Here is a 56,189-nt window from a genome sequence, read left to right on the forward strand (position 1 = left end):
AGCGAGCCGGCACCTCATCCCCCGAGAGCAGCGCGTCCGACCCGGTCCGCGCAGCACCGCCAGCGACCCGCTCGGAGATCACGCTGGTCACCGCCAGGTTCATCGTCACGTTGCCGAGCGTGCGGACCAGGTCGGGGAAAGTCTCCACCGCCACCAGCAGCGCAAGCGGCTCGACCGGCACGCCCATGGCGATGCCGATCGGCGCGATCGACGAGACGAAGCTGATCTGGCCCGGGAGGCTCGCCGCACCCATGGTGGTGATCGCGCCCGCGGCGATACCGGCCGCGATCTGCCCGGCGCCCAGGTGGACGCCGAAGACATGCGCGACATAGACCGCGACCGCGACGTTCATCGCCGGCCCGGTCGCGCGGAACAGCGCCACCGCCATCGGCAGCACCACGCCGGAGGTGGCGACAGGCACCCCCGCCTCCTCGGATCCGCGCAGCATCGCCGGCAGCGAGGCGAGCGAGGACTGGGTGCTGATCGCCACCGCCTGTGCTGGCGCCGTCGCGCGCAGGAAGCGGCCGAGGGACACACGCCCGCCAAACATCGCCAGCGGATAGGCGAGCAGCCACACCACCATGCCGACCGCCATCACGATCAGCACATAGTGCACCAGCGCACCGAACGCCGCAGTCCCCGCCCGCGCGCCGACGACATAGCCGAGCGCGAACACGCCGACAGGCCCGAGCCACAGCACCCAGCGGATGACGATCAGCATCGTGTCGGCGAGCCCCTGGAACAGCCGCACCAGCAACTGGCGCGGATCGCCCGAGAGCCGGGTGAGCGCAAAGGCGAACACCAGGGTGAACAGGATCAGGGGCAGGAACTGGTCGTTCGCCGCGGCCGCGATCGGGTTGGTCGGCACGATCGCGACCAGGAACTGAGTGAAGGGCGGAACCTCCGCCGTGGGGCCCGCCTGGCCGAAGGTCCCGCGCAGGGCGCCGGCTGCCGTGTCCGACAGCGGAAACCAGTCGAGCAGCCCCAGGGTGACGCCTGCGCCCAATGCCGAAGAGGTCCAGAGGATCACGACGAACAACAGGATCGATCGGGTCGCAATCCGGCCGGCGCGCGCGGCTTCCGCGGTCTGGGCGACGCCGGTCACCAGCAGCGCAACCACCAGCGGGACGATCGTCATGCGCAGCGCGTTGAGCCAGGCGGTGCCGATCGGCTCCGCCCAGGCGATGCCCGCGACCGCGGTGCCGGGCGCCTGGGCGGCGAGGATCACCCCCAGCGCCAGTCCCGCCACCAGTCCGGTCAGAATACGTGCCGCTTGCGACATGCTCGCCCTTCGTCAAAACGCGCGCTATCCACGCCGATCACGAGCGGCACAACCTGAGGGCAGCTGAGCCGATGGCAAGAAAATATTTCGGCACCGACGGCATTCGCGGCGCCACCAACCAGTCGCCGATGACCGCCGAGATGGCGATGAAGGTCGGCATGGCCGCCGGCGCGCACTTCCGCCGGGGCGACCACCGCCACCGCGTGGTGATCGGCAAGGACACGCGCCTTTCCGGCTATATGCTCGAAAACGCCATGGTCGCGGGCTTCACCTCGGTCGGCATGGACGTGGTGCTGGTAGGGCCGATGCCGACGCCGGCCGTCGCGATGCTCACCACCTCGATGCGCGCCGACCTGGGCGTGATGATCTCGGCGAGCCACAACCCCTACGCGGACAATGGCATCAAGCTGTTCGGCCCGGACGGCTTCAAGCTTTCCGATGCCGACGAGGCGGCGATCGAGGCGCTGATCGACGGGCAGGTCCCGCTCGCACCTTCGGCCGAGATCGGCCGCGCCCGCCGCGTCGAGGACGCACGAGGCCGCTACATCCACTTCGCCAAGTCCACCTTCCCCGAGGAACTTCGCCTGGACGGGCTGAAGGTCGTGGTCGATTGCGCCAACGGTGCCGCCTATCAGGTCGCCCCTTCCGCGCTGTGGGAGCTGGGGGCCGAGGTGGTCGCGATCGGCGTCACTCCCAATGGCAAGAACATCAACGACGGGGTCGGCTCGACCGCGCCGGCACTGCTCGCTGAGACGGTGGTCGCGTCCGGCGCCGCGATCGGCATCGCGCTCGACGGTGACGCCGACCGGCTGATCGTGGTCGACGAAACCGGCCGCGTGATCGACGGCGACCAGCTGATGGCCACCATCGCCGCGGGCTGGGCGCGCCAGGGCCGGCTGAAGGGCGGCGGCCTGGTCACCACCGTCATGTCCAACCTCGGCCTCGAACGCCACCTCGCCGCCCAGGGGCTCGGCATGGTGCGCACCAAGGTCGGCGACCGCCACGTGCTCGAGAAGATGCGTGCGTCCGGCTACAATGTCGGCGGCGAACAGTCCGGCCACATCATCCTGTCCGACTATGCGACCACCGGCGACGGGCTGGTGGCAGCCCTCCAGGTGCTCGCCGAAGTCACCCGCGCCGGCGCTCCGGCAAGCGAGGTTCTGCACCGCTTCGATCCGCTGCCCCAGCTGCTGCGCAACGTGCGTTTCGCCGGCGGCAAGCCGCTGGAGGACACGCGTGTCACCGACATCATCACCGCGGCCGAGGCCGAACTGGCCGGCCGCGGCCGGCTGGTCATCCGCCCGTCGGGCACCGAGCCGGTGATCCGGGTGATGGCCGAGGGCGATGATCGCGCGCAGGTGGAAGCGGTGGTGACGCGCATCTGCGACGCCGTGCAGAAAGCGGCGGCCTGATGCTGGAGATGCGGCCCGACTGCGAACGCTGCGGCACCGACCTGCCCGCCGACCAGGGCGGCGCGTTCATCTGCTCGTTCGAATGCACCTTCTGCGCGGAATGCGCGGACGACCTGGACGAGCATTGCCCCAATTGCGGCGGCGAACTGCTCGACCGGCCCGCCCGCGTCGGAAAGGCGCTGAAGGACCATCCCGCCTCCACCGAGCGGCGGTACGCGGCGTGACGATCCCCCGCATCCTGATCGTCGCTGGTTCTGATTCGGGTGGCGGCGCCGGCATCCAGGCGGACCTCAAGACCGTCACCATGCTCGGCGGCCACGGCATGACCGCGATCACCGCGATCACCGCCCAGAACACGCTGGGCGTCGACGGCGTCCACCCGATCCCGACCGACATGGTGCTGGCGCAGATCGATTCGGTCGTCTCCGACATCGGCGTAGACGCGGTGAAGATCGGCATGATCGGCTCGGCCCGCACTGCACTCGCGCTTGCGGAACGGCTCGAGCAACTGCCGGGCGTGCCGGTGGTGCTCGACCCCGTCATGGTGGCGAGCAGCGGCGCCCGACTGGCGGACACCGCCACCATCGCCGCGTTCGAGCGGCTGATGGACCGGGCGACCGTGGTCACGCCCAACATCCCGGAACTCGAGGCACTCGCCGGTGCGGCCCTCCCGACGGTCGAGGCCCGGGCGGAGGCCGCGCGCCGGCTCGCGGCCGCCCACGGCTGCGCCGTGCTGGCCAAGGGCGGCCATGACGACGGGCCTACGGTGATCGACCGGCTCTATCCGGCAGAAAGCGGCGCCCCGCCCGTGCTCGAATGGAGCGACCCCCGCATCGACGGCACCGCGGCGCACGGTACCGGCTGCACCCTTTCCACCGCCATCGCCTGCGGCCTCGCCGGCGAGTGGAACCTCGCCGAAGCGATCGCGCGCGCACGCCGCTTCGTGCGGATTGCGATGCTGGGCGCGGAACCGCTGGGGGACGGCCACGGCCCGATGGCGCAGCAGGGCGTGCGGCTCGACCTCAACGCCAGCCGCTGGTCGCCGATGCTCAACCAGGTGACGGTGCCCGCCACCGATCTTCCGGCAAGCGAGCGCTTCTACCGCATGCTCGGCCTGCGCCAGATCGTCCGCTCCAGCCGCCGCTACGCGCGCTTCGAGAGCGAGGGCGGCGCGACCTTCTCGATCGAAATGGCCGAGGGCACCGACCGCCCTACCGTCTATTTCGAGGTCGGCGACCTCGACATCGCGGTCCGCTACCTGCGCCAGCAGGGCGTCGCCTTCACCCAGGAACCCGTCGAGCAACCCTGGGGCTGGCGCGAGGCGCGACTCATCGACCCCGCGGGCAATGCTGTTTGTCTCTACCAAGCTGGCGAGATGCGTCGCTTTCCGCCATGGCGCATCGCAAATGCCTGATTACTCTCATGAACGCCTGCATCCCGGCCCCGTCGCGGGCGTGGACGAGGCCGGCCGCGGCCCGCTCGCCGGCCCGGTCGTCGCCGCCGCGGTCGTGCTCGACCCCGACTGCATCCCCGATGGGATCGACGATTCCAAGGCGCTGACGGCGCTGCGCCGGGAGCGGCTGTCTGCGGAGATCCTCGCCTGCGCCAAAGTCGGCATCGGCATCGCCAGCGTCGAGGAGATCGACCAGATCAACATCTTCTGGGCGACCATGCTGGCCATGCACCGCGCCGTGGATGCACTGGGGGTGGCGCCCGGCATGGTGCTGGTCGACGGCAACCGCTGCCCCGACTGGCCCCACCCCTCGCGCGCGCTGGTCGGCGGCGATGCGCTGTGCCTGTCGATCGCGGCCGCCTCGATCGTCGCCAAGCACCACCGCGACACGATCATGATCGAGGCCGACGCCCGCCATCCCGGCTATGGCTGGGCCTCCAACAAGGGCTATTCGGCCAAGGCGCATCTAGAGGCGCTCAAGTCGCTCGGCCCCACGCCGCTGCACCGCCGCTCGTTCGCGCCGGTCGCCCAAGCCTGGCTGCCGCTGGAAACCGCTGGCTGAGTCCTTTGCGCCACACCCACCAGTGGTGGGGCGTGGCAGCGGGTACAGACTCAATATCTTCGGTCGGGGCGCGTTGCCGCGCATCTCCGCGGAATCGCGGGGGAATCTGGTAAATAAATGTTTGCTTGACCCGACTCCGCCGATCCGCAGGAGTGTGGGCAACAACAAGGGGGCGTGAATCGATGGGGGTGCTGGAGAAGGTGCGGACGCGGTCGCCGAAGACGGCGATGGCGGAACCGCGCGCGGCGCTGCCGCTCGACACCATCCTGCAAGGCGACTGCATCGCGCACATGCGCGCACTGCCGACCGCGTCGGTCGACATGATCTTCGCCGATCCGCCCTACAACCTCCAGCTCGGCGGCGACCTCAACCGCCCCGACGGCAGCCATGTCGACGCCGTCACCGACGAGTGGGACAAGTTCGATTCGTTCGCGAGCTACGATCGCTTCACCCGCGACTGGCTGGCCGAGGCGCGCCGCATCCTGAAGCCCGATGGCACCATCTGGGTGATCGGCAGCTACCACAACATCTTCCGCGTCGGCGCGACCATCCAGGACCTGGGCTTCTGGATCCTCAACGACATCGTGTGGCGCAAGGCCAACCCGATGCCGAACTTTCGCGGCACCCGCTTCACCAACGCACACGAGACGCTGATCTGGGCGTCGATGGGCGAGAAGTCGAAGTACACCTTCAACTATCGCAGCATGAAGACCCTGAACGACGAGCTGCAGATGCGCTCCGACTGGGAATTCCCGATCTGCGGCGGCCCGGAGCGGCTGAAGAAGGACGGGCACAAGGTCCATCCGACCCAAAAGCCCGAGGCGCTGCTGTACCGCGTGCTGCTGGCCGCCACCCATCCCGGCGACGTCGTGCTCGACCCCTTCTTCGGCACCGGCACCACCGGCGCCGTCGCGAAGCGCCTGGGCCGCCGCTGGATCGGCATCGAGCGCGAAGGCGTCTACATCGACGCCGCCACGCAGCGCATTGCCGAGGCGCTGCCGCTCGACGAATCGTCGCTGCGCACGATGCAGGCGCCCAAGGGCACGCCGCGCGTCGCGTTCGGCACGCTGGTCGAAAACGGCATGGTCGCACCCGGCATGGTGCTGACCGACGCCAAGCGCCGCTTCCAGGCGGTGGTGCGCGCCGACGGCTCGCTGGCATGCGGCGTGGAGACGGGCTCGATCCACAAGCTCGGCGCCACGCTCCAGGGCGCGCCCTCCTGCAACGGCTGGACCTTCTGGCACCACGAGAGCGAAGGACGCCTCCAGGCGATCGATACGCTGCGGCAGACGTACCTGCTGGCAACGCAGCCGTAGAGCCGGCGACGCCCCATAGAACCGTGCTCCTGCGAAGGCAGGAGCCCAGGGCCACGAACGCCGGCGGTTGCTGCTCTAGGCTCCTGCCTCCGCAGGAGCACGGCCTTCCGCCGGTTGCGACAGACGCGAGCCTGCGCGAAAGCAGGCCATGACCGTCCCTCCGATCGCCCCCGATGCCCGCCTCCACCTTCGCCCGGTCCAGCTGATCGACACGCCCGTGGCGCTCGACGGCCAGGCCGAACGGCTAGCGGGCGGCATGCAGTGGTTCGCTGCCTATGAACTGCTCGCCCCCGGCCTCCGCGCGACCGTTCCGCTCGCCGACTTTCCCCGGCTGCTCGAAGGCGTATCGAGCACCCAGGCCGATCGGCTCCAGACCCTGCACGCCCGCATCACCGCGCCCCGTACCCCGATCGCCTGTGGCGAGCGCGTGCTGCGCCTGGACCAGCCGCTGGTGGCCGGCATCCTCAACTGCACGCCCGACAGCTTCTCCGACGGCGGCCGCAACGGCAGCGATCCGGAAGCGATCGCCGCGGCCGGGCACCGCATGGCGGAGGCCGGCGCCGAGCTGATCGACGTCGGCGGCGAATCGACCCGCCCCGGCGCCGCCACCGTCTGGGAAGGCGACGAGATCGCCCGCGTAGTGCCGGTAATCGAGCGCCTGGCCGCAAGCGGAACCCCCGTCTCGATCGACACGCGCAAGGCTTCGGTGATGGAGGCGGCGCTGTCGGCAGGCGCGCACATCGTTAACGACGTCGCCGCCCTGCTGTTCGACCCGCGCGCGCTGGAGGTGGTGGCGCGCGCAAGCTGCCCGGTGGTGCTGATGCACTCGCCCGATCCGGCGACCGGCGGCCATGCCCGCCCGGCATATCGCAACGTGCTCATGGACGTATTCGACTGGCTGGAGCAGCGGATCGAGGCGGTGGTGGCCGCGGGCGTCGATCGTGCCCACATCCTGGTCGATCCCGGCATCGGCTTCGGCAAGTCGCTTGCCGAAAACCTGGCACTCCTGAACGGGCTTGCGATCTTCCACGGCCTCGGCTGCCCGATCCTGCTCGGTGCCAGTCGCAAGCGGCTGATCGGTGCGCTTGCGAACGAGGCGCCGGCAGACCAGCGGCTGGGGGGCTCGCTCACGCTGGCGCTGAAGGGCGCGGACATGGGCGCGCAGCTGATCCGCGTCCATGACGTGCCGGAAACCGTGCAGGCGCTGCGGGTGTGGCGCGGCCTGCGCGACACGGCGCTCGCGGGTTGAGGATGGAGCCATCGCCCCCGCCCACCGTTACTCCCCCATGCGGACCTTCCTTCCCCTGCTGGCGCTGACCTGCCTGTGTGCGTGCGGCGGCGACCCGACGCCCGAGGAGGCGGCGCCCAACGTCGCCGTCGCTGAGGAAACCCCTGCACCGACACCAGCCCCCACGGCACCTGCGACGCCCGTGCCGAGCAGCGACGCGCCGACGCCCACGCCAGCCGCAACCGCGACCTCGTCCACCGCGGGCCGCGTGTCGCGCTACACCAGCCTCTCCGATTGCCGGGTGGTGCGCTCGGCCCCGGACGAGGCGGGTTTCTCCGAATCGAGCTGCCCTGGCCTTGGCGACTATCGGCTGAAGCTCGTCGAAGCCGACGGGCGCCAGAACCTCCTGCTCGTCTCGGGCGGGCGCGAGCATAACCTGCGCCTCTCCTCCGTCACCAGCGGCGGCTTCAGCGAGCTGGGCAAGCGGATCGAATGGCGTGGGCGCGAGCAGGACGGCAGCTTCCGCCCCGATGCGCTGATCCTGCGCTACGACGTGGTCGAGAACTTCGACCAGCCGACCAGGCCGACCTCCTACCTGCTGCCGGTGTCGCTGGAGCGTACGCCCTGCCTGTCCGCCAAGATTCGTCCCGGCGCCGACCAGAACGACCGCGCCCGCGCCGCCGCGGACGGCCCCGGAAAATGCCTCTGAACGGACGTCAGGCGGCGCTCTGGTCGATCCCCAGTTCGCCCAGCTTGCGATAGAGCGTCGAGCGACCGATGCCGAGGCGGCGGGCGACTTCGCTCATGCGCCCCCGATAGTGGCCAATCGCCAGCCGGATCACATCGGCCTCGATCTCGTCGAGCGCGCGCAGGTTGCCGTCGGGCCGGAACAGCGTCACCCCTGCCTCGGTCGGGCGCACCGGCGCGGGGCGACGGATCGTCTCCTCGTCGGACAGCTGCGCGATCTGCGGGAAATCGGCACGCGTCAGCGCATCGCCCTCGCACAGCACCGCCGCCCGGAAGAGCGCGTTCTGGAGCTGCCGCACATTGCCCGGCCAGTCGTAGCCGGCGAGCAGCGCCAGCGCGTCGTCGGTGATGCCAAGCTGCCGCAGCCCCGGCTGCCGTCCGATCCGTGCCAGCAGGTGGCGGGCGAGCGGGGCCACGTCGCCCGGACGCTCGCGCAGGGGCGGGATCGTCAGCTGGACGACGTTCAGGCGGTAATAGAGATCCTCCCGGAAGCGTTCGGCCTCCACCTCGTCCGCCAGCGTACGGTTGGTCGCCGCGATCACGCGCACGTCGACGCTGCGCGCATAGGATGCGCCGATCGGCCGCACCTCCCCTGACACGATCGCGTCGAGCAGCTTCGCCTGTACCGCGAGCGGCATTTCGCCGACCTCGTCCAGGAACAGCGTGCTGCCGTCCGCCTCCTCGAATCGCCCGATGCGGCGTTCGAAGGCGCCGGGAAAGGCGCCCTTCTCGTGTCCGAACAGCGCGCTTTCGATCTGGTTGGCCGGGATGGCGCCGCAGTTGAAGTGCACCATCTGGCGGCGCGCGCGCGGCGACGCGGCGTGGATCGCCTCTGCCAGCACTTCCTTGCCGACGCCGCTCTCGCCCTCGACCAGCACCGGCACGCGTGCGCGCGCAGCCTTTGCCGCGATCGCGAGTGCGGCACGGAACTGGGGAGCCGACCCCACGACCTCGTCGAAGGCCAGCGGCATGGAGAGCTTCTCGGCAAGCGGCCGCAGTTCGCCGGTGTCCCCGGCTCCCGCCGCCGCGTCGAGGGCCGACAGCAGCCGTTCGGGGACGAGCGGCTTGACCAGGAAATCGCTGGCGCCCGCGCGCATCGCCGCCACCGCCTGTGCAACCGAGCCATCGGCGGTCAGCATCAGCAGGGGCAGCGCCGGCCGGTTGCGGCGCAGCGCGGCGATCAGGCCGGCGAGTTCCGTTTCCGTGTCCGGGAACCGATGGTCGAGCAGGATTGCGTCGAGCGCCAGCCCTTCCGGCGTCGCCAGCGTCTCCAGGGCCGAATCGACATCGTCCGCAAAGATCGTCCGCCAGCTGCGCCGCGCGGCGATCACCGAGATCAGGCGGCGCTGCGCAGGGTCGTCGTCAATCACCATCAGCAGGCGCTGGCCATTGCGCGTCATTCCCGACTCCCCAAGTCTCGTCGCGCCGTGGCTATAGCACGACGGTAAAGGCCCGCTTAAGCCCGTGGGTCACCGGGGGTTGGCGGTTCCCGAAGGCGAAGCTAAGCTTTGGGCAAAGCAGACGACAGGGGATCCGAGGATGGCCGGCAATGGCGACCTGAGCGCGCACAAGGACACGTACAACGGATTCCTCACGCTGGTGAAATGGGGGACGATCATCGTGCTCCTGCTCGCCGCGCTGGTCGTCTGGCTGATCGCCGCCTGATGAAGATCGCCGTCCTGTCCGAAGCCGCTCCGGACGAGCGGCGGGTCTCCGCCACGGCCGAGACGGTCAAGAAGTTCGTCCAGCTGGGCGCCCGCGTCGCGGTGGAGGCGGGCGCCGGGCGTTCGGCCTCGGTCGCCGACGCCGACTATGCCGCCGCGGGGGCGACCCTCGGCAGCCGCGCCGAGGTGCTGGCCGATGCCGATGTCGTGCTGGCGGTGCAGGGCCCGGCGCCCGAGTCGCTCACGGGCATCAAGCCGGGCGCATGGCTGGTCGCCGGCCTCAATCCCTTTGGCGAGCGCGCGCGGGTCGACGGCTATGCCACGCTCGGGATCGAGGCGCTGGCGATGGAGTGGATGCCCCGCATCACCCGCGCCCAGTCGATGGACATCCTTTCCTCGCAATCGAACCTCGCCGGCTACAAGGCGGTGATCGATGCGGCCGCGGCGTACGGCCGCGCCTTTCCGATGATGATGACGGCGGCGGGCACCGTCTCGGCCGCGCGCGTCTTCGTGATGGGCGTGGGGGTCGCGGGTCTCCAGGCGATCGCCACCGCCCGGCGCCTGGGTGCGCAGGTCTCCGCCACCGACGTGCGCTCGGCGACGAAGGAGCAGATCCAGTCGCTCGGCGCTAAGCCGATCTTCGTGGAGAATGTCGCCGGGATCGAGGGCGAGGGTTCGGGCGGCTACGCCACCGAAATGTCGCCCGAGTATCAGAAGGCGCAGGCCGAACTCGTCTCCAGCCACCTCGCCAAGCAGGACGTGGTCATCACCACCGCGCTGATCCCGGGCCGTCCGGCACCGCGGCTGATCAGCGATGCGCAGCTCCAGACGATGCGCCCCGGCAGCATCGTCGTGGACCTCGCCGTCGAGCAGGGCGGCAACGTCGAGGGCGCGGTCGCCGGCGAGGTGGTAGAGCGCCACGGGGTACGCATCCTCGGCCACCGCAACGTGCCGAGCCGCCTCGCCGCCGACACCTCGGCGCTGTTCGCGCGCAACCTCTACAACTTCCTCTCTGCCTATTGGGACAAGGAAGCGGGTCGCCCCGTGCTCCCGGACGAGGACGAGGTCACCCAGGGCATCCGCCTGACCCGCGGGGGCGCCGTGGTGCACCCCCGGCTGCTCCAGGCCTGACGCGCCCGGATGGTCAGGCGCCTCTATCTTGCCGGTCCGGACGTGTTCCTGGGGCACGCGCCGGCGATCGCCCGGGCCAAGCTCGCGCTGTGCGCCGAGCTCGGCTTCGAGGGCATCTTCCCCTTCGATGTCGAGGCGAGCCCTTCGGCCAGCGGCAGCTTCCAGGAAGGGGTAGCGATCTATCGCGCCAATCTCGCCCTGATGCGCTCGGCCGATGCGATCGTCGCAAACCTGACGCCATTCCGGGGGCCGGGAGCTGACGCCGGTACCGCCTTCGAGCTCGGTTTCTTTGCCGCACTCGAGCGGCCGATCTACGGCTATTCGTCAGCCGGCGACGATTTCGCGACGCGCATGCGCGCGCTGGTCGGCGGCGATGCGGGCGCGGTGGTCGAGGACTTCGGCCACCAGGACAATCTGATGCTCGGCGGCGCGGTCGCGTCGCACGGGGAATGGGTGACGGTCGCAGACGGGGACCCGGCGGCAATGGCGGCGTTCGAGGCCTGCCTGCGCGCGATCCCCGCGAGCCGCTGACGAAAGGGCAAGGCCATGGACTTCGTCTCGATCCTGTCGATCTTCGTGCTGGCGTGCTTCGTCGGCTATTATGTGGTGTGGTCGGTCACCCCGGCGCTGCACACGCCGCTGATGGCGGTCACCAACGCGATCTCTTCGGTCATCATCGTCGGCGCGCTGGTCGCAGCCGCCGCGGCTGGCGCACCCGGCGCCAAATGGCTGGGGCTGCTGGCCGTCGTGCTCGCGAGCATCAACATCTTCGGCGGCTTCGCGGTCACCGAACGCATGCTGGCCATGTACAAGAAGAAGGAGCGGCCGGACGCGGCCGCCAGGCAGTAAGTCGTCATCCCGGCGAGAGCCGGGATCCATCGTGCGACACGCGCAGGTGGAAAGATGGACCCCGGCCTTCGCCGGGGGGACGGAAAGGGGGTTCAGGATGGAACATACGGCTTCGGTAAACCCCTGGGTGGCGCTGGCCTATCTGGTCTCGGGCGTGTGCTTCATCCTCGCGCTGCGCGGCTTGTCGTCCCCCGCCACCTCCCGGCGCGGCAACCGGCTGGGGATGATCGGCATGGGCCTGGCCGTCGTCACCACGCTGGTGACGCACCTGCCCGTGCAGACGGTCGGCCTTGTCCTGGCGGACCCCAGCGGCGCCATCGCCGCGACCGGCCCGCTGTTTGCGCGCATCGACATGCTCACGCTGCTGGAGATCCTGGGCGCCATCGCGCTCGGTGCCGTCATCGGCCTCACCACGGCGCGCCGGATCGCGATGACGGCGATGCCGCAGCTGGTCGCGGCCTTTCACTCGCTGGTGGGCCTCGCTGCGGTGCTGGTCGCCTGCGCCGCCTTCCTGAACCCGGTCGCCTTCGGCATCGCCGAGCTGGTGGTGCCGATGATCGGCCAGCCCTTCGCGGCCATCTACCCGGTCAGCCGCATCGAGATGACGCTGGGCGCCGCGATCGGCGCCATCACCTTCTCGGGCTCGGTGATCGCGTTCCTCAAGCTCAACGGCAGCATGTCGGGCAAGCCGATCCTGCTGCCGGGCCGCCACGTCCTCAACCTGGCCGTGCTGGGCGCGATCCTCGCCCTGATCGCCGGCTTTTACGAGACCCAGGCGCCGTGGATGTTCTGGGCGATCACGCTGCTCGCCTTCCTGGTCGGCTTCCTGCTCATCATCCCGATCGGCGGCGCCGACATGCCGGTCGTGGTGTCGATGCTGAACAGCTATTCGGGCTGGGCGGCCGCGGCGATGGGCTTTACGCTCGGCAACAGCGCGATGATCATCACCGGCGCGCTGGTGGGCTCGTCGGGCGCGATCCTGAGCTACATCATGTGCCGCGCGATGAACCGCAGCTTCCTGAGCGTCATCGCCGGCGGCTTCGGGGCCGAGAGCGGCGGCGCCAGCGGCGGCGAGGCGATCGACCGCCCGTGGAAGCGCGGTTCGGCCGAGGACGCTGCCTTCCTGATGAGCCAGGCCGAGCAGGTCATCATCGTCCCCGGCTATGGCATGGCGGTCGCCCAGGCGCAGCATGCGGTGCGCGAGATGGCGGACAAGCTAAAGGCCCATGGCGTGCGCGTCAAATACGCCATCCATCCCGTCGCCGGTCGCATGCCGGGCCACATGAACGTGCTGCTGGCCGAGGCCAACGTCCCCTATGACGAGGTATTCGAGCTGGAGGACATCAACGCCGAGTTCGCGCAGAGCGACGTCGCCTTCGTCATCGGCGCCAACGACGTCACCAATCCCTCGGCCAAGACCGACAAGAGCTCGCCCATCTACGGCATGCCCGTCTTGGACGTGGAAAAGGCCAAGACGGTGCTGTTCGTGAAGCGCTCGATGGGCGGCGTCGGCTATGCCGGCGTGGACAACCCGGTGTTCTACATGGACAACACCATGATGCTCCTGGCCGACGCCAAGAAGATGACAGAAGAGATCGTCAAGGCACTCGATTGATACTGTCCCGCTTCTATGCCAGACAAGGCTCCATAGCGGATGCTTAACGTCCGGTACACGGTTGGGGGCCTGTCATGCTTGGATCGTCTTCCCACGCGTTCGGGTCTCCGGCGGATGCCCCGAGCAGCGCACAGGGCTTTCATCACCCCGCGGCCCTCTTCATCGTCGCCCAGGACGCCGCTCAGAGCCAGGCGGCAGCAGACGCGGCAGCGCTGGCCGGCGCGCACGTGATCGGGCGCGGCGGCTTCGGCGACCTGCCGCGGCCGTCGGACCTGCCTGGGCACGACATCCTGTTGATCGAGGCCGCACCGGCGTCACCCGCCGAGCTGGAAGCGCTGCTGCAGTGGGGCGAGGAGATCCGCGCCTGGGTCGGCTCTCGGCTGATCGTCTGCTTCACGCCGACACAACTGGACCAGGCCGTGGCCCAGACGTCCGTGGCGGGCGTGCAGATGCTGTGCGCCCCGGACGTGTCCGAACGAGTCTCCGCGCTCGCGATCGCGGGATGCCGGCCGACGATCCAATATGCCGGCGCGACCGAAACCGACGGCGAACGCATCCGGCGGCTAAGTGAAGAAGTCGCCCGCATTGCCGAGGCGTTGACGCGCCTCACCTTCGCGAGCGCGAAGGAACAGGCGCAGGAGCGCGACGGCTACAGTGCCGAACCGGAGCTGCTGGACGGCTCCGGCCCGGATACGGGTGGCACGGCCAAGCTATCGGAGGAGGAACCGCTGCCGCAGCCGGGCGCGATCCGCGCCGAGATCCGTGCACGCCGGCTCCGCGCGCAGTTCTTCGATCCGCAGCTTTTTGCGGACCCGGCCTGGGACATGCTGCTCGACCTGATGGCGGCGCGCCTGGAGCGGGTGTCGGTCTCGGTCTCCAGCCTGTGCATCGCTGCCGCGGTCCCGCCGACGACGGCGCTGCGCTGGATCACGACCATGATCGAGGCCGGGCTGTTCGAGCGGGAGGACGACCCGCTGGACCGCCGCCGCGCCTATATCGCGCTCACGAACAAGGCGTTCGAAGGGATGCGGAACTATGCAGCGGCCGCGCGTCGGCTGGGCCTCCGCGTCTTTTGAGATGCGTCGTGCCGGCCGGCGCTAGCCGAAGGCCGGGAGGCGCAGCCGCACGAGCAATCCGCCCAGATCCTCGCTCTCTTCCAGCGTGACCGTGCCTTCGTAGATTTCGGCCACGTCTCGCACGATCGCAAGGCCTAGGCCGGTGCCCGGCTTGCCGCTGTCCAGCCGGACGCCGCGGTCGAAGATGCGCTGGCGATCGGCCTCCGGAATGCCGACGCCGTCGTCCTCGACCAGGATCTCGGCAAAGCCCATGTCCGCGCGCACCGTCACGAACACGCTGCCGCCGCCGTATTTGGCGGCGTTCTCGACTAGGTTGCCCAGGATCTCGTCCAGGTCCTGACGTTCGATCCGCGCGATCAGATCGCGCGCGCCATCCACATCGACCCGCACGTTGGGATAAAGCCGGCTGACCGCGCGCTCGACCGCCTCCACCGACGGCCACACTTCGGCGCGGCTGTGGGCGCTGCCGCGCCGCCCCACCGCGCGCGCGCGCGCGAGGTGATGGTCGACCTGCCGGCGCATCGTGCGCGCCTCGCGGATCACCGTCGCCGCCAGATCGTCCTGCCCGGCCGCCGCGGCGTTCATGATGACGGTCAGCGGCGTCTTGAGCGCATGGGCGAGGTTTCCGGCGTGACGCCGCGCCTCCTCCGCCTGCCGGTCGTTGTGCTCGACCAGCGCGTTGAGCTCCTCGACCATCGGCGCCACTTCGGCGGGCATCGCGCCCTCCAGCCGCGCCGCCTCGCCACTGCGCAGCCGGGCGATCGCGTAGCGCAGCTTGCGCAAGGGCAGCAGGCCGTACCAGGTCTGCAGCGCCGCCATCACGATCAGCCCCAGCCCCAGCAGCAGGAAGCTGCGGATCAGCGTACGGCGCAGCGCGTCGATCTGCGCGTCCAGCACGTCGCGCGACTCCGCCACCTGGAAGCGCCAGCGCACCGGCGATCCCGGCAGCGTCAGGTCGCGCTCGACGATGCGCAGCTTCTCGTCCGGGAAGGCATTGCTGTCGTAGGTGTGGATTTCCTTGTCGTGATGCGGGTCGCCCTCGGGCAGCTTGCGATCCCACAGCGACCGCGATGGAAACGGCTCGAAGCCCTTGCCGCTCACCTGCCAGTAGAGGCCGGAACCGGGCTCCAGGAAGCGCTGGTCCCCCAGGTTGCGGTTGAACACGACTTCCCCGTCCGACCCGATCTCGGCCGTGACGATCATCGAGGTCAGCAGATAGTCGAGCTGGTCGTCAAAATTGCGCGTGATCGCCGAAGTCAGCACCCGGTCGAGCGCGAAACCACCGCCGGACAGCAGCACCAGAATCCATACCGCCGCGATCAGGATCATGCGGCGGCTGAGCGAGCCCGTCACCCGCACATAGCTGCGCGGGGGCGGGTCGCCCGGGCCCGGCTGCACCGGCATAGCCGCCTTGTCGTGGCGCGCAGCCCAGGTGTCGAGCAGGCCGCCCCAGGGCCTCATTGCAACGCTGCCTTCATCGGCCCCGCATCACGCGATCGGCGCAGGCGCGCCCGGCTCGTCGAGGCTGTAGCCAAGGCCGCGGATGGTGGTGATCACGTCCGATCCCAGCTTCTTGCGGATCCGCGTCACGAACACCTCGATCGTGTTCGAATCGCGGTCGAAATCCTGGTCGTAGATATGCTCGATCAGTTCGGTGCGGCTGACCACCTTGCCCTTGTGGTGGATCAGGTAGCTCAGCAGCTTATATTCCTGCGCGGTGAGCTTCACCGGCTCGCCCGCCTTGGTGACCTTGCCCGAGCGCGTGTCGAGGCGGATGTCGCCCGCGATCAGCTCGGCCGAGGCATTGCCCGACGCGCGACGGATCAGCGCGCGCAGCCGCGCGATCAGCTCCTCGGTCTGGAACGGCTTGGCCACATAGTCGTCGGCACCGGCATCCAGCCCCGCCACCTTGTCGGACCAGCTGTCGCGCGCGGTCAGCACGAGAACGGGTGCGGTGCGCCCCTCCTTGCGCCAGCGATCGAGCACGGTCAGCCCGTCGACCTCGGGCAGGCCTAGGTCGAGGATGATCGCGTCATAGGTTTCGGTGGAGCCCAGGAAATGCCCCTCCTCGCCATCGGTGGCGAGGTCCACGGCATAGCCGGCGCCCTCCAGCGTGGCCCGCAGCTGGCGGCCCAGATTCGGTTCGTCCTCGACGATCAGAACGCGCATTTCCATCCTTTCGCGAAGGCTCTATTTTCCGGTCCGGCCAACGATCTCACCGGTGCGGCCGTCGACATCGACCCAGATCACGGCTCCATCGCGCAGGAACTTGAGCGTGTAAATGGCAGTGCCGGCATCGAAGTCGAAGCCCAGATATTGTGCGCCGCGGATCTTGCCGGTGACCCGCCGCTCGATCTCGCGCAGGGGCAGGATGCGGCCCTGCTTGCGGCCTTCCATCGCCGCTTCCTGATCGCCACGATGGCGTTGCATGCCGGCCACGGGCGCAGCATCCGCTGCCACAGGCAGCAGTGCGCACACGCAGAGACCGGCTCGAACCAACATCTTCATGCTGGTTGGCATAGGGTGAGCGCGTTGAATAGCCTATGAATATGGCCGGGCGGGCAAGTGTTGCACGGCGGCAACTTGCCCCGTCCGCAGCGGCCGCCTACCTGCCGCCCATGGCAGCACCCATCTTGAGCTACGAAGGCCTCGGCCTGATCCAGGGGTCCGGCTGGCTGTTCCGCGGCCTGGACCTCCATATCGGCCAGCGCGACCGGCTGGCGCTGATCGGCCGCAACGGCGCCGGCAAGTCGACGCTGCTGCGGCTGATCGCCGGCACGCTCGATTCCGACGAAGGCCGCCGCACGGTGGTGCCCGGCACGCGCGTCGTGCTGCTGGAGCAGGATCCCGACGTCTCGGGCTTTGCGACGCTCCACGACTTCGCCTGCCATGGCGAGGATGCGGCAGCGACGCACGAGGTGGAGGCGATCGCCGACCAGCTCGGCATCGACCTGTCGCGCGAGGCGGCAACCGCCAGCGGCGGCGAACGGCGCCGTGCCGCCATCGCGCGCGCGCTGGCGATGAACCCCGACGTGCTGCTGCTCGACGAGCCGACCAACCACCTCGATCTGTCCGCGATCGAGTGGCTGGAGGAATGGCTCGGCCGCTTCTCGGGCGCGTTCGTCGCGATCAGCCACGACCGTACCTTCCTGACTCGCCTGACCCGCTCGACGCTGTGGCTGGACCGCGGGACGATCCGCCGCAACGAGATCGGCTTCGGCGGCTTCGACGCCTGGATGGAGACGGTGCAGGCCGAGGAACAGCGCGCCGCCGAGAAGCTCGACGCCAAGCTCAAGATCGAGGAGCATTGGCTCCACCGCGGCGTGACGGCACGGCGCAAGCGCAACCAGGGCCGGCTGGAGGCGCTGCACAAGATGCGCGCCGAACGCGCGGCGATGACGGGGCCGCAGGGCACTGCCAAGCTCGCGGTGGAGAGCGACGACACCAAGACCAAGGTCGTGATCGACGCCGAGCACGTTACCAAGGCGTTCGGCGACCGCACCGTCATCAAGGACTTCTCGCTGCGCGTGCGGCGTGGCGACCGCATCGGCATCGTCGGCGGCAATGGCGCCGGCAAGACCACGCTGCTGCGCATGCTGACGGGCGAGCTGGAGCCCGATTCGGGCAAGATCACCCGCGCCAAGACGCTCGACGGCATCGTCATCGACCAGCAGCGCAAGCTGATGGCGCCGGAAAAGCGCGTGCGCGACGTGCTCGCGGACGGTGGCGACTGGATCGAGGTGCTGGGCGTGAAGAAGCACGTCCACGGCTATCTCAAGGAGTTCCTGTTCGACCCCAGCATCGCCGAGGCAAAGATCGGCACGCTGTCGGGCGGCGAGCGCTCGCGGCTGCTCTTGGCCCGCGAGTTCGCGCGGCATTCGAACCTGCTGGTGCTCGACGAGCCGACCAACGACCTCGATCTGGAAACGCTCGACCTGTTGCAGGAGGTGATCGGCGACTATGCCGGCACCGTGCTGATCGTCAGCCACGACCGCGACTTCCTCGACCGCACCGTCACGGTGACGCTGGGGCTCGACGGATCGGGAACGGTCGACGTGGTGGTCGGCGGCTATGCCGACTGGGAAGCGCGCCGCAAGCCCAAGGCTGAGCGCAGGCCCAAGGCGGCTCCCGCCGCCGAGCAGGTGCGGACCAAGCCGACCAAGCTCAGCTACAAGGACCAGCGCGACTACAACCTGCTGCCCGGCCAGATCGAGAAACTGGAGCAGGCGATCGCGCGGGATGAGGCGGCGTTGGCCGACCCGGACCTCTATGCCCGCGATCCCAAGAAGTTCGACACGCTGATGGCCAGCGTCGCCAAGGCGCGCGCCGACAAGGAAGCGGCCGAGGAACGCTGGCTGGAACTCGCCGAGCAAGCCGAGGCGCTGGCGGGATAATCGTGCTCCTGCGCAGGCAGGAGCCCAGGGTGACAGACGACAGCGCTTGTGGCTCTAGGCTCCTGCCTGCGCAGGAGCACGGTGCCGCGGCGACGGCGCCCGACCCAAAAACGTACGTACCCCGGCGAAGGCCGGGGCCCAGTCGGGAAGGCCGCCGTTGTCGCCCAGGACGGCAGCCCCTTCAGCAAGCCGGCGCTACAACGCGCGCCCGTGCCGGCCCGCCAGGTCGGTGACATACTGCCACGCGATGCGGCCCGAGCGGCTGCCGCGACGCGTCGCCCAGCCCACCGCATCGGTGGGATCGAACGGCAGGTCGTGGGTCGCGCAATAGCCGGCGACGATCGCCAGATAGGCGTCCTGATCGACGACATGGAAGCCCAGGCTCAGCCCGAAACGGTCGGCGAGCGCCAGGCTGTCGTCGATCGAATCGCGCGGATTGATCGCGCTCGCCTGCTCGGCCAAGTCGCGCGGCATCAGGTGGCGGCGATTGGAGGTCACCACCAGCCGTGCGTTTGCGGGCCGCGCCTCCGCCCCGCCCTGGAGCAGCGAACGCAGCGCCCGCGCCTCGCCCGGATGCTCGAAGCCGAGGTCGTCCAGGAAGATCGCAAACGCCCGCCCCGCGCCGGCAATGGCCGCGAACAGCGCCGGCAGCGTTTCCAGCCGCGGCGTCACCACCTCGATCAGTGCCAGCGCCGCGCCTTCGGCCTGCACGGCGGCGACGGCGCTCTTCACCAGCGCCGACTTGCCGGTGCCGCGCGCACCCCACAGCAGCACGTCCTGCGCCGCGATGCCACCGGCCAGCCGCTGGAGGTTCGCGACGAAGCTCGCCTTCTGCGCCTCCATGCCCGACAGCAGCGCGATCGGCAGCGGATCGAACGCGCGCGCCGCCTTCAGCACCGTTCCGTCCCACAGATAGGCGGGATGAGCGAGCGGATCGGCAGCGGGCGGCGGCGGCGGTGCGAGCCGTTCGAGCGCAGCGGCGATCCGCGCCAGCGTGTCGTTCTGTGCGTCCATGCGCCCGCGCTACCCGCGCGCGATGGCGTCAGGCAAGCTCACGGCTGCAAGTCATAGGCCTTCATCAGGTCGTAGAGCGTCGGACGGCTGATCCCCAGCAGCCGCGCGGTGCCGGAGATGTTGCCCTGGGCCCGCGCCAGCGCATGGCGGATCGCGCGGCGGTCCGCCTCTTCGCGGATCGCCTTCAGGTTGATCGGCTCGGCCTCGCCATGGTCCAGATCGAGGTCGGCGGCGGTGACCTGCTTGGCGTCCGCCATGATGACGGCGCGCTTCACCCGGTTCTCCAGCTCGCGCACGTTGCCGGGCCAACTCCAGGCGTCGATCGCCGCCAAGGCGTCGGGTGCGAAGCCCGTCACCGCTGCGTTCATCTGGCGCGCATAGCGGCGCAGGAAATGCCGCGCGAGCAGCCCGGCGTCCCCCGGCCGTTCAGCCAGCGACGGGATCCGCACCACGATCTCCGCGAGGCGATAGTAGAGGTCCTCGCGGAACCGCCCGTCCGCCACCATCGCGTCCAGGTCCTGGTGGGTCGCGCAGACGATGCGCGTGTCCACCGGGATCGGCTTGCGCCCGCCGATCCGCTCGATCACCCGCTCCTGCAGGAAGCGCAGCAGCTTCACCTGCAACGGCAGCGGCACGTCGCCGATCTCGTCCAGGAACAGCGTACCGCCCTGCGCAGCCTCAATCTTGCCCGCGGTGGTCTTAATCGCGCCGGTGAACGCGCCCTTCTCATGCCCGAACAGCTCACTTTCGAGCAGGGTCTCCGGGATGGCCGCGCAGTTGATGGCGACGAACGCGCCCTTTGCGCGCGGGCTCGCGTCGTGAAGCCCTCGCGCCAGCAGTTCCTTGCCGGTGCCGGACGCCCCCAGCAGCAGCACCGACACGTCGGCAGGCGCCACCCGCTCGATGGTTCGCGTGACCTTGAGCATTTCCGGGGCGGCGGTCAGCATGCCGCCCAGCGCCGTCTCGCCCTCGATCCGCGCCGCAAGCCGCCGGTTCTCCGCCTCCAGCGCGTGGACGTGGAACGCGCGCGCGACGATCAGCCCCAGCGTGTCGATGTCGATCGGTTTCGAATAGAAATCGAACGCCCCCATCGCGATCGCCTTCAGTGCGCTTTCGCGGGCACCGTGGCCGGATGCGACGATGATCTTGGTGTCCGGCTTCAGCGCCAGCATCGCCTCCAGCGTGGCGAAGCCCTCGCTGGTGCCGTCCGGGTCCGGCGGCAACCCCAGGTCGAGCGTCACTACCTGGGGCTCCTCCGCCCGGAGCGCCGCGAGTGCCGCCGCACGGTCGCCCACCGCCGTGATCGCATAGCCCTCATAGGCCCAGCGCAGCTGCCGCTGGAGGCCCAGGTCGTCCTCGACGATCAGCAGCCGTCGCATCTCGGCGCTCATGCCGCCTCCTCCATGGTTGATTGCGGGGCCCGCGGCAGCAGCACGCGGAACGTCGATCCCTGCCCCTCGCGGCTGGTCACCTCGACCCGTCCGCCCATCGCCTGCGCCAGCTGGCTTGCCTCGAACGCGCCGATCCCGAAGCCGCCGGCCTTTGACGAGACGAACGGCTTGAACAGACGCTCGCGCACGAATGCCGGCGACATGCCCTGGCCGCAGTCGATGACCTCGATCGCTGCCATGTCCTCGGCATGGCGTACGCGCAGCATCACCGGCATGTCCGGCGCGCTCGCCTCCACGGCATTCTGGACCAGATGCCCCAGCAGTTGTTCCAGCCGCGCCGCATCGGCAATCGCGCGAACCGGTTCCTCGGCCTCCACGCGCACCGCATGCTGGGCGCGCCGCGCGTTGGCGATCCCATGCGCCAGCGCCACCAAGTCGAGCGGCCTCGGCATGCCCGCCGCCGCCGGCTGCCGCTGCGCAAGCCGCGCGAGCAGGTCGTTCATCCGTGCGGCGGACTCCTGCAAGGTCGCCACCATGTCGGCGCGGAACTCCGGGTTGTCGGCATGGCGCTCGGCATTGCGCGCGACCAGGCTCAGCTGACTGACCAGGTTCTTCAGGTCATGCAGGATGAAGGCGAAGCGCCGGTTGAACTCGTCGAAGCGCTGCGCCTCCAGCAGGGCTTCGGTCGCGCGCGCCTCGGCCAGATAACTGGCGACCTGACGCCCGGCGATCTTGAGCAGGTCGAAGTCTTCCCAGTCGAGCGCTCGGTCGACCGGCGGCCGCGCCACCAGAATCGCGCCCACGAGCTGTCCCAGGTGCGGCAGCGGCACGATCACCCAGGCATCCGCCAGGTCCAGCATCCAGGCGGGGATTGCCTCCGCATCCATCCGCTCGGCGATGCCCGAGCGGACTGCATCGAGCTCCAGCACCCGTCCACTCTCCGCCAGATGCCGGGCGAGGGCAGCGGCGGGCTCAGGGGTCGCCCCCTCCATCGGCCAGTTCCAGCCGGCGGCGCGCTCCAGCCCCTCCTCGCCCGCGATCAGCAGCATGCCCGCGGGGGACTGGGTCAGATCGGCGATCGCCTTCACCACGCGCTCGGCAAGCGGCGCGCCGCCCTGGGGCCGGCCCAGCGTCTCGGTGAAGCGTGCCCATTCGACGCGATAGTCGTAACGGTGCTGGAACAGGTGCTTGGTGAGCTTGACCCGGACCCAGGCGCGGAGCCACGTTGACGACATCAGCGTCAGCAGCGCGGCGGTCGACCCGAAGACGAATGCCGTCTGGAGAACGCGTGCATGGTCTCCGCCCAGGCTCGCCAGGGCCGCGTTGCCCGCGATCATGACGAGCACATAGCCCACCAGGCCCAGAACGGAGAGCGAGTGCAGCGTCGCGGTGCGGGACACCCGCAACTCGCGCCCGCCGCTGCGATGAAAGGCGAGCGCGATGACGGCGGCGAGCAGCGCCAGTGCCAAGCCACGCATCGCCTGGAACTCGCCCGGGGCGTCCCCGGTCAGATAGCGGAGCGCGCTCAGGTTGACGTCGATCAGCCACAATGCCCCGATCGCGGTCATCGCCAGCCGCAGTCCCGACCGGCCGAGTCCTGTGCTCAACCCATAGAGCAGCACCAGCCCCCCGGCTGCCGACAGTGCGCGCATCAGCAGCGCGGCGCGCATCAGCCCGGTGGCGACCGCTTCCGGCTTCGCCCCGGTCGCCAGCAGTTGCAGGACCACCTGCAACGCGACCACCAGCGCCACGACCGCGTAGGCGATCGGCAGCGTCAGGTAGCGCGCGCCGCCCCAGCGGTGGATCGCCAGCATAACGGCCAGCCACGCGAGATTGCGCAGTCCTTCCACCACCACCGTGGGAGGCTCCGCGTCGCCGATGCCGGCGACCGACAAGGCCCAGAGCGCCGTCAGCACCAGCGCCGCGGCAAAGCTGACGCGGATCACGCGCGGCAACTCGCGGCTGCGCACCGCCCAGATCGCCAGCATCCCGAACAGCAGCGCGGCCAGCGCGTGGCTCCACAGGATGAGGTCGGGCAGCATTCAGCGCGCGCCCTCGGGCCAGAGCACCACCCGCACCGTCTGGAGCAGGATCAGCAGGTCCAGGAACGGCGAGTAGTTCTTGGCATAGTAGAGGTCGTATTCGAGCTTCTGGCGCGAATCCTCGATCGAGGCCCCATAGGGATAGTTGATCTGCGCCCAGCCGGTGATGCCGGGCTTCACCATGTGGCGTTCGGCATAATAGGGAAGCTGCTGCTCCAAATCGTCGACGAACTGCGGCCGCTCGGGACGCGGGCCAACGAAGCTCATGTCGCCCTTCAGCACGCTCCAGCACTGGGGCAGCTCGTCGATGCGCAGCTTGCGCAGGATGCGGCCGACGCGCGTGATGCGCGGATCATCCTTTTCCGCCCAGACGGCATTGCCGCCGACCTCTGCATCCACCCGCATCGAGCGCAGCTTGATGATGTCGAAGGCGAGGCCATAGAGGCCGATCCGGCGCTGGCGGTAGAAGGCAGGCCCGCGGCTGTCGAGCTTCACCGCAAGCACCGCGAGCACCAGCACCGGCAGCACCAGGACGAGCAGCAGCAGGCTGACGGTCACGTCGAACAGCCGCTTGAACATGCTGGAGAACACCCGGCCCGACGAGAATCCGTCGGAGAAGATCAGCCAGGACGGGTTCACGCTGTCCAGGTCGACGCGCCCGGTTTCGCGCTCCAGAAAGGTCGAGAGCTCGTTGACGTGGACGCCGGTGGTCTTGATCCGCAGCAGGTCCTTGAGCGGGAGCGCGTTGCGCCGTTCCTCCAGGGCAAGCACCACTTCGCTCGCGTTGAGCAGCACGACGTGCTCGGCCAGGTTGTTGATCGCCTCGCGTCCGATCGCCTCCGGCATCACCGGCTGCGCGTCCCCCATGCCGACATAGCCGACCACGACAAAGGCAGCGCCCGGCGCCCGCGCCAGTGCCTTCAGCCGCGCGGCACGGGGGCCGGCGCCCAGCACTACCACGCGCCGCTTGAAGACGTGGCCTCCGAGCGTCCGCCCGAGCAGGATCCGGAGCATCAGCAGCAGGACGACGGCGAACCCCATCGCGTAGAGCAGGTTGGAGCGCCAGAAGGTGATCGTGGGGATCAGGAAGAACAGCGCCGCCAGCGCGATCGCGCCCAGCGCGATGGCGACGATCAGCCGGGCGGCGGCAAAGCGCAGCGACTGGAGCGCCTCCGCCCCGTAGACGCCGACCGCGATCATCGCGAGTTCCAGTGCCGCGGCGAAGCTCAGCAATTCGGGAATGCGCGTCTGGATCGGCTCTGCGACCATGCCGATCTGCCCGGCGCGCACGATCCAGCCCAGCTCCGCCGACACCAGCAACAGCGCGAAGTCCAGCATCCCGAGCAACAGCACGGCATGGGGTATGTAGTGCTTGAACAGCCTGATCATGACGCCCGGTTTCCTGGCCGGGCGTAAGAACCCGGTCGGCACCCCTTCCCTCTTGCAACAATACCCAAAGAAAAGCTGAACACAGACGCCCACGGTGCGTTGTGCGCTGCGTCATCCTGACGTCTAATGCCCCGCATCCTTCGGGGCATATCTCATTTTCCATGGAGAAGCGCCACATGCAGTCCGCAACCGCGATCGTCCCCGTCATCCTGTCGGGAGGGTCCGGGACACGGCTGTGGCCCATCTCCACGCGGGAGCGCCCCAAGCAGCTGCTCTGCCTGACCGCCGAGGAGACCATGCTCCAGCTGACCGCGCGCCGGGCGTCGGGACCGCGGTTCGGCGCGCCGATCGTGGTGGCGAACGCCGCCCACGCGCAGGAGATCGAGGACCAGCTCGGCGAGATCGGTGCCGCGGCCCAGGCGCTCGTGCTGGAGCCGATGGGACGCAACACCGCGCCCGCGATCGCCTTGGCGGCGGTGGCGGCCGGCGGGGACGCCACCCCGCTGCTGGTGATGCCGTCCGACCACGTCATCGCCGACGTGCCCGCCTTCCACGCCGCGATCGAGGCGGCGCTACCGCTGGTCGCGGAAGGCTGGCTGGTCACCTTCGGCATCGCCCCCGATTCGCCGGAGACCGGCTATGGCTGGATCAAGGTGGGCGAAGAGATCGCGCCCGGTGCCCACCGCGTCGAGCGTTTCGTGGAAAAGCCCGCGCGGGAGAAGGCGGAGGCGATGCTGACCGACGGCAGCCACGCCTGGAACGGGGGCATCTTCCTGTTCCGCGCCGACATGTATCTCGGCGCGCTCGGCACCCATGCGCCCGAAATGCGCGTCGCTGCCGAAACGGCGATGAGCCGCGCCCGGCATGAGGGCAAGCGCGTCTATCCCGAAGCCGAAGCCTTTGCCGCCTCGCCTTCGGAGTCGATCGACTATGCCGTGATGGAAAAGGCGGCGCAGGTCGCCGTCGTCCCGGTGGCGATGGGATGGAGCGACGTCGGCAGCTGGGACGCGCTCCACGCGATCAGCGTCCGCGACGAGAACGACAATGTCGCCGGTCCCGAGGTGCTGATGCTGGAGACGAGCGGCTGTCTGGTCCGCAGCGACCGCGCACGCATCTCCATGGTCGGGGTAAAGGACCTGATCGTCGTCGCAAGCGGCGAGGACATCCTGATCCTGCCGCGCGGCCGCTCCCAGGAAGTGAAGCGGCTGCTGGAGGCGATGAAGCGCGACTGAGCCGGGCAGTTCCCGCGCCAGCCGGTCCGGCGCCAAAGCGTCAGGCGGCGGCCAGTTCCTCGGCCGTCGCGTCCGCCAGGCTGGTGCCGTCGAGGATGCGGGCAGTCTCGTCCCGCACCCGCGCCATGGCGATGCGGATCGCACAGGCCGCCTCGTCCTTGCAGTCGTTGCAGGGACGATAGGCCGTCCGGCTGACGCAGGGCACCAGCGCCAGCGGCCCCTCGATCACGCGGATGATCTCGCCCAGCGAGATCAGGTGGCTGGGACGGGCGAGTCGATAGCCGCCCGCCTTGCCGCGCGTGGACAGCAGGAACCCCGCCTCGCGCAGATCCGCGAGGATCAGTTCGAGGAACTTGCGCGGGACATTGGCCCCGGTCGCGATCCGGTGCATCGGGGTGGGTGCGACGCTCGGAGGTTGGGCGGCCAGGAACAACATTGCGCGCAGCGCATAACGAGAACGCTGGGTCAACATCTTGGATGAGCCCATGCCAGCCCTTTGTGGCCATGAAAAGACCGCGGCAGGCTTTAATTGCCGAAACCGAGTGGCTATATGCGCTTCTGCCGGCTTCGGCCGGATATGGCGATAAACTGCGGCGTAGACTAGGCGCAGCGGACCCGGGGGCAGTACCCGGCGGCTCCACCAGAACCAGCCTTCCAGGCCGGTCCTGACGGGGCCGAACCAGGATCGACGTGTGTTGAAAGGCGCTGTTTTCGCTCGGAATGGGACCACCGCAACGGCCCATTACACAAGTGCCAACGATAACGAAGCACTCGCTATTGCGGCCTAACCCCACGGCTTAACGGCCTAAGGTTGGACTAAAATGCGCGGTTGGACCGCACCGGGCAACAGAAGCGGATTCCAGCGGTACGGGGAGCACCGGGCAACAGAAGCTCCCCACTCACCACCTTCAGCCCTCGCGGGCTTCGGCCACCGGCGGCGGCGTCTGCTGGTGCTGGACCACACGCCACTCCTCATGCGCCAGCCGGCGATAAGTCGAGGTGCAGTGCGCGACGTAGCGCTCCTCGCCACGGTTGGCCTCTGCCGTATAGCCGATCACGATCAGCCCTTCCTGCGGGCGCATGATCTGCTGGTTGGAAAAGGCGACCGACTGCCACCGCGGCGTATCCGATACCGCCTCTGCCGCCTGCATGCCCGTGACGACGAACGGCTTGGTCGGCACGACCATCACGCTCTCGTCATCGATGGAGGCGCGGTAGTGCTCCGCATCTCCCGTCCACAGGCTTTCCTCGAACTGCCAGACCCGTTCGTCGTCCACGGCGTGCTCCTTCGATAAGGGTGTCCGCGGTCAGCGCATGGGCGGGGTGCGCAGTTCCCTCGGCATTCAGGCGGGCAGCAACAGCCGGGCGGTCGTCCCGTGCTCGCGGATCAGGTCGAACTTCCCATTGAGCTGGCTCGCCAGCATCGTTGCGATCTTGAGGCCCAGGCTGTCGGACGCCTCGATCCGAAAGCCATCCGGCAGGCCGTCGCCGTCGTCGCGGACCTCGACCTTCACCATGTCGGCACCGTGCCGCGCCAGATGCACCTCGATGCAGCCCCCCTCCTTGTCGCGAAAGCCGTGCTCGATCGCGTTTGCCATCGCCTCGGCAACGATCAGCGCGAGCGGGATCGCCGCGTCCGGGGAGAGCGGCGCGTCTTCCGCCACGTTGATCGAACAGCGCACGCCCGTACGCCCGCTCGCTTCCACCACGTCCGCGCACAGCGGCTCTAGGAATTCGCGCATGCTGCGCGTAGCGCCGCCGGCGTCATAGAGCTGGCGGCTGATCCGGCCGATCAGCGCCAGCCGGCGTGCCGCTTCGTCCAGCGCTGCCCGCGCAGTCGTGTCGTCCACCTGCCGCTTCTGGACCGACAGCAGCCCCGCCGCGACCTGCAGATTGTTCGACACCCGGTGCTGGAGTTCGGAAAACAGCAGTTCGCGCGTTTCCGCGAGCGTCCGGCTCAGTTCGCGCTCACGCGCCAGGTTGCGGTTGGCACGCTGCATCCAGTGCACCAGCGCGATGTCGGTCACGACGACGAAGACGTAGAAGAGGAGGGCGAGCACGCCCGGCCCCGCAACGTCGAAGCTACGGTACTCCGGGATGAAATAGTACCAGGCGAGCAACCCGCACAGCAGCGCGGACAAGGCCCCCAGCCGAACTCCGAACAGAAAGGAGCTGACGATCACCGCCGGGAAAAAGGTGACGTAGGGGAAGCCGCTGGGCAGGAACGGGTCCGCGAACCAGCGCAGGACAAAGGCGCCCGCGACCAGGATCAGCGTGACCGATACACCAAGCACCGGCCGATCGCTGGCGAGCGGCAAGCGTTCCAGGAAATGGTTTCCCGCCTTCGGCATTACGCGTGCTGCTCCCCACCCCGCCCAAGGCGGCTGCGCTCCATGGCACGGCCGCAGGGCACAAGCAATTGGAAGGGCTGCAAGAAAAAGGGGCCCGCGTTGCCGCGAGCCCCTCTTCTTCGATCGATTTTTAGCGACCGATCAGTTGTCGGTGATGAACGACGGCAGGCCGATGTCGCCGCCGTCCTCGCCGCCCTTGTTCTCGCCTTCGCTGCGCTCCCGACGCGGGCCGCGCTCGCGACGGCGCTCGCCGCCGCGCTCGCCACCCTCGCGGCGGGGACCGCGATCGCCACGATCACCACGGTCGCCGCGCGGGCCACGATCGCTGCGCTCGCCGCGCGGCTCGCGTGCCGGACGGGTGTCCTCCAGCTCGGCGCCGGTCTCCTGGTCGACGACGCGCATCGACAGGCGCACCTTGCCGCGCTGGTCGACCTCGAGCACCTTGACCTTCACTTCCTGGCCTTCGGTGACGACGTCGCCCGGCTTTTCGACGCGCTCGTTCTTCATCTCGGACACGTGGACGAGGCCGTCCTTGCCACCCATGAAGTTCACGAACGCACCGAAGTCGACGATGTTGACGACCTTGCCGGTGTAGATCTTGCCGACCTCGGCCTCTTCGACGATGCCCTTGATCCAGTTGATCGCGGCTTCGATCTGCGCGGTGTCGGACGAGCTGACCTTGATCACGCCCTCGTCGTCGATGTCGACCTTGGCGCCAGTGGTGGCGACGATCTCGCGGATCACCTTGCCGCCCGTGCCGATGACGTCGCGGATCTTCGACTTGTCGATCGTGAAGGTCTCGATGCGCGGGGCATGGGCGGAAAGCTCGGTGCGGGTCTCGCCCAGCGCCTTGTTCATCTCGCCCAGGATGTGCGCACGGCCTTCCTTCGCCTGCGCAAGCGCGACCTTCATGATCTCCTCGGTGATGCCGGCGATCTTGATGTCCATCTGAAGGCTGGTGATGCCCTCCGACGTGCCCGCCACCTTGAAGTCCATGTCGCCCAGGTGATCTTCGTCACCCAGGATGTCAGAGATGACGGCGAAGTCCTTGCCCTCCAGGATCAGGCCCATCGCGATGCCCGACACCGGACGCTTGAGCGGAACGCCCGCATCCATCATCGACAGCGAACCGCCGCACACCGTCGCCATCGACGACGAGCCGTTGGACTCGGTGATGTCCGACAGAACGCGGATCGTGTAGGGGAACTCCTCCTTCGACGGCAGCACCGGGTGCAGCGCGCGCCAGGCGAGCTTGCCGTGGCCGACTTCGCGACGGCCGGGCGCACCGAAGCGGCCCACTTCACCGACCGAATAGGGCGGGAAGTTATAATGCAGCATGAAGTGCTCGTAGTGCAGCCCGTTGAGGCCGTCGATCATCTGCTCGGCGTCCTTGGTGCCAAGCGTGGTCGAGCAGATCGCCTGGGTCTCGCCGCGGGTGAACAGCGCCGAGCCGTGCGTGCGCGGCAGGAAGTGTACCATCGCGTCGATCGGACGGACGGTCTTGGTGTCGCGGCCGTCGATGCGGCGGCCTTCCTTCAGGATCGCGGTGCGCACCACGTCCGCCTCGAGCTTCTTCACGAGCTTGAGGACGCCCAGATACTGCGCGGGATCGCTTTCCTTCAGGTCCGCGAACGCTTCGCGCGCCTTGGTGCGGGCGTCGTTGATCGCGTTCTGGCGGTCCTGCTTGCCCGTCAGCTTGTAGGCGGCGGCCAGGTCGGCGCCGATCAGGTCCTTCAGCTTCTTCTTCTGCTTGGACTGGTCGGCGACCGGGGTCAGCTCCCAGGGGTCCTTGGCAGCCTGCTCGGCCAGGTCGATGATCGCCTCGACGATCTTCTTCGACTCCTGGTGCGCGAACACGACAGCGCCCAGCATGACCTCTTCCGAAAGCTCCTTGGCTTCGGATTCGACCATCATCACCGCGTCGTGGGTTGCGGCGACGACCAGGTCGAGCTCGCCCGCCTTGGTCTGCTCCAGCGTCGGGTTGAGGATATACTCGCCATCCTGGTAGCCGACGCGCGCGGCGCCGATCGGCCCCATGAACGGCACGCCCGAGATGGTGAGCGCAGCGGACGCCGCGATCATCGCGACGATGTCCGGCTCGTTCTCGCCGTCATAGCTCAGCACCTGAGCGATGACGTTGATCTCGTTGTAGAAGCCTTCCGGGAACAGCGGGCGGATCGGGCGATCGATCAGGCGGCTGGTCAGCGTTTCCTTCTCGGTCGCACCACGCTCGCGCTTGAAGAAGCCGCCCGGGATACGACCCGCGGCCGAATACTTCTCCTGATAGTGGACGGTCAGCGGAAAGAAGTCCTGGCCTTCCTTCACCGAGCGCGCGGCAGTCACCGCGCACAGCACCACCGTCTCGCCGAGGGTCGCGATCACCGCGCCATCGGCCTGGCGGGCGACGCGGCCCGTCTCGAGCGTCAGGGTCTTGCCGCCCCACTCGATGCTGGTCTTCTTGATATCGAACATGTCGTTTCCTTCACTCCGGCGGCCCGATGCCGGCCGGGGCAGCTTGCGGGCACCGCCCGCAGGGATGAGCCGCTTAGGGCTCGGGACCAGATCGCCGGATTGCGCCCGGTCCTGCTTGCTCCTTCGTGTTCCGCTTCAGCAGAGAGACGTTGGAGGAATTCCGTGGGTGCCGCCGAAGGCGACGGCGCCCTTGTGCCATATCCCCGGCAGCCTGGGGATAAGAAAACGGCGCCCCGCGGGGCGCCGTTCCTTACTTGCGAAGACCCAGCTTCGCGATCAGCGCGGTGTAGCGCTCGGCATCCTTCTTGCGGAGGTAGTCGAGCAGCGAACGACGCTTGTTGACCAGCATCAGCAGACCGCGGCGCGAATGGTTGTCCTTCGCGTGGGTCTTGAAGTGCTCGGTCAGGTTGGAAATCCGCTCGGTCAGGATCGCGACCTGGACCTCGGGGCTGCCGGTGTCACCGCTCTCGCGGGCGTGTTCGTTGATCAGCGCTTCCTTGCGCTCCGGGGTGATCGACATCGTCGTCCTTTCTATTCGAGGTTGAAGCCGCGAACGACACGGGCGACCCCGTGCTGGACCTCGACCAGCGCGACCGGAACCGCGTCCAGCGTCGCAAAGGCCTGACCATCGTCAGCGGCGATCCCGACCAACTGCTGCCCCTGGCGGAGCCGCCCTGCCTGGTCGGGGGTGAGGGAAACAGCCGGGATGTCGTCCAGCCCTGCCCTCAATGGCAGAAGCGCTTGTGCAAGCGCGTGGCCCTTACCGAGTTCCGCCAATTTGTCCAGCGAAATGGCCGCGTCGAGCCCGAACGGCCCCGCCTTCACCCGCCGCAGCATCGTCACATGGCCCACGCTGCCCAGTGCCAGCGCAATGTCGCGCGCGAGGCTGCGGATATAGGTGCCCTTCGACACATGGGCGGTGAGGGTTGCCTCCTCCAGCGCGCCATCGCCCGCCTCGGCGATCGTCAGCGCGTGGATGGTGACGTCGCGGCTCTTGAGCACGACCTCCTCCCCCGCCCGCGCAAGATCATAGGCGCGCTGGCCATCGACCTTGAGCGCCGAATAGGCGGGCGGCACCTGCGCGATGGGGCCGGTGAAGCGCGCCAGCACCGCCTCCAGCGCGGCGCGGGTGGGGCGCACGTCCGATGTCGCGATCACCGCGCCTTCCCGGTCCAACGTGTCGGTCTGCGCGCCGAACGCCACGGTGAAATCGTACACCTTGTCGCTATCGAGCATCCGCCCGGCGAGCTTCGTCGCCTCCCCCAGCGCGATCGGCAGCACGCCGGTCGCGAGCGGATCGAGCGTGCCGCCGTGTCCGACCTTGAACCTGCCATATCCGCCATCGCGCAGCGCGCGCTTGACCGCGCTCACCCCTTGCGTGGAGCCGAGCCCCAGCGGCTTGTCGAGCAAGATCCAGCCGTGCATCTCAGCCCCCCAGCCCGACGAGGCGCAGCAGCGCCTCGGCCAGTCCGAACACGATCGGCGACACCACGCGCTCCACCACGTTCAACTGCGGCGACAGCATTGGCAGCACCAGCAGCAAGAGCAGCAGCACCGGCATGCCGAAGCGCCCGAGCTGCGCGTAGCGCCAGGCGAGCGGGCGCGGCAGCAGCCCCTCCACCACGTGCCCGCCGTCGAACGGCGGCACCGGCATCAGGTTGAACACCGCCAGGAAGAGGTTGATCAGCACGAAGTTGAGAAGATTGCTGACGACGAACCGGCTGACGATCCCCGCCTCCTCGCTGGTGACCGCCGCCACAACGGCGATCAGCAGCGCGGCGGTGAGCGCCAGCAGCAGGTTGATGGCCGGTCCGGCGAGCGCCACCAGCACCATGTGCCAGCGCGGGTTGCGCAGGCGCCCCGCATCCACCGGCACCGGCTTGGCCCAGCCGAACACCGGCGTGCCCGAGACGGCCAGCACCAGCGGCAGCGCGACGGTGCCGATCGGGTCGGCGTGGCGGATCGGGTTGAACGTCAGCCGCCGCTGCTCGGCCGCGGTCGGATCGCCCAGCCAATTGGCGACCACGCCATGCGCGACCTCGTGGAAGACGATGGCGATCACCAGCGGCACGAGCCACACGGCAATGGTCCAAGCGGTTTGTGCAATGTCCATGATGCGTGTGTCAGTGGCGATGCACGCGACCCGCCGCAAGCCCGCACGCGGACACCAGCTGGTTCAAGAGGCGTTAGGGTACGACCGTTCGTGCTGAGTAGGGGCTGAGCCTGTCGAAGCCCCGTATCGAAGCACCGCGACCGGTCCTTCGATACGCCATTTCGACTACGCTCAATGGCTACTCAGGACGAACGGGTACCCCCAATGGCATCACCCGCGCATCGCCTCGCAGAAATGCTTGCGGCACAGTGCGATGTAGCGGTCGTTGCCGCCGATCTCGGTTTGCGCGCCCTGAGTCACGGCGCGCCCCAGCACATCGACGCGCAAATTCATGGTCGCCTTGCGCCCGCACACGCACACCGACTTGATCTCCACCAGCGCGTCGGCGATCGCGAGCAGCCGTGCCGATCCCGGGAACAGCACGCCCTGAAAGTCGGTACGCAGGCCATAGGCGAGCACCGGCACGTTCAGCTCGTCGGCCACCCGCGCGAGCTGGTCCACCTGCTCCGCCGAGAGGAACTGCGCCTCGTCCACCAGCACGCAGCCGACCGGCGCGGGCTCGGCAGCGACGGCGGCGTGAAGGTCGGTTGCGGCATCGAACATCGCCGCCGGCGCCGACAGGCCGATGCGCGACCCGATCGTCCCCGCGCCCGCCCGGTCGTCCAGCGCCGCCGTGAACAACAGTGTCGTGAGCCCCCGCTCCCGATAGTTGAAGTCCGCCTGCAGCAGGGTGGTCGACTTCCCGGCATTCATGGAAGCGTAGTAGAAATAGAGCTTGGCCATCAGGCGAGGGTCTCGACGGGAAGAGGGCTGTTCGGGCCTGCCGACTTGGCGATCGCGCGATCGAAGGTGACGAACGCATCGGCTCCCCGTGCGGCGACGAGGTGCAGCATATCCGCAAGATCGCCCCCGGCTGCATAGCGCTCCAGCGCCCAGGGCAGTTGATCCACGGCCTCGGCGGTAAGTTGCGGCTGGTCGAGCATATGGGTGAGGATCGACACGATCTGTGCGCGAGAGAAGCCGTAGCGCGAACCCAGGACCCATGCAGTCTCCAGCAGCACCGTGAGGGGCAGCAGGACAGGGCCCTGCATCTGCTCCTCGGCTAAGCGAGTCTGATCGGGATCGTCCGGGACCAGCAAGCGCAGCACGACGTTGGTGTCGAGCGCCTTCACCACTCGCCGCGCGTGCCGCTCTTCGCCCATTCGGCGGCGACAGTGTCGTTCATCTCATCGATCGTGACGGGCGGGCCCTTGTAGCTCGCCGTGATCTTGCGAATCTCGTGGAGCAGTTCTTCGCTACTCCGGCCGCTCTTCATCGCGGATGGCTGGAGGAGCACGCCGCGACCGGTACGAATCACCTCGAACCGCTGCCCCGGGGCGAACCCAAGCGCATCCCGCACATCCTTCGGAATGACGACCTGGCCCTTTTCGGACATGGTAGTTTGCGCACCCATGGCGGTAAGATGTGTCTTACCGGCCGGAACGTCAATCGTCGCCGTCGGGCTCGTCGCCGAGGTCCTGCGCGACCTTGGGCGCACGCAGCAGCGCGTCGATGTGGCTCGCTTCCTCGAAGCTGTCGTCGGCCAGGAACTTGAGCTTGGCGGCGTACTTCATCTTCACGCGGTGGGCGACCTCGCGCTGCAGATAGGCGGTGTTGGTGCGCAGCGCCTTCAGCACCGCTTCCTCGTCCTTGCCGAGCAGCGGCTTCACGAACACGGTCGCGTGGCGCAGGTCCGGCGACATGCGCACCTCGGTCACCGACACCATGTGCTTGGCCAGCGTCTCGTCATGGACGTCGCCGCGCTGCAGGATCTCGGACAGGATGTGGCGCACCTGCTCACCCACGCGGAGCGTGCGGACGGAGCGTTCCTGCGGTTCGTTCTTCATGGTGCAATCTTAGAAAAAGGGTGTCACCCCGGCGCGGAGCCGGGGTGACACGGATACTCAGAGCGTGCGCTCGCGCAGCTCGACCTCGAAGGTTTCAAGGAAGTCGCCGGCCTTGATGTCGGTGAAGTTCTGCGTGAACGTCACACCGCATTCCAGGCCTGCACGAACTTCGGCGACATCGTCCTTGAACCGACGGAGCGAGGCGATCTCGCCCTGGTAGATGATGACGTCGTTGCGCGTGATGCGCGCCTTGAGCGCCTTGCGAATGACCCCTTCGACCACCAGCAGACCGGCGGCCTTGCCCGTCTTGCCCGCGGAGAAGACTTCGCGGATCTCGGCGCGGCCCACGACCGTCTCGAACGCCTCGGGACCGAGCTCGCCCGCCATGCCGGCGCGGATCTCGTCCACCAGGTCGTAGATGACGTCGTAATACTTCAGCGCCACCTTGTTCCGCTCGGCGATCTCGCGCGCCTTGCTGTTCGGGCGGACGTTGAAGCCGATGATCGGCGCACCCGAAGCCCCGGCGAGCGTCACGTCGCTCTCGGTGATCCCGCCGACGCCCGAATGCAGGATGCGCACCCGGATCTCGTCGGTCGAAATCTTGTTGAGCGAACCCACGATCGCTTCGACCGTACCCTGGGTATCGGCCTTGACGACCAGCGGATACTCGATCGCCTGCTTGTCCTTGAGCGCGGAGAACATGCTCTCCAGACTCGCGGGCGCATTGGTGGTGCGCTTCTGCTGGATCACGCCGGCGCGATATTCCGCGACTTCGCGGGCACGCGCCTCGTTCTCCACCACCTGCAGCAGGTCACCCGCCATCGGCACGCCCGACAGGCCCAGCACCTCGACCGGCATCGCCGGACCCGCCTGCTTCACCTGGCGACCCTTGTCGTCGATCAGCGCACGGACCTTGCCGCTCTCGGCGCCGACGACGAACACGTCGCCGACCTTGAGCGTGCCGCGGTTGACCAGGATCGTCGCGACCGGGCCGCGGCCCTTGTCGAGCTTCGCCTCGATCACCGCGCCCTCGGCCTGGCGGTCGGGGTTTGCGCGCAGCTCGAGCAGTTCGGCCTGCAGCTGAATCTTCTCGATCAGCGTATCGAGCCCGATCTTCTTGAGCGCGGAGACTTCGACGTCCTGCGTTTCGCCGCCCATCTCTTCGACCTGGACGTTATGCTCGAGCAGACGCTCGCGCACCCGCTGCGGGTTCGCCTCGTGCTTGTCGATCTTGTTGATCGCCACGATCATCGGCTTGCCCGACGCCTTGGTGTGGTTGATCGCCTCGATCGTCTGCGGCATCAGCCCGTCGTCGGCCGCCACCACCAGCACGACGATGTCGGTGACGTCGGCACCGCGCGCACGCATCTCGGTGAAGGCCTCGTGGCCCGGCGTGTCGAGGAAGGTGATCTTCGACTTGTCCTTCAGCGTCACCTGATACGCACCGATGTGCTGGGTGATGCCGCCGGCCTCGCCGCGCACCACGTCGGTGCCGCGCAGCGCGTCGAGCAGCGAGGTCTTGCCGTGGTCGACATGGCCCATGATCGTCACCACCGGGGGACGCGGCTTGAGCGCCTCGGGTGCGTCCTCCGTCGTGTCGAGCGCCAGGTCGATGTCGGCGTCGGACACGCGGACGATGTTGTGGCCGAACTCGGTCACCAGCAGCTCGGCCGTATCCTGGTCGATGGTCTGCGTCATGGTGACGGGCATGCCCATCTTGAACAGCGCCTTCACCAGGTCGGCGCCCTTCTCGGCCATGCGGTTGGCGAGTTCCTGGACGGTGATCGCCTCCGGCACCTGCACGTCGCGGACCTGCTTGGCCTGCGGCTCGCGCGGGCCGCCGTAATGGCGCTTTTCCTTTTCGCGGGCGCGCTTCAGCGCCGCGAGCGAGCGCGCACGCGCGCCGTCGCCATCACCAAGCGCACGCGTGACGGTGAGCTTGCCCGACTGGCGGCGATCGTCACCCTTGCGGTCGCGTGACGGTGCAGGCCGGCTCGGCGCATCGTTGCGACGCGGCGGGAGGGCGGCGCCCGTACGGTTCGCAGGCGCGGCGTTGTTCGAAGCGGGCGAGGCGCTCGGCGTCGGCGTGGGAGCCGGTGCGGGCTTGGGCTCGGGCTTCGGGATCTCGGGACGCTGCACGGGCGTGAAGCGACGCGGCGCGGGCAGCGACGAGTCGAACTGAACCGTCACGGGCTGCGCCGGACGCGGCGGCGCGGCCGGGCGACGCGGTGCCTGGGCGGCAGGAGCGGCCGGCTTCGGCGCGGCAGCGGCGGGCGCAGCCGGCTTCGGCGCTTCGGCCGCGGGGGCCGGTGCGGGCGTCGGCGCAGGGGTGGGAGTCGGAGCGGCAGGTGCCACGGCGACCGGCTCGGAAACCTCGGGCGCTGCCGGAGCCGGTGCGGGGGCGGCTTCGACCTTGGGCTCGGGCGTCGGCTCCACGGCCGGGGCGGCCGGCTCGGCAGGCGCCGCTGCCGGCGCTTCTGCCGCGCGACGGCTTTCCTCGGCGCGACGCTGCTCCTGCTCCTGTGCTTCCTGGCGCAGGCGCTCGTCACGACGGCGGCCCTCTTCGAGCGCGGTCATGCGGGCCTCTTCGGCCTCACGCAGCAGCTTCGCCTGGATTTCGTGGCGAGACAGGCCGGCGTTCGTCGCAACCGGGTTCGGCGCGGGCGCACGCGGCGCTGCCGGGGCGGGTGCCGGCGCAGCCGCGGGTGCGGCCTCCGGTGCCGCGACAGGAGCACCCTGCTGCTGCTCTTCACCCGGGCGGCCGAGCACGCGGCGGCGCTTGACCTCCACGACCACGGTGTTGGAGCGGCCATGGCTGAAGCTCTGCTTCACCTTGCCCGTCTCCACCGTGCGCTTCAGCCCCAGCGGTGCCCGCGCGCCCAGCTTCGGCTTGTCGTTGTCCGTCTCGCTCATGCGTTACCTGAATTCCTGCTTCGTCGTCGTCTGTGCGGCGGCCGAGGTTCCGGCAGCCGATGCGCCCTGCGATTCGGTTTCGCAAGACACGGAGGAGGGTACGGGTCCGATAAAGTGCAGCCATCGGGCGATCGCTTCGCCGACCCGACTGGCCGCTGGTCTGTCGGTCACGCCGACATGTACCACATTTTCGCGCCCCAGCGCCAAGGACAATATGGTACGCCCGACGGGCAATTCCAATCCCCTGACGCCACTGCCTTCGCGATCGGACCCGACGCGCCAGGCCTGGGCGAGCTTGCCCGCCCCGTCGGCACCCGCGTCGGAGGCGTGGTAGAGTGCGTGAAGCTGGCCGCTGCGCGCCGCCTTCACAATCCGCTCGCCACCCGTCACCAGCTTGCCCGATCGCGCCTCGAGCCCGAGCCGTTCGAGCGCGGCGCGTTGCAGCGCCTGCTCGATTCGGTCGGAGAGGTCGTCGGGAATCGTGATCGCCTGCGTCTTGAAGGCGCGCGACAGCGCACCCTTCAGCCGGCCCTTGGCGATCGCCGCGTCCAGTGCCGCGCGATCGACGCCGATCCAGGCACCGCGACCGGGTGCCTTGGCATGGACGTCGGGCAGCACCTCGCCGTCGGGGGACAGCGCGAGGCGCACGAGCGCGCCCCGCTCACCCGTCTCGCGGGTGAGGATGCAGCTGCGCTCCGGCCCCTCGCGCGGTTCACGCGGAGGCCGGGGCGTGGCGGGATTGCGCTGTCCGCGGTGCCCGGAGGCGCGCGGGGTTACCGAAGCGGCATCATTGCGAGGGTTCCGCATGCGCGTCCTCCCTCGCTTGGGGCGTGCCGGCATCGCGATCCGCGATCAGCTGGCCGCCCGCACCATAGTTCTCGGTGGAGAGCTCGGTGATGTTGATCTGGACGGCGGCCGGGTTCTTGCCCAGCCGCTCGACCAGCGAACGCGTGACGTCGGCGACAATCGCCGCCTTCTGCTCGCGCGAGGCGGCGCCGGCCAGGCGAATGTCGACGAACGGCATCAGGCCTCGGCCTCCTCGCCGGTGGACGCTTCGGCCGGAGTCTCGTCCGCTTCCTCGTCATCGAACCAGTGCGCACGGGCAGCCATGATGATCTCGTTGCCCTGCTCGTCGCTCAGCCCGTACTCGGCGAGGATGCCGCCCTTGGGCTCGGAGCGCTTGGCAGCGTCGTCGTTGCGACGGCGCGGCTCGGCGCGCTTCTTTTCGACCAGCTCGTCGGTGGCGAGGTCGGCCAGGTCGTCGAGCGTCTTGATGCCCGCCTTGCCGAGCGTGACCAGCATCGCCTCGGTCAGGTACGGCATTTCGGCCAGCGCGTCGTCGACGCCCAGGGCACGGCGTGCCTCGCGGTTCGCTTCCTCGCGGCGCTCCAGCGCTTCCTGCGCACGGTTCTGCAGCTCGGCGGCGAGGTCCTCGTCGAAGCCCTCGATCGCGGCAAGCTCGTCGACCTCGACATAGGCGACTTCTTCCAGCTCGCCGAAGCCCTCGGCGACCAGCAGCTGCGCCAGCGTCTCGTCGACGTCGAGCTCGCGTTCGAACATCGCGGAGCGCTCGACGAATTCCTTCTGGCGCTTCTCCGAAGCATCCGCCTCGGTCAGGATGTCGATCGCCTTGGCGGTCAGCTGGCTGGCCAGGCGCACGTTCTGGCCGCGACGGCCGATCGCCAGCGAAAGCTGATCGTCAGGGACGACCACCTCGATACGATCCTCTTCCTCGTCGATCACGACGCGGCTGACGTTCGCCGGCTGCAGCGCGTTCACGACGAAGGTCGCGGTGTCTTCCGACCAGGGGATGATGTCGATCTTCTCGCCCTGCATTTCCTGCACGACGGCCTGGACGCGGCTGCCCTTCATGCCGACGCAGGCGCCGACCGGGTCGATCGAGCTGTCGCGGCTGATCACGCCGATCTTGGCGCGCGAGCCCGGGTCACGGGCGGCCGCCTTGATCTCGATGATGCCGTCGTAGATCTCGGGCACTTCCTGCGCGAACAGCTTCTTCATGAAGTCCGGGTGTGCGCGGGACAGGAAGATCTGCGGCCCGCGGTTCTCGCGGCGGACGTTCAGGATCAGCGAGCGGGTGCGGTCGCCGACGCGAACGGCTTCGCGCGGGATCTGCTGGTCGCGGCGGATCACGCCCTCGGCGCGACCCAGGTCGACCACGACGTGACCGAACTCGACGCGCTTGACGACGCCGGTGATGATCTCACCCACGCGGTCCTTGAACTCTTCGTACTGGCGTTCGCGCTCTGCGTCGCGGACCTTCTGGAAGATCACCTGCTTGGCAGCCTGCGCCGCGATGCGGCCGAACTCGATCGGGGGCAGCGGATCGACGATATAGTCGCCGACGACCGCGCCCTTCTGGAGCTTCTGCGCCTGGGCGACGTCGACCTGCTTGAAATAGTCGTCGACGGCCTCGACCACCTCGACCACGCGCCACAGGCGCAGATCGCCGGTGTTGGGGTCGAGCTTCGCGCGAATGTCGTTCTCGGCGCCATAGCGCGCACGGGCGGCGCGCTGGATCGCGTCCTCCATCGCCTCGATGACGATGCCCTTGTCGATCAGCTTCTCGCGCGCGACCGAATCGGCGATCGCGATCAGCTCGGCGCGGTTGGCGGTAACGGCAGTGGCCATGGGCTTACCCTTCTACTTCGATGATGTCGTCCGCCCCGCTCGCGTCGAGCGGCTGGGTGGCGGCGAGGAGCTTGTCGGTGATGGTGAGCTTGGCGTCGGCGACCGCGGCGAACGGGATCGTCATCGCGCGAAACTTGCGGACGTCGATCGTGATCTGGTCGCCCTCGACGCCGACGAGGTCGCCGGTGAGCTGCTTGCGCCCCTCGATCGGCTCAGCGAGCGTGATGCGCGCTTCCTGCCCCGCCCAATCGGCAAAGTCCTGGAGCCGCGTCAACGGACGGTCGATGCCGGGCGAGGAAACCTCCAGCCGGTACGCGCCTTCGATCGGATCGCGGCCCTCGGCCTCCAGCGCGTCGAACACGTCGGACAGGCGACGCGACAGCGTGGCGCAATCGTCGATGGTCAGCTGGCGAGTGTCGGGGCGCTCGGCCATGACCTGCAGCGTCGGGTCCGACTTGCCGCCGAACATCTTCACGCGCACCAGCGCCAGCCCCAGGGCCTTCGCCTCGGGCTCGATCAGCCGGTTGAGTTCGGCGATGTCCGCCAATCCACGCTCCAGTTCGTTGCGGCCGGCCAAGCGCCGGTCCTTAAGAGTCGGTTCGAACCAAGGTACGCCCCGCCGCCGCCGGACCCGTAAGGCCCGACCTCGCCAAGGTTTCCAATGTCGAGAACAGCCGCGATATAGGGCGTTCGCCGGATCAGGACAAGCGCGAAACGCGCGCCGGGTCTGCGCAACGCCGCACCGCTGCCTGCGTTGAGGCAGCAACAGGGAGACGTTCATGCATCGCACCATCGCCTGCGCCACCGCCGCCATCCTGGTCGCCGCCTGCGGCGCGCCCAACGATCCTGCCATTGCCAACGGCAGCGCACCCCAGGCGAGCAGCGCCCCCGTCGCTACGGACGGTCGCCCCTTTGCGGTGACGCCGGTCACCACCCTCGACTCCCCCTGGGCGATGACCTTCCTGCCCGACGGGCGGATGCTGGTGACGGAGAAAGGCGGGCGCATGCTGCTGGTGCAGCAGTCGACAGGCGGCAACGCGGTCACCTGGCCGGTGCAGGGCATTCCGGCCGTCGACAGCGAGGGGCAAGGCGCGCTCATGGACGTGGTGGCGGCCCCGGACTTCGCGCGCAGCAATCTCGTCTATTTCTCGGGCTCGGTGACGGGCGCCGGCGGCAAGGGTGTCAAGCTGTGGCGTGGTCGACTTGTGCATGATGCCGAGCAGGGCGCGCGGCTGGAGGGCGTCACGGAACTGTTCAGCGCGACGCCCTTCGTCTCGGGCGACGGCCATTACTCCGGCCGCATCGCCTTCGCGCCCGACGGCCAGCACCTGTTCTTCACCAACGGCGAGCGCCAGAAGTTCGATCCCGCACAGGATCCCAAGGCGACGCTCGGCAAGGTGCTGCGCCTGACGCTCGACGGCAAGCCGGCGGGCGATCCCGGCCTCACCGCGCGCGGCTTCCACCCTGCGGTCTGGTCCTACGGCCACCGCAACCTGCTCGGCCTCGCCTTCGATGCCCAGGGCAATCTGTGGGAGCAGGAGATGGGGCCCAAGGGCGGCGACGAGGTCAACCTGATCCTGCCCGGCCGCAACTATGGCTGGCCCAAGGTCTCGAACGGCAGTCATTACGACGGCCGCGACATTCCCGACCATAAGCCTGGCGACGGTTTCGAGCCGCCCAAGGTCTCGTGGAACCCGGTGATCTCGCCGGGCGGGCTCCTGGTGTACACGGGGGCGATGTTTCCCGAATGGCAGGGCGACCTGTTCATCGGCGGCCTGTCGAGCGAGGCGCTGGTCCGCGTCGACGTGAACGGCACCAATGCCAGCAAGGGCGACCAGTGGCCGATGGGCAAGCGCATCCGCGACGTGGAGCAGGGCCCGGACGGCGCGATCTGGCTGATCGAAGACGGCGAAGGCGGCCGCCTGCTGAAGCTGACCAAGGCGGGGTGAGCCTCGGGGGCTCGCGTTGAGCCCCTCCCACCGCGGTTACGAGGGGGAGAGTCCCCCCTGCCGCTCCACCCTCCTCCCGTTCGCCTCGAGTAGCCGTCGAGTAGCTGCGCAGCAGCGTATCGAGACGGCGTACCGAGAGGTCGCCTCCCGGGGCGGTACCTCGATACGCGCCTGACGGCGCTACTCGGCACGAACGGGAGAAGGCGAAGGCTTCCCTCACCCCAGCGCGACCGGCCCCGCGTCCCCGAGCCGGTGGGTGCACAACTGCGCCTCGGGCGTGTCGTCCGCGGTCAGCGCTGCCACCGTCACCCAGCCCTCTGCCCTGAGCGCAGCGCCGGTCTCCGCAGGCGTCCCGAACGGCAGGAACAGCCGCCGCCGCGCATCCGCGCCCACGCCCGCGTCGAGCAGCACGTCGGCATAGAGCGAAAAGCCGACTGCCGGCTCCGCCCGGCCGTCCTCACCCACCACGGCATAGCTGCCGCCGCGGCCGATCTCCGCGCTGAGGCCGCGCGCGAACAGCGAGAAGCCGACCCAGCTCTGAAATTCGAAGCCATGCCGCTCGGTGGGATCGAGCGTCAGCGCCGCGCGGCCGCGGATCGCCTCCGCGATCGCCTCCAGCCCGTCGAGTCGGCTGCCTAAGCTGCCGGCGACGTCGCTTTCCCGCAGCCGCGCACGCGCCTGGTCGAACGGCCCGGCCGCCTCGATCAGCGGCAGATAGGCAGGATCGATCGCCGCAACCGCACCGGCATCCTTGCCATCGAGCGCCGCACGCAGCGCCGCCAGCTGCTCCGCCGACAGCGTAACGCCCGCGAGCGCGTCGAGCAGGTCCGGCAGGGTGAAATCGACCGACACGTCGGTCAGGCCCGCAGCCGCCAGTGCCTCCACCGCAACACTCACGATCTCACGGACGGCAGCCACGCTGTCGAGCCCGATCAGCTCCGCACCGATCTGGCGCAGCGCCCGCCGCTGGGCGAGGTCGGAAGCACGCAGCCGCAGCACGGGGCCAGCGTAGCACAGCCGCACCGGACGCGGGTGGTGGCCCATGCGGGTGGCGGCGATGCGGCCGACCTGCGCCGTCATGTCGGGGCGGATCGCCAGCGTTTTCTGCGAAACCGGATCGACGAAGCGCACCGCGTCCTGCGCGCGTGCCGCCTTCAGCCGGCGGCCGAGCGCATCCTCGAATTCGGCGAGCGGCGGGTCAACCTGCTCATAGCCATAGCTGCGCGCAACCGACAGCACGCGCCCTTCGAACCGCGCGACCGCATCGGCGGCGGGCGGCAGGCGGTCGTGGAACCCTTCGGGCAAGAGGCCGGTCATCGGAGAACATCCTGTTGGGCGGCCGGGATCGACGCGCCGTCTCATGGCCGGCAGCTAGGGGATGTGCCTGCGCGCGACAAGCTGGCTGGCAGCGGTAGCGCTCCACAACCTGTACCCCGGCGAAGGCCGGGGCCCAGTTGCGGAGCGCTCGGAGCTTTGGCGCGGACCTGAGCCGCCATCCCAACTGGGCCCCACCTCCGCCGGGGCACGATGCTGGTGCGCTCCTTTAGAACGCCAGCGCCATCGCCGTGCGCACGCCCGGAAGCGCGCGGACCTGGGCGGCGAGTTCCGGCGTCACCGGCTCGTCGACCGACAGCAGCAGGATCGCCTCGCCCCCGGCATTGCGGCGGCCGAGGTGGAAGGTGCCGATGTTGACCCCTGCCTCGCCCAGCGTGGTGCCCAGGCGGCCGATGAAGCCCGGCGCGTCTTCGTTGACGATGTAGAGCATGTGGCCGGCAAGGTCGGCCTCGACCTTGATGCCGAACAGCTCGACCAGGCGCGGCGCCTGGTTGCCGAACAGCGTGCCTGCGACCGAGCGGTCGCCGGCCTCGGTGCGCACCGTCACGCGCACCAGCGTGTGATAGTCGCCCTCGCGCTCGTTGCGCACTTCGCGCACTTCCAGCCCACGCTCCTTGGCGAGGAACGGCGCGTTGACCATGTTCACCGTGTCCGAATGGACGCGCATCAGCCCGGCAAGCACCGCGCCGGTGATCGGCTTCTGGTTGAGCTCGGCCGCCGCGCCCTCGACCTCGATCGAAATCGAGCTGAGCGCGCCATGCGCCAGCTGTCCCACCAGCGAGCCGAGCTTTTCGGCCAGCGCCATGTACGGCTTGAGCTTGGGCGCTTCCTCGGCCGACAGCGACGGCATGTTGAGCGCGTTGGTGACGCCGCCCGACACCAGGAAGTCGGCCATCTGCTCGGCGACCTGGATGGCGACGTTGACCTGCGCCTCGGTGGTGGATGCGCCTAGGTGCGGGGTCGATACGAAGTTGGGCGTCCCGAACAGCGGCGACTCCTTGGCCGGCTCGGTAACGAACACGTCGAGCGCGGCGCCGCCGATGTGGCCCGAATCGAGCCCCGCCTTCAGCGCTGCCTCGTCGATCAGGCCGCCGCGCGCGCAGTTGATGATGCGCACGCCCTTCTTGGTCTTGGCGAGGTTCTCCGCCGAAAGGATGTTGCGGGTCTGGTCGGTCAGCGGCGTGTGCAGCGTGATGAAGTCAGCACGCGCGAGCAGCGTGTCGAGATCGACCTTCTCCACGCCCATCTCGATCGCGCGCTCCGGCGTCAGGAACGGGTCGAAGGCGACGACCTTCATCTTGAGCCCGCGCGCACGGTCGGCGACGATCGAGCCGATGTTGCCCGCCCCGATCAGGCCCAGCGTCTTCGCGGTCAGCTCGACGCCCATGAAGCGGTTCTTTTCCCACTTGCCGGCCTGGGTCGAGGCATCGGCCTCGGGCAGCTGGCGGGCAAGCGCGAACATCAGCGCGATCGCGTGCTCGGCGGTCGTGATCGAGTTGCCGAACGGGGTGTTCATCACCACCACGCCACGCGCCGAGGCGGCGGGAATGTCGACGTTGTCGACGCCGATGCCGGCGCGCCCGACGACCTTCAGGTTGGTCGCGGCGTCCAGAATTTCCTTGGTGACCTTGGTCGAGGAGCGGATGGCGAGTCCGTCATACTGGCCGATGATCGCCTTCAGCTCTTCGGGCGTCTTGCCGGTGATCTCGTCCACCTCGACCCCGCGCTCGCGGAAGATCTGGGCGGCCTTGGGATCCATTTTGTCGGAGATGAGGACTTTGGGCATGGGTCGGTCCTTGGAAAGAAGATGCAGTGCTCCTGCGAAGGCAGAAGCCTAGAGTTTCGAAACGAGACGCGTGTGGCCCTGGGCTCCTGCGTTCGCAGGAGCACGTCAGAGCGCGCAGGATCAGGCCGGCTTGACCTGTTCCCAGGCCCAGTCGAGCCACGGGCCGAGCGCCTCGATATCGGCGGTGTCGACGGTCGCGCCGCACCAGATGCGCAGGCCCGCCGGGGCGTCGCGATAGCCGGCAATGTCGAACGCCGCGCCTTCCGCTTCCAAGAGCGACGCCATCTTCTTTATCATCGCCGCCTGCGCGTCGGCATCCGCATCGGTGACGAGCTTCAGGCAGACGCTGGTGTTCGAGCGGATCGCCGGGTCGGCCGGCAGATGATCGAGCCAGTCGCGCGCCTCGACGATCCGGCCAAGCGCGGTGGCGTTCGCCGTCGAGCGCGCGATCAGGCCGTTGAGCCCGCCGACGTGCTGCGCCCATTCCATCGCGAAAATCGCGTCCTCGACGGCCAGCATCGACGGCGTGTTGATCGTCTCGCCCTTGAAGATGCCCTCGATCAGCTTGCCCCCCTTGGTCATGCGGAAGATCTTGGGCAGCGGCCATGCCGGGGTGTAGCTCTCCAGCCGCTCGACGGCGCGCGGGCCGAGGATCAGCACGCCATGCGCGCCCTCGCCGCCCAGCACCTTCTGCCACGAGAAGGTAACCACATCGAGCTTGTCCCACGGCAGGTCCATCGCGAACACGGCCGAAGTCGCATCGGCGATCGTCAGGCCGCCGCGGTCGTCGGCGATCCAGTCGCCGTTCGGCACGCGCACGCCCGAGGTGGTGCCGTTCCAGGTGAAGATCACGTCATGCTCGGGGCTGACCTGGGTCAGGTCGACGATCTCGCCATAGGGTGCCTTGAGCACGGTCGGCTCGATCTTGAGCTGCTTGACCGCATCGGTCACCCAACCCTCGCCAAAGCTCTCCCAGGCAAGCAGCGTCACCGGCCGCGCGCCGAGCAGAGACCACATCGCCATCTCGACCGCGCCCGTGTCGGAGCCGGGCACGATGCCGATGCGATGAGTATCCGGGACCTGGAGGAGTTCACGGGTCAGGTCGATCGCGCGCTGCAGCCGCGCCTTGCCGAGCTTCGAGCGGTGCGAGCGGCCGAGAACCTCGGTAGCGAGCTTCTCAGGCGACCAGCCCGGCGGCTTGGCGCAGGGACCAGAGGAGAAATGGGGGCGTGCCGGCTTGGTGGCAGGCTTCGCGGGTGCGGCAGACGCACCGGTGGCGGGAACCGAAACTGTATCCGTCAAAATAGTCTCTCCTCACAGAGAGCACGCGCTGCGTTGGGACAGCGTGGCCCGCCGCCGGCCCTAGCGGCGTGCGAGCGCTTGTCAACGCGTTACGCCAATTGGGTAGCTGTTCGGAAAGGCGGCAGGACGAGGCGTGGGCGCCTCCGGCCGGGTGGCGCCGCCCGCCGGATGTCCGCTACACCCCTCCCCATGCATTTGGTTTCGCGTCGGCTCTCCGCCCTGTTGCTGCCCCTGCTGCTCGCAGGCTGCATTTTCGGCGGAGGACGCGAGGAGCGCCGCCCGGCCCCGCGTCCGCGCGGCAGCAAGCCGGTGACGGTGGTCGGCCAGACGCCGCGGGACACCCAGCAATGCTATGCCGACCTGTCGCGCGCCGGCGTCCGGTTCAGTCCCCTGCCGGACCGCGACTATGGCGGCGGCTGCCTGGTGCTGGGCGCCGTGCAGCTGATCGACTTCGGCACGCCCACCGCGGGCCTGAAGGCGATCCGCTGCCCCACCGCGCGCGCCTTCGTCGGCTGGGTCCAGCACGGCGTTGGGCCCGCCGCGCGCCAGATCCTGGGCAGCGACGTGGTGCGGATCGAAAGCTATGGCAGCTACGTCTGCCGCGGCATCGTCGGACAGGGCGCTGCCGGATCGGCCAAGCTGTCGCAGCACGGCCTCGCCAACGCCATCGACATCGGCGGTTTCGTGCTCGCCGACGGGCGCCGCATCAGCATCGAACAGGGCTGGCGCTCCGGCGATCCGGCGGTGCAGCAGTTCCTGCAGGTGGTGCACCGCTCCGCCTGTCGTCGCTTCAAGACCGTGCTCGGGCCGGACTATAACGCCGCCCACTACAACCACCTCCACTTCGACATGGGCGGACGCGGAGATTTCTGCCGCTAGCTTGCGCAGGCGCACAGCCTCTCTAGATTGGTTCGCTTTCGCCCGGCGCTCGCCCCCCGTTCGCGCCGGCTGTTGCAGGAAGTGTCATGACCGATACCCGAGTTCCGTCGCGCGTATTTCGCGACGCCAAGCACGAGGCCGAGAGCGCCCGCACCCAGATCTCGACGCCGCAGACGGAGCACCCGTCCTACCGCCTCGCCTTCCAGGACATGGACTTCCTGCTGCGCGAGGATCTCCGCCCGATCCGCTTCCAGCTGGAGCTGCTGAAGCCGGAGCTCGTGTTCGACGCGGCGAACATCGCCTCCACCTTCGTGATCTACGGCTCGGCCCGCATTCCCGAGCCGAGCAAGGCCGGCGCGCTGCTGGAACTCGCGCAGGACGATCGCGCCAAGCGAATCGCCGAGCGGCTGATCGCCAAGTCCAAATATTATGACGTCGCCCGCGAACTCGCCGGCCTCGCGAGCAACTTCCCGCAGTCGGAAGACGGCAAGCGTCACTTCGTGGTGTGCTCGGGCGGCGGCCCCTCGATCATGGAGGCCGCGAACCGCGGTGCGAGCGAGGCCGGGGCCGAGTCGGTCGGCCTCAACATCGTGCTCCCGCACGAACAGGCGCCAAACCCCTATGTCACGCCCTCGCTGTCGATGCAGTTCCACTATTTCGCGCTCCGCAAGATGCACTTCCTGCTGCGTGCGCGTGCGGTGGCGGTGTTCCCGGGTGGGTTCGGCACCTTTGACGAGAGCTTCGAACTGCTGACGCTGATCCAGACGGGCAAGGTCGAGCCGATCCCCGTGCTCTTCTACGGCCGCGAATTCTGGGAGCGCGTCGTCAATCTGGAGGCGCTGTGCGACGAGGGCGTGATCTCGCCGCGCGACCTGGACCTCATCACCTTCTGCGAAACCGCGGAAGAAGGCTGGAAGGCCGTCGAGGAATTCTATCGCGCCCGCGGCGACGAACTGCCGAAGTAAGCGCGCTCCACCTTCCCTGCTCCTACGAAAGCAGGAGCAGGGATAGGATGGCTGTGGCGCCCCTGATAGGATGACTCCAACCCCGACCGTTCGTGCTGAGTAGGGGCTGAGCTTGTCGAAGTCCCGTATCGAAGCAGGCCTGGCATCCTTCGATACGCCATTTCGACTGCGCTCAATGGCTACTCAGGACAAACGGGTTGGTACGACGACGCGGAGCCCTAGAAGTCCACCGCCACGCCCTTCAGCTCCCAGTCGCCGTAGCGCACGGGGTTGTTGCCCAGCGGATCGGCGGCAGGCGGCGCCACCGGTTCGGGCGTCGGCACCGGCGGGCTCTTGGAAAGATGCTCGGGTGGCTTCACGTGGGGCGGTCGCTGGCCCATGGGACTCTCCGATAATGATGCAGCCCCCACATCGGCGGCGAAAGGCTTGGGATCAAGTGAAGCACAGCAACCACGGCATGCGGCAGCGGCTGCACGGACGGCATCGCTGATGGCCCGCCCGCAGCTCGCCCCAGAACCGCCCGGCGTCCCCGCCCGGCGCGCCGCCCTTCGCCTGCTCGACGCCGTGCTGCGCCGGGGCCTCGCCCTGGAGGCAGCACTCGACCGCGCGACCACCGGGCTCGACCGCCGCGAGGATCGCGGCCTGGTCCACGCGATCGTGAGCGAGGCGCTGCGCCGCTTGCCCGACCTCGACGCACTGATCGATTCCGCCACCGCGCGGCCGCTGCCCGAAGATGCCAAGGCGCGCTTTGCGCTCCGCATCGCGCTCGTCCAGGCGCTCGCGCTCGGCACGCCGCCACACGCCGCGATCGCGACCGTGCTGCCGCTGGTCGACGGCGGCCCGCGCAAGCTGGTCCATGGCGTGTTCGGCACGCTGATGCGCAGGAACGCGGCGCTGCCCGAAGTGCCCGAGCTCCCCGCCGCCACCTGGTTGCGCTGGCAGGCGGCCTGGGGTGAGGACGTGGCGGAAGCCGCGCGCGTCGCCATCGCCGCCCCGCCGCCTGTCGATCTCAGCCTGCGCGGGGACACCACCGCGGCCGAGGGCATGGCGCTGCTGCCGCGCCACCTGCGCGTGCCCGCCTTCACGACCGTGCCCGAACTTCCCGGCTTCGCCGAAGGCGAATGGTGGGTGCAGGATCTCGCGGCCTCGCTGCCCGCGCGGCTGATCGGCGCCGGCCCCGGCACCGCGCTCGACCTGTGCGCGGCGCCGGGTGGCAAGACGCTGCAGCTCGCTGCCGCCGGCTGGGACGTGACCGCGCTCGACGTGTCGGAAAAGCGGCTCGCCCGCCTGTCCGAGAATCTCGATCGTACCGGCCTCTCGGCAAAGGTGGTCGCCGCCGATGCGCTGAAGTGGAAACCCAGGGAGCCGGTCGACGCGCTGCTGCTCGACGCACCGTGCAGCGCCACCGGTATCTTCCGCCGGCACCCCGACGTGCTCCATCGCGTGCGGCCGGCGGTGATTGCCGAGGCCGCCGAACTGCAGGCCCGCCTGCTCGCCCGTGCCGCCGAATGGGTGAAGCCCGGCGGCCGGCTGGTCTACGCCACCTGCTCGCTGGAGCGCGAGGAGGGCGAGGCGCAGGTCGAGCGGTTCCTTGCCGAGCATGCCGACTATCGCCTGGTGCCGGCCGCACCCGAACTGCTGCCGGAGGGCATCGCCCCCGATCCGAAGGGCTGGGTGCGCACGTTGCCGGGGATGCTCGCCGAACAGGGCGGCCTCGACGGCTTCTTCATCGCGCGGCTTGATCGGACGGGTTGAAACCCTCCCCGTTTGTTTCGAGGAGCCGTCGAGCTTGTCGAGACGGCGTCTCGAGAAACCGGCTGCGGCTCTCTCGACACGGGCTCTCGACAAGCTCGATCCCTGCTCGAGACAAACGGCAAAGGGGAGCGACAGCCCGCCCTCGGAATTCGCCGACCGCTCCCGACACCCGGTTGCGGCAGGGGTGTGCCATGCTAGAGGTCGGCCGATCATGAGCAGACCCGTCCGCATTGCCCCCTCGATCCTGTCCGCCGACTTCGCCCGCCTGGGCGAGGAGGTGCGCGCGATCGACGCGGCCGGTGCCGACTGGATCCATGTCGACGTGATGGATGGGCATTTCGTGCCCAACCTCACCATCGGGCCGATGGTGGTGAAGGCGCTGCGCCAGCACAGCGCCAAGCCGTTCGACGTCCACCTGATGATCGCGCCCGCCGATCCGCTGCTCCAACCCTTTGCCGAGGCCGGCGCGGACATCATCTCCGTTCACCCGGAAGCCGGTCCCCACCTCCACCGCTCGCTCCAGGCGATCAAGGCGCTCGGCAAGCGTGCGGGCGTGGTGCTCAACCCGGCGACGCCGGTGGAGTCGGTCGACCATGTGCTCGACCTCGTCGACCTGATCATGGTGATGAGCGTGAACCCGGGCTTCGGCGGACAGAAGTTCATCACGAGCCAGCTCGCCAAGATCGCGGCGCTGCGCCAGCGCATCGATGCGAGCGGCCGCGAGATCGACTTGGAGGTCGACGGCGGCATCGACCGCACCACCGCGCCGCTGGCAATCGAGGCGGGTGCCAATGTGCTGGTCGCCGGCACCGCTACCTTCGCCGGCGGCCCTGCCGCCTATGCCGACAACATCCGGGCTCTGAGAGGCGCGTGACGGATCCGCTTCCCGAAACCACCGGGCCCGACGGGATCGAAGCGGGCAAGCGGCTCATCCGCCAGAGCGGCGGCAAGGGGCTGTCGCTGGCCGAGCGACTATCGGAGCGGCTCGAGCGGCTCACCTGGCGCACCCCGTTTCACGCGCTGCGCCTGCGCGGCAAGCATCCGCTCAAGCTGATTGCGGTCGCCGACGATCCCTTCTTCGGTGATCTGGAGCGTGGCTATGCCCTGCTCGACGGCATGGTGCTGTTCCGGGGTGAAGCCGTCCCGATCAACGCGCTGTCGCTGTCGCGCCCGAGCTTTTCGGCGCCGTTCGCCGACTATCTCCACAGCTTCGCCTGGCTGCGCGACCTGTCGAGCGTTGCGACCCGTGCCACCGCCGCCCCGATCGCCGAGGCGATCATGCGCCACTGGCTCGCCGCGCACGAGACCAAGGTATCCAATCCCGCCTGGCGCGCCGACCTTTGGGGCCGCCGCCTGCTGTTCTGGACCGCGCATGCGCCGCTGATCCTGTCGAGCACCGACCTCGTCTATCGTTCCAAGGTGCTGCACGCACTCGCGCGCGGCGCCCGCCACCTCGACAACACCGCTGCCAAGGTCGCAGCCGGCGTGCCGCGCGTCGCCGCCTGGTGCGGCGTGGTCGCCGCCGGCCTGATGATCCCGGGTGGCGACCCGCGTCGCGTGTTCGGAGAGGCCGGGCTTGCCCGTGCGCTCGCGGCGGCGGTGTTCGAGGATGGCGGCTCGCTCGGCCGCTCGCCCGCCGACCAGCTCGACCTGATCCAGCTGCTCACCATGCTGCGCGAGACCTATGCCGCGCGGCGGATGGAGGCACCCGACGTGCTGGGGGACACCCTCACCCGGCTGGTGTCGGCGCTGCTGGGCGTCTGCCACTCCGATGGTGGGCTCGGCAGCTGGCAAGGATCGGCCCCCATCACGGGCGAGCGCATCGAGCAGATCGTCGAGGCGACCGGCGTGCGTACGCGCCCGCTGCGCCAGGCCCGCGACTGGGGATACCAGCGGCTCTCCGCCGGCAAGACCGTGGTGGTGCTCGATGCCGCTCCGCCCCCTGCGAACCGGCAGGCGACCGGCGGTTGTGCCTCCACCCTCGCCTTCGAACTCTCGGACGCCGGCCAGCGCATCGTCGTCAACTGCGGCGGCGCCAACGGCGCGCTGCTGACGCTGCCGCCCACGCTTGCGCCGGCGCTGCGCACCACCGCCGCGCATTCGACCCTGGTGCTCGGCGACTCCAACTCCACCGCCATCCACGCGGACGGCGCCCTCGGGCGCGGCGTGGGCGAGGTCGAGCTCAGCCGCCAGGAAACCGACGAACTCAGCCGCGTCGAGGCGAGCCACGACGGCTATGTCCGCCGCCTGGGCCTGATCCACCGCCGCCTCATCACCCTCTCCACCGACGGCCGCGATCTGGTGGGCGAGGATACGCTACTCCCCGCCTCCACGCGCGGCGGCAGCAGCGGCAAGCAGGGCGATGTGGGCTTCACCGTCCGCTTCCACCTCGGGCTCGGCGTAGAGGTCGCGACTACCGCCGACGGCCTTGCCGCCTTCCTCCGCCTGCCCGACGGTCGCTCAGTGTGGCAGTTCCGCTGCCGCGGCGCCGCGCTCGCGGTCGAGGACAGCCTGTGGATCGACGGCGAGGGGATCCCGCACGGCACGCAGCAGCTGGTGCTGACGGGCATCGCGCCCCCCGGCGGCGCCGGCATCGGCTGGCGCTTCCACCGCGCGCGATAGGCCCGCAAGTCCCGTCCCCTTCTCCGTTCGTTTCGAGTAGCCGTCGAGCTTGTCGAAACGGCGTATCGAGAAATCGGTTGTTGTGGCTCTCTCGATACGGGCTCTCGACAAGCTCGATCCCTACTCGAGACAAACGGGGAGGGTTCATCCGACCCGAACCTCACCTCTTCCCCTTGCCTCCCCCGCGAATCGGGGCAAAGGAGCCGGCCATGAACGTCACCGTCACGCGCGCGCTGCTCTCGGTCTCCGACAAGAGCGGCATTCTCGATCTCGCCCGGGCGCTCGACCGCCACGGCGTGGAACTGGTCTCCACCGGCGGCACCGCCAAGGCGATCCGCGACGCGGGGCTGCCCGTGCGCGACATCTCCGACCTCACGGGCTTCCCGGAGATGATGGATGGCCGGGTGAAGACGCTGCACCCGGTGGTGCACGGCGGCCTGCTCGCAGTGCGCGACAATCCCGAGCATGTCGCCTCCATGACCGAGCACGGCATCGGCCCGATCGACCTGGTGGTGGTCAACCTCTATCCCTTCGCCCAGACGGTGGCCAAGGGCGCAGACCGCGACGAGATCATCGAGAACATCGACATCGGCGGCCCCTCGATGGTGCGCTCCGCCGCGAAGAACCATTCCCACGTCGCGATCGTCACCGATCCCGCCGACTATGCGGCACTGGTCGAGGAACTCGATGCCAACGCCGGCGCCACCAGCCTCGACACCCGCCGCCGCTTCGCCGCCAAGGCCTATGCCGCCACCGCCGCCTATGACTCGGCGATCGCCGGCTGGTTCGCGAGCGTCGACCAGGGCGAGACGCTGCCCCAGACGCTGCCGCTCGCCTTCACCCGCGCCGACACGCTGCGCTACGGCGAGAACCCGCACCAGACCGCGGCGCTCTACCTGCCCAACACCGGCGCCACCCGCGGCATCGCCCAGGGCCAGCAGCTTCAGGGCAAGGAGCTGAGCTACAACAACTACAACGACGCCGACGCCGCGCTGGAGCTCGTCTCCGAATTCCGCGACGGCCCGCCGACCGTGGTCATCGTCAAGCACGCCAACCCCTGCGGCGTCGCCACCGGCGACACGCTGCTGGAGGCCTATCAGGCGGCCCTCGCCTGCGACAGCGTCTCGGCATTCGGCGGCATCATTGCGCTCAACCGCCCGCTCGACGGCGAGACCGCCCGCGCGATCAGCGGCATCTTCACCGAAGTGGTGTGCGCACCCGACGCCGACGAGGAAGCGCGCGCTGTCTTCGCCGCCAAGAAGAACCTGCGCCTCATCGTCACGGGCGAGCTGCCCGATCCCGCGCGCAGCGGCCTTGCGATCAAGTCGATCGCCGGCGGCCTCCTGGTCCAGTCGCGCGACAACGGCCTGCTGGCGCCGGAAGAGCTCAAGGTCGTCACCAAGCGCGCACCGACCGAGCAGGAGCTCGCCGACTGCCGCTTCGCCTGGACCGTCGCCAAGCACGTCAAGTCCAACGCGATCGTCTATGCCAAGGACGGCAGCACCGCCGGCGTCGGCGCCGGCCAGATGAACCGCCTCGAATCCGCCCGCATCGCCGCGTGGAAGGCCAAGGATGCCGCCGAAAAGGCCGGCTGGGCCGAGCCCCGCACGATCGGTTCGGCCGTCGCCTCCGACGCCTTCTTCCCCTTCGCCGATGGGCTGATGGCCGCGGTCGAGGCGGGCGCCACTGCGGTGATCCAGCCGGGCGGCTCGATCCGCGACGCAGAGGTGATCGCCGCCGCCAACGAGGCGGGTCTCGCGATGGTCTTCACCGGCATGCGCCACTTCCGCCACTGAGGCGGGACATCACCGACACGAAAAGGGGCGCTCGCGAGCGCCCCTTTTTTTATGCCCGTCACTCAAAAGCTCTCCGGGTCATCCGCCGAAGGACAGCGGGAGAGACGCGCCTAGCTCTTGTGCTTCTCGGTCGGGATGGTCGCCGTCACCGGCGCCTTGTGGAACAGCGCGCGATCGGCGGGGCCGAACGCCCAGCGCCACAGCACGAAGCCATAGGTGAGCAGGATCGCCGGGATGCCGAACAGCATCTCCGCCCACTCCAGCCGCGGCGGCAGCAGCATGATGACCGAACCCACCGCGCATGCCGCGGCGATCGCCAGCACGAACGGCCGTCGGATCTCCGCCACCCGATAACCCAGGATGCGCGCGAGCAGCCGCGATTTCAGCCACGATCCGCAGGCGAGCGACACGGCGAGCGCTACCGCCGGCCCCGCCGCCTGCCACGGCTGCGGAAAGCCCAGCCAGCGCATCAGCAGCACCAGCGCGAAGCTCAGCAACACCTGGAAGGTAAGGAGGCCGATCGAGAGCATCAGGTTGCGGTGACGCGCCACATAGACGAGCGCCGCTTCGGATACCGCGCCGGTCGCGGCGAGCACCTCCGCCACCAGCAGGAAGGACAGCGCCCCCGCACCGCTCACGAATTGCGGCCCGACGATCCCCATCACGCCTTCCGCCGGGATCGATCCGGCGAGCGCCAGCGCCGCCTGTGCGGCCATGATCCAGAAGCCCACCTGCAGCACCTGGCGCGCGACTGCGGCCTTGTCCCCCTCGGCCAGGCTCTTGGTGATGACCGGCCCCAGCACCGGATCGAAGCTCGTCTTGAGCTTCTGCGGCAGCGAGGAAACCTGCTGCGCCATGTAATAGATGCCGACGATCGCCGGGGGGAACAGCACGCCCAGGATGAAGCGGTCAACGTTGCGCGATCCCCATTCGAGCGCATCGGCGCCGGCCAGCGGCATGTTGCGCCGCGCGAGCGCCAGCATCGGCCGCAACTGGGGCGTCCAGCCCCGCGGCAGACCATAGCTGCGGATGAAGGGCACGAGCGAGGCCACCAGCGCCGCGGCCATCGACAGCACATAGGAGAGGATCAGCCCGTCACGCGTGGAGACATAGGACAGCGCCCATGCCGCGATCGAGATCGTCCACGGCTCCACCACCGCCCGCGCCGTCACCGCGGCCTTGACGTTCAGCCGATAGGCGAGCGCCGCCAGGCTCACGTCGGACCAGGCGATCGCGAACACGATCAGCGGCAGCAGCCGTTCGAAGCCCAGGATGTGGCTGTTGGGATACATGATCTGCGGGAAGACGAAGAGCACCGCGCTCGCCGCCACCGAGACGACGAACGCGACCACCATCGCATCCCACACGACACGCACGTGCGGCCGGTCGGTGGAGGACAGCGCCTGGGCCAGCCCGCGCTTCAGGCCCAACGTCGCCAGCAGCGCAGCCAATTCCACGACCAGCACGGCGAGCGCGAAGCGCCCCACCGTCTCCGGGCCATAGACGCGGCCGGCGATGAACAGGAACGGCAAGCGCGCGAGCAGGCGAAGGACGAAGCCGAACACATTGGTCCGGCCGCCCTTGGCGAGTGCCGCGATGTCATCGTCGGGGGACGAAGT

Annotated in this window: 52 protein-coding genes and 1 other RNA gene (2 of these 53 only partly in view); 23 read left to right on the forward strand and 30 right to left on the reverse strand. The window is 69.0% G+C overall.

What is annotated here, in order from left to right; all coding sequences use genetic code 11:
• A protein-coding gene (locus tag EDF69_RS01885; protein ID WP_132882874.1) for a dicarboxylate/amino acid:cation symporter crosses the window boundary here: on the reverse strand, positions 1 to 1,282 show its 5' portion. It extends 2 nt beyond the left edge of the window; 1,282 of the gene's 1,284 nt are visible here — the first part of the coding sequence; it begins with the start codon at positions 1,280 to 1,282; its stop codon straddles the left edge of the window (only 1 of its three bases is visible, at position 1).
• 71 nt (positions 1,283 to 1,353) lie between these two features.
• Between EDF69_RS01885 and glmM the strand changes: the two genes are divergently transcribed.
• The 7 genes from glmM to EDF69_RS01920 all read left to right on the forward strand — a co-directional run bounded on the left by glmM (position 1,354) and on the right by EDF69_RS01920 (position 7,962).
• Complete coding sequence (gene glmM, locus EDF69_RS01890) at positions 1,354 to 2,694, forward strand: phosphoglucosamine mutase (protein WP_132882875.1); 1,341 nt, start codon at positions 1,354 to 1,356, stop codon at positions 2,692 to 2,694.
• Positions 2,694 to 2,918 (forward strand): DUF1272 domain-containing protein, encoded by a 225-nt coding sequence (locus tag EDF69_RS01895; RefSeq protein WP_132882876.1) that lies wholly within the window; start codon positions 2,694 to 2,696, stop codon positions 2,916 to 2,918. Before glmM ends, EDF69_RS01895 begins: the two co-directional genes overlap by 1 nt.
• Positions 2,915 to 4,108: a bifunctional hydroxymethylpyrimidine kinase/phosphomethylpyrimidine kinase gene (gene thiD, locus EDF69_RS01900; RefSeq protein WP_165889999.1), complete on the forward strand. Its 1,194-nt coding sequence runs from the start codon at positions 2,915 to 2,917 to the stop codon at positions 4,106 to 4,108. The genes EDF69_RS01895 and thiD overlap by 4 nt, the downstream gene beginning before the upstream one ends.
• Positions 4,101 to 4,709 carry a ribonuclease HII gene (locus EDF69_RS01905; RefSeq protein ID WP_132882878.1) on the forward strand — a complete coding sequence of 203 codons (609 nt, stop codon included), beginning with the start codon at positions 4,101 to 4,103 and terminating at the stop codon, positions 4,707 to 4,709. The genes thiD and EDF69_RS01905 overlap by 8 nt, the downstream gene beginning before the upstream one ends.
• A 182-nt stretch (positions 4,710 to 4,891) precedes the next feature.
• Entirely contained in the window at positions 4,892 to 6,025 is a 1,134-nt protein-coding gene (locus tag EDF69_RS01910) for a site-specific DNA-methyltransferase (RefSeq protein ID WP_125959485.1), read from the forward strand.
• Positions 6,026 to 6,173: 148 nt separating this feature from the next.
• On the forward strand, positions 6,174 to 7,274 hold the full coding sequence (folP, locus tag EDF69_RS01915) for a dihydropteroate synthase (protein ID WP_132882879.1): 1,101 nt from the start codon (positions 6,174 to 6,176) through the stop codon (positions 7,272 to 7,274).
• Positions 7,275 to 7,311: 37 nt separating this feature from the next.
• The gene (locus EDF69_RS01920) at positions 7,312 to 7,962 is read left to right on the forward strand and encodes a hypothetical protein (RefSeq protein WP_132882880.1); all 651 of its coding nucleotides are present in this window, start codon (positions 7,312 to 7,314) and stop codon (positions 7,960 to 7,962) included.
• A gap of 7 nt (positions 7,963 to 7,969) precedes the next feature.
• On the opposite strand, the gene EDF69_RS01925 is transcribed toward EDF69_RS01920, so the two are convergent.
• Positions 7,970 to 9,400, reverse strand: coding sequence for a sigma-54-dependent transcriptional regulator (locus EDF69_RS01925; RefSeq protein ID WP_132882881.1), 1,431 nt, complete (start codon positions 9,398 to 9,400; stop codon positions 7,970 to 7,972).
• Between the two features lie 139 nt (positions 9,401 to 9,539).
• On the opposite strand from EDF69_RS01925, the gene EDF69_RS01930 reads away from it, so the two are divergent.
• From EDF69_RS01930 to EDF69_RS01955, 6 genes are all read left to right on the forward strand, one after another.
• Positions 9,540 to 9,665, forward strand: coding sequence for an aa3-type cytochrome c oxidase subunit IV (locus tag EDF69_RS01930; protein ID WP_125962140.1), 126 nt, complete (start codon positions 9,540 to 9,542; stop codon positions 9,663 to 9,665).
• On the forward strand, positions 9,665 to 10,795 hold the full coding sequence (locus tag EDF69_RS01935; RefSeq protein WP_132882882.1) for a Re/Si-specific NAD(P)(+) transhydrogenase subunit alpha: 1,131 nt from the start codon (positions 9,665 to 9,667) through the stop codon (positions 10,793 to 10,795). The genes EDF69_RS01930 and EDF69_RS01935 overlap by 1 nt, the downstream gene beginning before the upstream one ends.
• A 9-nt stretch (positions 10,796 to 10,804) precedes the next feature.
• A complete protein-coding gene (locus tag EDF69_RS01940) occupies positions 10,805 to 11,326 on the forward strand; it encodes a nucleoside 2-deoxyribosyltransferase (protein WP_132882883.1) in 522 nt (173 codons plus the stop codon).
• Between the two features lie 15 nt (positions 11,327 to 11,341).
• Positions 11,342 to 11,644, forward strand: coding sequence for an NAD(P) transhydrogenase subunit alpha (locus tag EDF69_RS01945; RefSeq protein WP_132882884.1), 303 nt, complete (start codon positions 11,342 to 11,344; stop codon positions 11,642 to 11,644).
• A 97-nt stretch (positions 11,645 to 11,741) separates the two neighbouring features.
• Positions 11,742 to 13,259, forward strand: a complete 1,518-nt coding sequence (locus tag EDF69_RS01950; protein ID WP_132882885.1) for an NAD(P)(+) transhydrogenase (Re/Si-specific) subunit beta — start codon at positions 11,742 to 11,744, stop codon at positions 13,257 to 13,259.
• A 74-nt stretch (positions 13,260 to 13,333) separates the two neighbouring features.
• Positions 13,334 to 14,335, forward strand: coding sequence for a MarR family winged helix-turn-helix transcriptional regulator (locus EDF69_RS01955; protein ID WP_132882886.1), 1,002 nt, complete (start codon positions 13,334 to 13,336; stop codon positions 14,333 to 14,335).
• A gap of 21 nt (positions 14,336 to 14,356) precedes the next feature.
• Here the strand turns inward: EDF69_RS01955 and EDF69_RS01960 are convergent, their stop codons facing one another.
• The 3 genes from EDF69_RS01960 to EDF69_RS01970 form a co-directional block, all read right to left on the reverse strand.
• Positions 14,357 to 15,739, reverse strand: a complete 1,383-nt coding sequence (locus tag EDF69_RS01960) for a sensor histidine kinase (protein ID WP_132883000.1) — start codon at positions 15,737 to 15,739, stop codon at positions 14,357 to 14,359.
• An 84-nt stretch (positions 15,740 to 15,823) separates the two neighbouring features.
• Positions 15,824 to 16,504, reverse strand: a complete 681-nt coding sequence (locus tag EDF69_RS01965; protein WP_132882887.1) for a response regulator transcription factor — start codon at positions 16,502 to 16,504, stop codon at positions 15,824 to 15,826.
• A 21-nt stretch (positions 16,505 to 16,525) separates the two neighbouring features.
• Positions 16,526 to 16,765 carry a hypothetical protein gene (locus EDF69_RS01970; RefSeq protein ID WP_239433905.1) on the reverse strand — a complete coding sequence of 80 codons (240 nt, stop codon included), beginning with the start codon at positions 16,763 to 16,765 and terminating at the stop codon, positions 16,526 to 16,528.
• 188 nt (positions 16,766 to 16,953) lie between these two features.
• Between EDF69_RS01970 and EDF69_RS01975 the strand changes: the two genes are divergently transcribed.
• The gene (locus tag EDF69_RS01975) at positions 16,954 to 18,729 is read left to right on the forward strand and encodes an ATP-binding cassette domain-containing protein (RefSeq protein ID WP_132882888.1); all 1,776 of its coding nucleotides are present in this window, start codon (positions 16,954 to 16,956) and stop codon (positions 18,727 to 18,729) included.
• 195 nt (positions 18,730 to 18,924) lie between these two features.
• Here EDF69_RS01975 and EDF69_RS01980 read toward each other — a convergent pair whose 3' ends face one another.
• The 4 genes from EDF69_RS01980 to EDF69_RS01995 are packed head-to-tail and all read right to left on the reverse strand — an operon-like array spanning position 18,925 to position 24,565.
• Positions 18,925 to 19,743: a DUF815 domain-containing protein gene (locus EDF69_RS01980; protein ID WP_132882889.1), complete on the reverse strand. Its 819-nt coding sequence runs from the start codon at positions 19,741 to 19,743 to the stop codon at positions 18,925 to 18,927.
• A 38-nt stretch (positions 19,744 to 19,781) separates the two neighbouring features.
• Entirely contained in the window at positions 19,782 to 21,134 is a 1,353-nt protein-coding gene (gene prsR, locus EDF69_RS01985) for a PEP-CTERM-box response regulator transcription factor (protein ID WP_132882890.1), read from the reverse strand.
• Positions 21,131 to 23,176: an XrtA/PEP-CTERM system histidine kinase PrsK gene (gene prsK, locus EDF69_RS01990; RefSeq protein WP_204991289.1), complete on the reverse strand. Its 2,046-nt coding sequence runs from the start codon at positions 23,174 to 23,176 to the stop codon at positions 21,131 to 21,133. Before prsK ends, prsR begins: the two co-directional genes overlap by 4 nt.
• A complete protein-coding gene (locus tag EDF69_RS01995) occupies positions 23,177 to 24,565 on the reverse strand; it encodes a TIGR03013 family XrtA/PEP-CTERM system glycosyltransferase (RefSeq protein ID WP_132882891.1) in 1,389 nt (462 codons plus the stop codon).
• A 176-nt stretch (positions 24,566 to 24,741) separates the two neighbouring features.
• Between EDF69_RS01995 and EDF69_RS02000 the strand changes: the two genes are divergently transcribed.
• On the forward strand, positions 24,742 to 25,797 hold the full coding sequence (locus EDF69_RS02000; protein ID WP_132882892.1) for a mannose-1-phosphate guanylyltransferase/mannose-6-phosphate isomerase: 1,056 nt from the start codon (positions 24,742 to 24,744) through the stop codon (positions 25,795 to 25,797).
• Positions 25,798 to 25,837: 40 nt separating this feature from the next.
• Here EDF69_RS02000 and EDF69_RS02005 read toward each other — a convergent pair whose 3' ends face one another.
• Complete coding sequence (locus EDF69_RS02005; protein ID WP_125962126.1) at positions 25,838 to 26,269, reverse strand: RrF2 family transcriptional regulator; 432 nt, start codon at positions 26,267 to 26,269, stop codon at positions 25,838 to 25,840.
• Between the two features lie 48 nt (positions 26,270 to 26,317).
• On the opposite strand from EDF69_RS02005, the gene ssrA reads away from it, so the two are divergent.
• Positions 26,318 to 26,658, forward strand: a transfer-messenger RNA (tmRNA) gene (gene ssrA, locus EDF69_RS02010).
• 47 nt (positions 26,659 to 26,705) lie between these two features.
• On the opposite strand, the gene EDF69_RS02015 is transcribed toward ssrA, so the two are convergent.
• The 15 genes from EDF69_RS02015 to rimP all read right to left on the reverse strand — a co-directional run bounded on the left by EDF69_RS02015 (position 26,706) and on the right by rimP (position 40,728).
• Positions 26,706 to 27,074: a DUF4440 domain-containing protein gene (locus tag EDF69_RS02015; RefSeq protein WP_132882893.1), complete on the reverse strand. Its 369-nt coding sequence runs from the start codon at positions 27,072 to 27,074 to the stop codon at positions 26,706 to 26,708.
• A gap of 66 nt (positions 27,075 to 27,140) precedes the next feature.
• Positions 27,141 to 28,148 carry a sensor histidine kinase gene (locus EDF69_RS02020; RefSeq protein WP_132882894.1) on the reverse strand — a complete coding sequence of 336 codons (1,008 nt, stop codon included), beginning with the start codon at positions 28,146 to 28,148 and terminating at the stop codon, positions 27,141 to 27,143.
• A gap of 141 nt (positions 28,149 to 28,289) precedes the next feature.
• A complete protein-coding gene (gene pnp, locus EDF69_RS02025; protein ID WP_132882895.1) occupies positions 28,290 to 30,620 on the reverse strand; it encodes a polyribonucleotide nucleotidyltransferase in 2,331 nt (776 codons plus the stop codon).
• A 250-nt stretch (positions 30,621 to 30,870) separates the two neighbouring features.
• Complete coding sequence (rpsO, locus tag EDF69_RS02030; protein ID WP_125962122.1) at positions 30,871 to 31,140, reverse strand: 30S ribosomal protein S15; 270 nt, start codon at positions 31,138 to 31,140, stop codon at positions 30,871 to 30,873.
• 11 nt (positions 31,141 to 31,151) lie between these two features.
• Positions 31,152 to 32,045: a tRNA pseudouridine(55) synthase TruB gene (gene truB, locus EDF69_RS02035; RefSeq protein WP_132882896.1), complete on the reverse strand. Its 894-nt coding sequence runs from the start codon at positions 32,043 to 32,045 to the stop codon at positions 31,152 to 31,154.
• A gap of 1 nt (position 32,046) precedes the next feature.
• Positions 32,047 to 32,733, reverse strand: a complete 687-nt coding sequence (locus tag EDF69_RS02040; protein ID WP_132882897.1) for a site-2 protease family protein — start codon at positions 32,731 to 32,733, stop codon at positions 32,047 to 32,049.
• 210 nt (positions 32,734 to 32,943) lie between these two features.
• Positions 32,944 to 33,516 carry a thymidine kinase gene (locus EDF69_RS02045; RefSeq protein ID WP_132882898.1) on the reverse strand — a complete coding sequence of 191 codons (573 nt, stop codon included), beginning with the start codon at positions 33,514 to 33,516 and terminating at the stop codon, positions 32,944 to 32,946.
• On the reverse strand, positions 33,516 to 33,908 hold the full coding sequence (locus tag EDF69_RS02050; RefSeq protein WP_165890000.1) for a PIN domain-containing protein: 393 nt from the start codon (positions 33,906 to 33,908) through the stop codon (positions 33,516 to 33,518). The genes EDF69_RS02045 and EDF69_RS02050 overlap by 1 nt, the downstream gene beginning before the upstream one ends.
• A complete protein-coding gene (locus tag EDF69_RS02055) occupies positions 33,902 to 34,186 on the reverse strand; it encodes an AbrB/MazE/SpoVT family DNA-binding domain-containing protein (protein ID WP_132882900.1) in 285 nt (94 codons plus the stop codon). Before EDF69_RS02055 ends, EDF69_RS02050 begins: the two co-directional genes overlap by 7 nt.
• Before the next feature lie 31 nt (positions 34,187 to 34,217).
• The gene (gene rbfA / locus EDF69_RS02060) at positions 34,218 to 34,619 is read right to left on the reverse strand and encodes a 30S ribosome-binding factor RbfA (protein ID WP_132882901.1); all 402 of its coding nucleotides are present in this window, start codon (positions 34,617 to 34,619) and stop codon (positions 34,218 to 34,220) included.
• Between the two features lie 57 nt (positions 34,620 to 34,676).
• Entirely contained in the window at positions 34,677 to 37,532 is a 2,856-nt protein-coding gene (infB, locus tag EDF69_RS02065; protein ID WP_132882902.1) for a translation initiation factor IF-2, read from the reverse strand.
• A gap of 3 nt (positions 37,533 to 37,535) precedes the next feature.
• Complete coding sequence (locus tag EDF69_RS02070; protein WP_132882903.1) at positions 37,536 to 38,339, reverse strand: DUF448 domain-containing protein; 804 nt, start codon at positions 38,337 to 38,339, stop codon at positions 37,536 to 37,538.
• Positions 38,320 to 38,556 carry a tautomerase family protein gene (locus EDF69_RS02075; RefSeq protein WP_125962114.1) on the reverse strand — a complete coding sequence of 79 codons (237 nt, stop codon included), beginning with the start codon at positions 38,554 to 38,556 and terminating at the stop codon, positions 38,320 to 38,322. The genes EDF69_RS02070 and EDF69_RS02075 overlap by 20 nt, the downstream gene beginning before the upstream one ends.
• Positions 38,556 to 40,181, reverse strand: coding sequence for a transcription termination factor NusA (gene nusA / locus EDF69_RS02080; protein ID WP_132882904.1), 1,626 nt, complete (start codon positions 40,179 to 40,181; stop codon positions 38,556 to 38,558). Before nusA ends, EDF69_RS02075 begins: the two co-directional genes overlap by 1 nt.
• Positions 40,182 to 40,185: 4 nt before the next feature.
• Positions 40,186 to 40,728, reverse strand: a complete 543-nt coding sequence (rimP, locus tag EDF69_RS02085) for a ribosome maturation protein RimP (protein WP_132883002.1) — start codon at positions 40,726 to 40,728, stop codon at positions 40,186 to 40,188.
• Between the two features lie 232 nt (positions 40,729 to 40,960).
• Between rimP and EDF69_RS02090 the strand changes: the two genes are divergently transcribed.
• Positions 40,961 to 42,130, forward strand: a complete 1,170-nt coding sequence (locus EDF69_RS02090; protein WP_132882905.1) for a PQQ-dependent sugar dehydrogenase — start codon at positions 40,961 to 40,963, stop codon at positions 42,128 to 42,130.
• Between the two features lie 216 nt (positions 42,131 to 42,346).
• Here EDF69_RS02090 and EDF69_RS02095 read toward each other — a convergent pair whose 3' ends face one another.
• The 3 genes from EDF69_RS02095 to EDF69_RS02105 all read right to left on the reverse strand — a co-directional run bounded on the left by EDF69_RS02095 (position 42,347) and on the right by EDF69_RS02105 (position 46,553).
• Positions 42,347 to 43,447 carry an ATP phosphoribosyltransferase regulatory subunit gene (locus EDF69_RS02095; protein ID WP_132882906.1) on the reverse strand — a complete coding sequence of 367 codons (1,101 nt, stop codon included), beginning with the start codon at positions 43,445 to 43,447 and terminating at the stop codon, positions 42,347 to 42,349.
• A gap of 226 nt (positions 43,448 to 43,673) precedes the next feature.
• Positions 43,674 to 45,251, reverse strand: coding sequence for a phosphoglycerate dehydrogenase (serA, locus tag EDF69_RS02100; protein WP_132882907.1), 1,578 nt, complete (start codon positions 45,249 to 45,251; stop codon positions 43,674 to 43,676).
• A gap of 120 nt (positions 45,252 to 45,371) precedes the next feature.
• Entirely contained in the window at positions 45,372 to 46,553 is a 1,182-nt protein-coding gene (locus tag EDF69_RS02105) for a phosphoserine transaminase (RefSeq protein WP_132882908.1), read from the reverse strand.
• Positions 46,554 to 46,742: 189 nt separating this feature from the next.
• Between EDF69_RS02105 and EDF69_RS02110 the strand changes: the two genes are divergently transcribed.
• Positions 46,743 to 47,432: an extensin-like domain-containing protein gene (locus EDF69_RS02110; RefSeq protein WP_132882909.1), complete on the forward strand. Its 690-nt coding sequence runs from the start codon at positions 46,743 to 46,745 to the stop codon at positions 47,430 to 47,432.
• A gap of 86 nt (positions 47,433 to 47,518) precedes the next feature.
• Positions 47,519 to 48,397 (forward strand): LOG family protein, encoded by an 879-nt coding sequence (locus EDF69_RS02115; RefSeq protein ID WP_129342868.1) that lies wholly within the window; start codon positions 47,519 to 47,521, stop codon positions 48,395 to 48,397.
• A 218-nt stretch (positions 48,398 to 48,615) separates the two neighbouring features.
• Here the strand turns inward: EDF69_RS02115 and EDF69_RS02120 are convergent, their stop codons facing one another.
• Positions 48,616 to 48,777, reverse strand: a complete 162-nt coding sequence (locus EDF69_RS02120) for a DUF1674 domain-containing protein (RefSeq protein ID WP_132882910.1) — start codon at positions 48,775 to 48,777, stop codon at positions 48,616 to 48,618.
• Positions 48,778 to 48,886: 109 nt separating this feature from the next.
• On the opposite strand from EDF69_RS02120, the gene EDF69_RS02125 reads away from it, so the two are divergent.
• The 4 genes from EDF69_RS02125 (at position 48,887) to purH (ending at position 54,570) form a co-directional block, all read left to right on the forward strand.
• Positions 48,887 to 50,152 (forward strand): RsmB/NOP family class I SAM-dependent RNA methyltransferase, encoded by a 1,266-nt coding sequence (locus EDF69_RS02125; protein WP_132882911.1) that lies wholly within the window; start codon positions 48,887 to 48,889, stop codon positions 50,150 to 50,152.
• Positions 50,153 to 50,363: 211 nt separating this feature from the next.
• On the forward strand, positions 50,364 to 51,026 hold the full coding sequence (gene rpe / locus EDF69_RS02130) for a ribulose-phosphate 3-epimerase (RefSeq protein ID WP_132882912.1): 663 nt from the start codon (positions 50,364 to 50,366) through the stop codon (positions 51,024 to 51,026).
• Positions 51,023 to 52,774, forward strand: coding sequence for a heparinase II/III domain-containing protein (locus EDF69_RS02135; RefSeq protein WP_132882913.1), 1,752 nt, complete (start codon positions 51,023 to 51,025; stop codon positions 52,772 to 52,774). The genes rpe and EDF69_RS02135 overlap by 4 nt, the downstream gene beginning before the upstream one ends.
• Before the next feature lie 209 nt (positions 52,775 to 52,983).
• Positions 52,984 to 54,570, forward strand: coding sequence for a bifunctional phosphoribosylaminoimidazolecarboxamide formyltransferase/IMP cyclohydrolase (purH, locus tag EDF69_RS02140; RefSeq protein WP_132882914.1), 1,587 nt, complete (start codon positions 52,984 to 52,986; stop codon positions 54,568 to 54,570).
• A gap of 110 nt (positions 54,571 to 54,680) precedes the next feature.
• Here the strand turns inward: purH and EDF69_RS02145 are convergent, their stop codons facing one another.
• Positions 54,681 to 56,189, reverse strand: partial view of a lipopolysaccharide biosynthesis protein gene (locus EDF69_RS02145; protein ID WP_132882915.1) — the 3' portion only. It continues 24 nt past the right edge of the window; the window shows 1,509 of its 1,533 coding nt (coding positions 25-1,533); the start codon falls outside the window, past its right edge — the gene reads right to left on this strand; the stop codon is at positions 54,681 to 54,683.

Origin of the sequence: Sphingomonas sp. JUb134, from assembly GCF_004341505.2 — a bacterium.
GTDB lineage: Bacteria > Pseudomonadota > Alphaproteobacteria > Sphingomonadales > Sphingomonadaceae > Sphingomonas.

Coding starts and splice junctions, on each gene's coding strand:
- glmM (WP_132882875.1), top strand. CDS start 1,354: ATGGCAAGAAAATATTTCGGCACCGACGGCATTCGCGGCGCCACCAAC.
- EDF69_RS01895 (WP_132882876.1), top strand. CDS start 2,694: ATGCTGGAGATGCGGCCCGACTGCGAACGCTGCGGCACCGACCTGCCC.
- EDF69_RS01905 (WP_132882878.1), top strand. CDS start 4,101: ATGCCTGATTACTCTCATGAACGCCTGCATCCCGGCCCCGTCGCGGGC.
- EDF69_RS01910 (WP_125959485.1), top strand. CDS start 4,892: ATGGGGGTGCTGGAGAAGGTGCGGACGCGGTCGCCGAAGACGGCGATG.
- folP (WP_132882879.1), top strand. CDS start 6,174: ATGACCGTCCCTCCGATCGCCCCCGATGCCCGCCTCCACCTTCGCCCG.
- EDF69_RS01920 (WP_132882880.1), top strand. CDS start 7,312: ATGCGGACCTTCCTTCCCCTGCTGGCGCTGACCTGCCTGTGTGCGTGC.
- EDF69_RS01925 (WP_132882881.1), bottom strand. CDS start 9,400: ATGACGCGCAATGGCCAGCGCCTGCTGATGGTGATTGACGACGACCCT.
- EDF69_RS01930 (WP_125962140.1), top strand. CDS start 9,540: ATGGCCGGCAATGGCGACCTGAGCGCGCACAAGGACACGTACAACGGA.
- EDF69_RS01935 (WP_132882882.1), top strand. CDS start 9,665: ATGAAGATCGCCGTCCTGTCCGAAGCCGCTCCGGACGAGCGGCGGGTC.
- EDF69_RS01940 (WP_132882883.1), top strand. CDS start 10,805: ATGGTCAGGCGCCTCTATCTTGCCGGTCCGGACGTGTTCCTGGGGCAC.
- EDF69_RS01945 (WP_132882884.1), top strand. CDS start 11,342: ATGGACTTCGTCTCGATCCTGTCGATCTTCGTGCTGGCGTGCTTCGTC.
- EDF69_RS01950 (WP_132882885.1), top strand. CDS start 11,742: ATGGAACATACGGCTTCGGTAAACCCCTGGGTGGCGCTGGCCTATCTG.
- EDF69_RS01955 (WP_132882886.1), top strand. CDS start 13,334: ATGCTTGGATCGTCTTCCCACGCGTTCGGGTCTCCGGCGGATGCCCCG.
- EDF69_RS01960 (WP_132883000.1), bottom strand. CDS start 15,739: ATGCCGGTGCAGCCGGGCCCGGGCGACCCGCCCCCGCGCAGCTATGTG.
- EDF69_RS01965 (WP_132882887.1), bottom strand. CDS start 16,504: ATGCGCGTTCTGATCGTCGAGGACGAACCGAATCTGGGCCGCCAGCTG.
- EDF69_RS01970 (WP_239433905.1), bottom strand. CDS start 16,765: ATGCAACGCCATCGTGGCGATCAGGAAGCGGCGATGGAAGGCCGCAAG.
- EDF69_RS01975 (WP_132882888.1), top strand. CDS start 16,954: ATGGCAGCACCCATCTTGAGCTACGAAGGCCTCGGCCTGATCCAGGGG.
- EDF69_RS01980 (WP_132882889.1), bottom strand. CDS start 19,743: ATGGACGCACAGAACGACACGCTGGCGCGGATCGCCGCTGCGCTCGAA.
- prsR (WP_132882890.1), bottom strand. CDS start 21,134: ATGAGCGCCGAGATGCGACGGCTGCTGATCGTCGAGGACGACCTGGGC.
- prsK (WP_204991289.1), bottom strand. CDS start 23,176: ATGCTGCCCGACCTCATCCTGTGGAGCCACGCGCTGGCCGCGCTGCTG.
- EDF69_RS01995 (WP_132882891.1), bottom strand. CDS start 24,565: ATGATCAGGCTGTTCAAGCACTACATACCCCATGCCGTGCTGTTGCTC.
- EDF69_RS02000 (WP_132882892.1), top strand. CDS start 24,742: ATGCAGTCCGCAACCGCGATCGTCCCCGTCATCCTGTCGGGAGGGTCC.
- EDF69_RS02005 (WP_125962126.1), bottom strand. CDS start 26,269: ATGTTGACCCAGCGTTCTCGTTATGCGCTGCGCGCAATGTTGTTCCTG.
- EDF69_RS02020 (WP_132882894.1), bottom strand. CDS start 28,148: ATGCCGAAGGCGGGAAACCATTTCCTGGAACGCTTGCCGCTCGCCAGC.
- pnp (WP_132882895.1), bottom strand. CDS start 30,620: ATGTTCGATATCAAGAAGACCAGCATCGAGTGGGGCGGCAAGACCCTG.
- rpsO (WP_125962122.1), bottom strand. CDS start 31,140: ATGTCGATCACCCCGGAGCGCAAGGAAGCGCTGATCAACGAACACGCC.
- truB (WP_132882896.1), bottom strand. CDS start 32,045: ATGCACGGCTGGATCTTGCTCGACAAGCCGCTGGGGCTCGGCTCCACG.
- EDF69_RS02040 (WP_132882897.1), bottom strand. CDS start 32,733: ATGGACATTGCACAAACCGCTTGGACCATTGCCGTGTGGCTCGTGCCG.
- EDF69_RS02045 (WP_132882898.1), bottom strand. CDS start 33,516: ATGGCCAAGCTCTATTTCTACTACGCTTCCATGAATGCCGGGAAGTCG.
- EDF69_RS02055 (WP_132882900.1), bottom strand. CDS start 34,186: ATGGGTGCGCAAACTACCATGTCCGAAAAGGGCCAGGTCGTCATTCCG.
- rbfA (WP_132882901.1), bottom strand. CDS start 34,619: ATGAAGAACGAACCGCAGGAACGCTCCGTCCGCACGCTCCGCGTGGGT.
- infB (WP_132882902.1), bottom strand. CDS start 37,532: ATGAGCGAGACGGACAACGACAAGCCGAAGCTGGGCGCGCGGGCACCG.
- EDF69_RS02070 (WP_132882903.1), bottom strand. CDS start 38,339: ATGCGGAACCCTCGCAATGATGCCGCTTCGGTAACCCCGCGCGCCTCC.
- EDF69_RS02075 (WP_125962114.1), bottom strand. CDS start 38,556: ATGCCGTTCGTCGACATTCGCCTGGCCGGCGCCGCCTCGCGCGAGCAG.
- nusA (WP_132882904.1), bottom strand. CDS start 40,181: ATGGCCACTGCCGTTACCGCCAACCGCGCCGAGCTGATCGCGATCGCC.
- EDF69_RS02090 (WP_132882905.1), top strand. CDS start 40,961: ATGCATCGCACCATCGCCTGCGCCACCGCCGCCATCCTGGTCGCCGCC.
- EDF69_RS02095 (WP_132882906.1), bottom strand. CDS start 43,447: ATGACCGGCCTCTTGCCCGAAGGGTTCCACGACCGCCTGCCGCCCGCC.
- serA (WP_132882907.1), bottom strand. CDS start 45,251: ATGCCCAAAGTCCTCATCTCCGACAAAATGGATCCCAAGGCCGCCCAG.
- EDF69_RS02110 (WP_132882909.1), top strand. CDS start 46,743: ATGCATTTGGTTTCGCGTCGGCTCTCCGCCCTGTTGCTGCCCCTGCTG.
- EDF69_RS02115 (WP_129342868.1), top strand. CDS start 47,519: ATGACCGATACCCGAGTTCCGTCGCGCGTATTTCGCGACGCCAAGCAC.
- EDF69_RS02120 (WP_132882910.1), bottom strand. CDS start 48,777: ATGGGCCAGCGACCGCCCCACGTGAAGCCACCCGAGCATCTTTCCAAG.
- EDF69_RS02125 (WP_132882911.1), top strand. CDS start 48,887: ATGGCCCGCCCGCAGCTCGCCCCAGAACCGCCCGGCGTCCCCGCCCGG.
- rpe (WP_132882912.1), top strand. CDS start 50,364: ATGAGCAGACCCGTCCGCATTGCCCCCTCGATCCTGTCCGCCGACTTC.
- purH (WP_132882914.1), top strand. CDS start 52,984: ATGAACGTCACCGTCACGCGCGCGCTGCTCTCGGTCTCCGACAAGAGC.